53 protein-coding genes (1 of these 53 only partly in view) are annotated in these 57,671 nt (G+C 43.5%); 9 read left to right on the top strand and 44 right to left on the bottom strand.

The window, feature by feature from the left end:
• The 6 genes from hisA to hisG all read right to left on the bottom strand — a co-directional run.
• Window positions 1–438: the 5' portion of a 1-(5-phosphoribosyl)-5-[(5-phosphoribosylamino)methylideneamino]imidazole-4-carboxamide isomerase gene (gene hisA, locus A5877_RS12555; RefSeq protein ID WP_086316935.1), read on the bottom strand. Its footprint begins 282 nt before the window's first position; only the first 438 of its 720 coding nucleotides appear in the window; it begins with the start codon at window positions 436–438; its stop codon lies beyond the left edge, outside the window.
• The gene (gene hisH, locus A5877_RS12550) at window positions 435–1,058 is read right to left on the bottom strand and encodes an imidazole glycerol phosphate synthase subunit HisH (protein WP_086316934.1); all 624 of its coding nucleotides are present in this window, start codon (window positions 1,056–1,058) and stop codon (window positions 435–437) included. The genes hisA and hisH overlap by 4 nt, the downstream gene beginning before the upstream one ends.
• 66 nt (window positions 1,059–1,124) lie before the next feature.
• A complete protein-coding gene (hisB, locus tag A5877_RS12545) occupies window positions 1,125–1,718 on the bottom strand; it encodes an imidazoleglycerol-phosphate dehydratase HisB (RefSeq protein ID WP_005225202.1) in 594 nt (197 codons plus the stop codon).
• The gene (gene hisC / locus A5877_RS12540; RefSeq protein ID WP_086316933.1) at window positions 1,715–2,773 is read right to left on the bottom strand and encodes a histidinol-phosphate transaminase; all 1,059 of its coding nucleotides are present in this window, start codon (window positions 2,771–2,773) and stop codon (window positions 1,715–1,717) included. The genes hisB and hisC overlap by 4 nt, the downstream gene beginning before the upstream one ends.
• Window positions 2,770–4,050 (bottom strand): histidinol dehydrogenase, encoded by a 1,281-nt coding sequence (gene hisD / locus A5877_RS12535; protein WP_086316932.1) that lies wholly within the window; start codon window positions 4,048–4,050, stop codon window positions 2,770–2,772. Before hisD ends, hisC begins: the two co-directional genes overlap by 4 nt.
• Entirely contained in the window at window positions 4,047–5,606 is a 1,560-nt protein-coding gene (gene hisG, locus A5877_RS12530) for an ATP phosphoribosyltransferase (RefSeq protein ID WP_086299159.1), read from the bottom strand. Before hisG ends, hisD begins: the two co-directional genes overlap by 4 nt.
• Window positions 5,607–6,117: 511 nt before the next feature.
• Here hisG and A5877_RS12525 point away from each other — a divergent pair.
• The gene (locus A5877_RS12525) at window positions 6,118–6,756 is read left to right on the top strand and encodes a CPBP family glutamic-type intramembrane protease (RefSeq protein ID WP_016611971.1); all 639 of its coding nucleotides are present in this window, start codon (window positions 6,118–6,120) and stop codon (window positions 6,754–6,756) included.
• Window positions 6,757–6,913: 157 nt separating this feature from the next.
• On the opposite strand, the gene A5877_RS17210 is transcribed toward A5877_RS12525, so the two are convergent.
• The 15 genes from A5877_RS17210 to A5877_RS12455 form a co-directional block, all read right to left on the bottom strand.
• On the bottom strand, window positions 6,914–7,078 hold the full coding sequence (locus tag A5877_RS17210) for a hypothetical protein (RefSeq protein ID WP_008377119.1): 165 nt from the start codon (window positions 7,076–7,078) through the stop codon (window positions 6,914–6,916).
• Window positions 7,079–7,195: 117 nt separating this feature from the next.
• A complete protein-coding gene (locus tag A5877_RS12520) occupies window positions 7,196–8,038 on the bottom strand; it encodes a Cof-type HAD-IIB family hydrolase (RefSeq protein WP_086299158.1) in 843 nt (280 codons plus the stop codon).
• A gap of 250 nt (window positions 8,039–8,288) precedes the next feature.
• On the bottom strand, window positions 8,289–8,672 hold the full coding sequence (locus tag A5877_RS12515; protein ID WP_016611968.1) for a hypothetical protein: 384 nt from the start codon (window positions 8,670–8,672) through the stop codon (window positions 8,289–8,291).
• Window positions 8,673–9,207: 535 nt separating this feature from the next.
• A complete protein-coding gene (locus tag A5877_RS12510) occupies window positions 9,208–9,864 on the bottom strand; it encodes an HAD family hydrolase (protein WP_176273466.1) in 657 nt (218 codons plus the stop codon).
• 280 nt (window positions 9,865–10,144) lie between these two features.
• Window positions 10,145–10,759 (bottom strand): hypothetical protein, encoded by a 615-nt coding sequence (locus A5877_RS12505; RefSeq protein WP_005237455.1) that lies wholly within the window; start codon window positions 10,757–10,759, stop codon window positions 10,145–10,147.
• 233 nt (window positions 10,760–10,992) lie between these two features.
• Window positions 10,993–12,282: a CapA family protein gene (locus tag A5877_RS12500; RefSeq protein WP_086299156.1), complete on the bottom strand. Its 1,290-nt coding sequence runs from the start codon at window positions 12,280–12,282 to the stop codon at window positions 10,993–10,995.
• Between the two features lie 436 nt (window positions 12,283–12,718).
• Entirely contained in the window at window positions 12,719–14,821 is a 2,103-nt protein-coding gene (locus tag A5877_RS12495; RefSeq protein WP_016611965.1) for a BglG family transcription antiterminator, read from the bottom strand.
• 23 nt (window positions 14,822–14,844) lie between these two features.
• Entirely contained in the window at window positions 14,845–15,750 is a 906-nt protein-coding gene (gene dapA, locus A5877_RS12490; RefSeq protein ID WP_086299155.1) for a 4-hydroxy-tetrahydrodipicolinate synthase, read from the bottom strand.
• A complete protein-coding gene (locus A5877_RS12485) occupies window positions 15,747–16,412 on the bottom strand; it encodes an SIS domain-containing protein (RefSeq protein WP_005237461.1) in 666 nt (221 codons plus the stop codon). Before A5877_RS12485 ends, dapA begins: the two co-directional genes overlap by 4 nt.
• Window positions 16,413–16,436: 24 nt before the next feature.
• Window positions 16,437–17,723 (bottom strand): PTS ascorbate transporter subunit IIC, encoded by a 1,287-nt coding sequence (locus A5877_RS12480; RefSeq protein WP_016610457.1) that lies wholly within the window; start codon window positions 17,721–17,723, stop codon window positions 16,437–16,439.
• Between the two features lie 25 nt (window positions 17,724–17,748).
• Complete coding sequence (locus A5877_RS12475; RefSeq protein WP_005237463.1) at window positions 17,749–18,114, bottom strand: PTS sugar transporter subunit IIB; 366 nt, start codon at window positions 18,112–18,114, stop codon at window positions 17,749–17,751.
• Window position 18,115: 1 nt separating this feature from the next.
• Window positions 18,116–18,562 (bottom strand): PTS sugar transporter subunit IIA, encoded by a 447-nt coding sequence (locus tag A5877_RS12470; protein ID WP_005237464.1) that lies wholly within the window; start codon window positions 18,560–18,562, stop codon window positions 18,116–18,118.
• Between the two features lie 434 nt (window positions 18,563–18,996).
• Complete coding sequence (locus tag A5877_RS12465; RefSeq protein WP_005237465.1) at window positions 18,997–19,128, bottom strand: hypothetical protein; 132 nt, start codon at window positions 19,126–19,128, stop codon at window positions 18,997–18,999.
• A complete protein-coding gene (feoB, locus tag A5877_RS12460; protein WP_086299153.1) occupies window positions 19,125–21,263 on the bottom strand; it encodes a ferrous iron transport protein B in 2,139 nt (712 codons plus the stop codon). The genes A5877_RS12465 and feoB overlap by 4 nt, the downstream gene beginning before the upstream one ends.
• Window positions 21,263–21,730: a ferrous iron transport protein A gene (locus A5877_RS12455; protein WP_005237467.1), complete on the bottom strand. Its 468-nt coding sequence runs from the start codon at window positions 21,728–21,730 to the stop codon at window positions 21,263–21,265. Before A5877_RS12455 ends, feoB begins: the two co-directional genes overlap by 1 nt.
• 356 nt (window positions 21,731–22,086) lie before the next feature.
• Here A5877_RS12455 and nrdH point away from each other — a divergent pair, with 356 nt between their 5' ends.
• The 3 genes from nrdH to nrdF all read left to right on the top strand — a co-directional run bounded on the left by nrdH (window position 22,087) and on the right by nrdF (window position 25,631).
• Window positions 22,087–22,311 (top strand): glutaredoxin-like protein NrdH, encoded by a 225-nt coding sequence (gene nrdH / locus A5877_RS12450; RefSeq protein ID WP_005225182.1) that lies wholly within the window; start codon window positions 22,087–22,089, stop codon window positions 22,309–22,311.
• A 97-nt stretch (window positions 22,312–22,408) separates the two neighbouring features.
• Window positions 22,409–24,568, top strand: a complete 2,160-nt coding sequence (gene nrdE / locus A5877_RS12445) for a class 1b ribonucleoside-diphosphate reductase subunit alpha (RefSeq protein WP_008377092.1) — start codon at window positions 22,409–22,411, stop codon at window positions 24,566–24,568.
• Window positions 24,569–24,665: 97 nt separating this feature from the next.
• On the top strand, window positions 24,666–25,631 hold the full coding sequence (gene nrdF / locus A5877_RS12440) for a class 1b ribonucleoside-diphosphate reductase subunit beta (RefSeq protein ID WP_005225180.1): 966 nt from the start codon (window positions 24,666–24,668) through the stop codon (window positions 25,629–25,631).
• A gap of 58 nt (window positions 25,632–25,689) precedes the next feature.
• On the opposite strand, the gene A5877_RS12435 is transcribed toward nrdF, so the two are convergent.
• From A5877_RS12435 to A5877_RS12410, 6 genes are all read right to left on the bottom strand, one after another.
• Window positions 25,690–26,745 carry an alpha/beta hydrolase gene (locus A5877_RS12435; protein ID WP_016620571.1) on the bottom strand — a complete coding sequence of 352 codons (1,056 nt, stop codon included), beginning with the start codon at window positions 26,743–26,745 and terminating at the stop codon, window positions 25,690–25,692.
• A gap of 90 nt (window positions 26,746–26,835) precedes the next feature.
• On the bottom strand, window positions 26,836–27,552 hold the full coding sequence (locus A5877_RS12430) for an MIP/aquaporin family protein (RefSeq protein WP_005237471.1): 717 nt from the start codon (window positions 27,550–27,552) through the stop codon (window positions 26,836–26,838).
• A complete protein-coding gene (gene glpO, locus A5877_RS12425; protein ID WP_016611959.1) occupies window positions 27,545–29,374 on the bottom strand; it encodes a type 1 glycerol-3-phosphate oxidase in 1,830 nt (609 codons plus the stop codon). The genes A5877_RS12430 and glpO overlap by 8 nt, the downstream gene beginning before the upstream one ends.
• 3 nt (window positions 29,375–29,377) lie before the next feature.
• Window positions 29,378–30,898, bottom strand: a complete 1,521-nt coding sequence (gene glpK / locus A5877_RS12420; protein ID WP_008377082.1) for a glycerol kinase GlpK — start codon at window positions 30,896–30,898, stop codon at window positions 29,378–29,380.
• A 131-nt stretch (window positions 30,899–31,029) separates the two neighbouring features.
• Complete coding sequence (locus tag A5877_RS12415) at window positions 31,030–32,472, bottom strand: helix-turn-helix domain-containing protein (RefSeq protein ID WP_016611958.1); 1,443 nt, start codon at window positions 32,470–32,472, stop codon at window positions 31,030–31,032.
• Entirely contained in the window at window positions 32,462–33,769 is a 1,308-nt protein-coding gene (locus A5877_RS12410) for an FAD/NAD(P)-binding oxidoreductase (protein ID WP_016611957.1), read from the bottom strand. The genes A5877_RS12415 and A5877_RS12410 overlap by 11 nt, the downstream gene beginning before the upstream one ends.
• A gap of 136 nt (window positions 33,770–33,905) precedes the next feature.
• Between A5877_RS12410 and A5877_RS12405 the strand changes: the two genes are divergently transcribed.
• Entirely contained in the window at window positions 33,906–34,721 is an 816-nt protein-coding gene (locus A5877_RS12405) for a DUF92 domain-containing protein (RefSeq protein ID WP_254907486.1), read from the top strand.
• 71 nt (window positions 34,722–34,792) lie between these two features.
• Here A5877_RS12405 and A5877_RS12400 read toward each other — a convergent pair whose 3' ends face one another.
• The 3 genes from A5877_RS12400 to A5877_RS12385 form a co-directional block, all read right to left on the bottom strand.
• The gene (locus A5877_RS12400) at window positions 34,793–35,503 is read right to left on the bottom strand and encodes an MgtC/SapB family protein (protein WP_008377072.1); all 711 of its coding nucleotides are present in this window, start codon (window positions 35,501–35,503) and stop codon (window positions 34,793–34,795) included.
• Between the two features lie 230 nt (window positions 35,504–35,733).
• The gene (gene nagB / locus A5877_RS12390) at window positions 35,734–36,435 is read right to left on the bottom strand and encodes a glucosamine-6-phosphate deaminase (RefSeq protein ID WP_005225171.1); all 702 of its coding nucleotides are present in this window, start codon (window positions 36,433–36,435) and stop codon (window positions 35,734–35,736) included.
• Between the two features lie 157 nt (window positions 36,436–36,592).
• Window positions 36,593–37,195 (bottom strand): LysM domain-containing protein, encoded by a 603-nt coding sequence (locus A5877_RS12385; protein WP_016620555.1) that lies wholly within the window; start codon window positions 37,193–37,195, stop codon window positions 36,593–36,595.
• Window positions 37,196–37,429: 234 nt separating this feature from the next.
• Between A5877_RS12385 and A5877_RS12375 the strand changes: the two genes are divergently transcribed.
• Complete coding sequence (locus A5877_RS12375) at window positions 37,430–37,819, top strand: DUF1093 domain-containing protein (protein ID WP_005237494.1); 390 nt, start codon at window positions 37,430–37,432, stop codon at window positions 37,817–37,819.
• 320 nt (window positions 37,820–38,139) lie between these two features.
• On the opposite strand, the gene glnA is transcribed toward A5877_RS12375, so the two are convergent.
• From glnA to A5877_RS12340, 6 genes are all read right to left on the bottom strand, one after another.
• Window positions 38,140–39,480 carry a type I glutamate--ammonia ligase gene (gene glnA / locus A5877_RS12370; protein WP_005225167.1) on the bottom strand — a complete coding sequence of 447 codons (1,341 nt, stop codon included), beginning with the start codon at window positions 39,478–39,480 and terminating at the stop codon, window positions 38,140–38,142.
• 59 nt (window positions 39,481–39,539) lie between these two features.
• Window positions 39,540–39,920, bottom strand: a complete 381-nt coding sequence (locus A5877_RS12365) for a MerR family transcriptional regulator (protein WP_005225166.1) — start codon at window positions 39,918–39,920, stop codon at window positions 39,540–39,542.
• Window positions 39,921–40,208: 288 nt separating this feature from the next.
• On the bottom strand, window positions 40,209–41,453 hold the full coding sequence (gene hflX, locus A5877_RS12360) for a GTPase HflX (protein ID WP_005225165.1): 1,245 nt from the start codon (window positions 41,451–41,453) through the stop codon (window positions 40,209–40,211).
• A complete protein-coding gene (miaA, locus tag A5877_RS12355; RefSeq protein ID WP_016611941.1) occupies window positions 41,450–42,367 on the bottom strand; it encodes a tRNA (adenosine(37)-N6)-dimethylallyltransferase MiaA in 918 nt (305 codons plus the stop codon). The genes hflX and miaA overlap by 4 nt, the downstream gene beginning before the upstream one ends.
• A complete protein-coding gene (locus tag A5877_RS12350) occupies window positions 42,364–43,113 on the bottom strand; it encodes a glycerophosphodiester phosphodiesterase (protein ID WP_086316930.1) in 750 nt (249 codons plus the stop codon). Before A5877_RS12350 ends, miaA begins: the two co-directional genes overlap by 4 nt.
• A 221-nt stretch (window positions 43,114–43,334) precedes the next feature.
• A complete protein-coding gene (locus A5877_RS12340) occupies window positions 43,335–43,853 on the bottom strand; it encodes a hypothetical protein (protein ID WP_008377057.1) in 519 nt (172 codons plus the stop codon).
• Between the two features lie 175 nt (window positions 43,854–44,028).
• On the opposite strand from A5877_RS12340, the gene clpP reads away from it, so the two are divergent.
• Window positions 44,029–44,619 (top strand): ATP-dependent Clp endopeptidase proteolytic subunit ClpP, encoded by a 591-nt coding sequence (clpP, locus tag A5877_RS12335; protein WP_005225161.1) that lies wholly within the window; start codon window positions 44,029–44,031, stop codon window positions 44,617–44,619.
• Window positions 44,620–44,679: 60 nt separating this feature from the next.
• Here the strand turns inward: clpP and A5877_RS12330 are convergent, their stop codons facing one another.
• From A5877_RS12330 to A5877_RS12320, 3 genes are all read right to left on the bottom strand, one after another.
• Entirely contained in the window at window positions 44,680–45,225 is a 546-nt protein-coding gene (locus tag A5877_RS12330; protein WP_008377054.1) for a gamma carbonic anhydrase family protein, read from the bottom strand.
• 110 nt (window positions 45,226–45,335) lie between these two features.
• Window positions 45,336–47,093 (bottom strand): ABC transporter ATP-binding protein, encoded by a 1,758-nt coding sequence (locus tag A5877_RS12325; RefSeq protein ID WP_005237514.1) that lies wholly within the window; start codon window positions 47,091–47,093, stop codon window positions 45,336–45,338.
• Window positions 47,090–48,823 (bottom strand): ABC transporter ATP-binding protein, encoded by a 1,734-nt coding sequence (locus A5877_RS12320; RefSeq protein ID WP_086316929.1) that lies wholly within the window; start codon window positions 48,821–48,823, stop codon window positions 47,090–47,092. Before A5877_RS12320 ends, A5877_RS12325 begins: the two co-directional genes overlap by 4 nt.
• Window positions 48,824–49,225: 402 nt before the next feature.
• Here A5877_RS12320 and A5877_RS12315 point away from each other — a divergent pair, with 402 nt between their 5' ends.
• Window positions 49,226–49,438 carry a DNA-directed RNA polymerase subunit epsilon gene (locus A5877_RS12315; protein ID WP_005225157.1) on the top strand — a complete coding sequence of 71 codons (213 nt, stop codon included), beginning with the start codon at window positions 49,226–49,228 and terminating at the stop codon, window positions 49,436–49,438.
• Window position 49,439: 1 nt separating this feature from the next.
• Entirely contained in the window at window positions 49,440–51,119 is a 1,680-nt protein-coding gene (locus A5877_RS12310) for a ribonuclease J1 (protein WP_005237517.1), read from the top strand.
• 142 nt (window positions 51,120–51,261) lie between these two features.
• Here the strand turns inward: A5877_RS12310 and A5877_RS12305 are convergent, their stop codons facing one another.
• The 5 genes from A5877_RS12305 to A5877_RS12285 all read right to left on the bottom strand — a co-directional run bounded on the left by A5877_RS12305 (window position 51,262) and on the right by A5877_RS12285 (window position 57,212).
• The gene (locus tag A5877_RS12305) at window positions 51,262–51,462 is read right to left on the bottom strand and encodes a cold-shock protein (RefSeq protein WP_005225155.1); all 201 of its coding nucleotides are present in this window, start codon (window positions 51,460–51,462) and stop codon (window positions 51,262–51,264) included.
• A 200-nt stretch (window positions 51,463–51,662) separates the two neighbouring features.
• Entirely contained in the window at window positions 51,663–52,355 is a 693-nt protein-coding gene (radC, locus tag A5877_RS12300) for a DNA repair protein RadC (RefSeq protein ID WP_008377042.1), read from the bottom strand.
• 82 nt (window positions 52,356–52,437) lie between these two features.
• Window positions 52,438–53,112 (bottom strand): HAD family phosphatase, encoded by a 675-nt coding sequence (locus A5877_RS12295; RefSeq protein WP_086316928.1) that lies wholly within the window; start codon window positions 53,110–53,112, stop codon window positions 52,438–52,440.
• Window positions 53,105–54,418, bottom strand: a complete 1,314-nt coding sequence (locus A5877_RS12290) for a folylpolyglutamate synthase/dihydrofolate synthase family protein (protein ID WP_016611928.1) — start codon at window positions 54,416–54,418, stop codon at window positions 53,105–53,107. Before A5877_RS12290 ends, A5877_RS12295 begins: the two co-directional genes overlap by 8 nt.
• A 148-nt stretch (window positions 54,419–54,566) precedes the next feature.
• Window positions 54,567–57,212 (bottom strand): valine--tRNA ligase, encoded by a 2,646-nt coding sequence (locus tag A5877_RS12285; RefSeq protein WP_061053800.1) that lies wholly within the window; start codon window positions 57,210–57,212, stop codon window positions 54,567–54,569.
• Between the last annotated feature and the right edge of the window lie 459 nt (window positions 57,213–57,671).

Raw genomic sequence — 57,671 nt, 5'->3', positions numbered from 1 at the left:
TGTTGCCGTTTTCTCGAGCCAGCCTTCCACTGCCACTTTTTCTTCCTTGGCATCGACTCCAATGGCGATCTTATTGCCGTATTTCTTGAGCATCGCTTTTGTGAATACTGGGTCTTTCTGGGCAATCGTGCCGAGGATCACCCGATGAACACCTGCTGCCAAACAATGCTGGATCGTTTCTTCCTCACGAATCCCGCCGCCAACTTCGACAAACAGATTGGTCTGCTGGACGATGTTTTTTGCGATATCAAAGTAATGGAGTTTGCCGGCTTTGGCACCATCTAAGTCGACGAGGTGCAGATAGTTGGCACCCGCTTCTTCAAATGAACGAGCAAATACCACTGGATCATCCCCAAACACTTCTTTTTGCTCATAGTCTCCTTGGTACAAACGGACCACTTTTTGATCTAACAGATCGATTGCTGGAAAAATTTTCATAGCGGCACCTCCGTAAATGCTTTTAAAATCTTCAACCCGACTGCCCCGCTTTTTTCTGGGTGAAACTGAGTGCCGAAGACATTGTCTTTTTGCACGATACCGGGAATTGCTAGACCATAGTCACTGTCTGCCACGACATACTCTTGGCAATCAGTAGCAAAATAACTGTGGACATAGTAGACAAAGTCTTGTTCCCCTAGCCCGCTGACGAGGGGACTTTCTTTTCTGACAGTCAAACGATTCCAACCAATCTGCGGCACTTTCAGATTCAGTTTGGCTTCTTCAAAGGCGCATTGCATGGAAACGATCCGTCCTGGAATCAAACCGAGCCCCGCATGTGTGCCAAACTCCTCACTGCTATCAAACAACAGCTGCATCCCTAAACAAATGCCTAAAAAGGGTTTGCCAGCTGCTGCCAATTCTTGGATCGGTTCGATCAGCGACAACTCTGCTAACTTTTGGCGGGCATCGCCAAAAGCGCCTACGCCGGGTAAAAGAATGCGGTCGGCAGCTTTTAATTCTGCTAGTGAACGCGTGATTCGGCACTCAACACCCAAGAAGTCCAGCGAACGAGACAAGCTGAACAAATTGCCGACCCCATAGTCGATGATTGCTAACATAATACGCCCCTTTCCTTATCTCATCCCTCTGTGTGGAAGATACGTAATCATTTTCCCCCTCATGAATCACTGAATCGTCCCTTTGGTTGAAGGGATCTCATCTGGGGCTGCTTGATTGATCGCCACCGCTTCACCTAAAGCACGCCCAAACCCTTTAAAGCAAGCTTCCACAATGTGGTGGCTGTTTTTGCCAGCGATTTGATGGAGATGAATCGTAGCACCTAATTCACGGGCAAAAGCAATGAAGAATTCTTCAACCAACTCCGTATCAAACTGCTGCCCGATTTTTTCACTCGGTATCGCCAACTCTACGACTGCCATGCCGCGACCGCTAATATCGATCGCTGTCATAACTAAGGCTTCGTCCATCGGCAGCAGCATACTACCATAGCGTTTGATGCCTCGTCGCTCCCCAAGACTTTCTGAAAACGCTCGGCCAATGGCGATGGCAACGTCTTCTGTTGTGTGATGGGCATCCACTTCTGTATCGCCATCACAAACCAACGTCAAATCAAAGCGACCGTGGCGGACAAATAATTCCAGCATGTGGTCTAAAAAACCCACACCAGTCTTGATTGATTGCTGACCAGTACCATCGATCGTCAACTGCAGGTGGATCTTGGTTTCCGTCGTATTGCGGGTAACTTCTGCTTTTCTCATTCCTTCACCTCTTCTATGATCGTTGTTAGCACCGTCATCAGTCGTTCCATCTGGGCCTTCGTTCCTACCGTAATTCGTAAATACTCTTTGATGCGGGGCTGATTGAACCAGCGGACGAAGATTTTCTGCTCTTTCAGTGCCTGATACAACTCTTCACCGGCAATCGCAGGGTGCCTTGCAAACAAAAAATTCCCTTGGCTGTCGGTCTGCTCAAAGCCGAATTTCGCTAGGGCTTGCTTGCTCCACTCACGCACGTGGATTGTGGCTTGGATTTTCTCATCGACATACGCTTGTTCCTGCAAAACGGCTGCACCAGCGGATTGGGTCAAACTATTGACATTGTACGGATTCAAGCTAAATTTCAACCGATTCAAGTCTTGGATCAGTCCTTCATTGGCAACCGCAAAGCCTAAGCGTGCTCCTGCCAGCTGCCGAGATTTCGAAAACGTCCCCACAACCAAGAGATTTGGGTATTGATCGATCAAAGAAACCATTGAAGAGCCGCCAAAATCGATATAGGCCTCATCGACTATCACTAAGCGATCGGGATGCCGTTTTAGAAAGGCACAGATTTCGCTTTGTTCTTGATAAACCCCAGTCGGGGCATTGGGATTGGCAAAAATGACGGTCCCTTTGAGTGAATCGTAGTCCGTTAACGCGATCGAGAAATCTTCTTGCAGCGGAACAACGGTGGCAGCGACTTGGTACAAGGCACTATACACTTGATAAAACCCGTAGGTCACATCGGGAAAGGCGATGCCGTTTTCCGTGAAGCCTTGAAAGAGGTAGGACAAGACTTCGTCACTGCCATTACCGAGAAACAGTTGGGCTGGTGTAACGCCAAGATAGGCAGCCAGAGGGTTTGTCACCACTTCAGCAGCAATATCCGAGTAACGATTCAGCTTTTGGGCGGCATCAGCAACCGCTGCTTGAACACTTGGCGCTGGCGGATAAGGACTTTCATTGGTGTTCAGTTTAATAATGACTTGCTCATCTACTTGTTCCCCCGGTGTATAAGGAGTCAGCTTGTGATACTTTTGATGTAAAAAGGTCATTTTTCTCCCTCTCTTCGTACATTGATCGAACGGGCATGGCCGATCAAGTCTTCGGTTTCCGCGAACAACGCTACAGCTGGACCAGCTGCTTTCATGGCTGCCTCTGGGTAATACAAATAACTGCTTTTCTTAATAAAATCATCCACTGATAACGGCGAATAGAAACGAGCCGTCCCTTCTGTCGGTAGGGTATGGTTTGGTCCAGCAAAATAATCTCCCAGTACTTCCGGTGTATGGTGACCTAAAAAGACGCTACCCGCATTTTCTACTTGTCCCAATAATGCAAAAGGATCAGCCACCGCTAATTCAAGGTGTTCTGGAGCAATTTGATTGGCAATGGTAAGTGCTTCGGTCAAATCTTTGACCAGAATCAGCTTTCCGCTAGATTCAAGCGCCGCAGCAGCAATGTCTTTACGGGGCAGTTGCTTCAGCTGCAAGTCAAGCTCGGCTTGTACTTCTTCAATCAAAACTGCTTCTGTTGTGACTAAGATGGCTTGCGCTAAGGGATCATGCTCGGCTTGTGCCAAAAGATCCGCCGCCAGCCAGCGAGGATTTGCGCTGGCATCAGCGAGGATCAGCACATCGCTGGGCCCTGCGATCATATCGATATCAACTTCGCCGTACACCATTTTTTTCGCTGTGGCGACATAAATATTTCCCGGTCCGACGATTTTGTCGACTTTGGGAATAGTTTCTGTTCCATAAGCCAATGCCGCTACGCCATGAGCACCACCGACTTTGTAGATTTCATCCACTCCGGCAACGGAAGCTGCCGCTAAAATAGCAGCCGGAACTTTTCCCTGACTGTCCGTCGGTGTGATCATAACGATTTTTTTGACCCCGGCGATTTTTGCCGGCAGGACATCCATCAAAACCGTACTTGGATAAGCTGCTGTGCCGCCAGGAACATAGACCCCGACTTTTGCTAATGGTAAGACCCGCTGTCCCATCACAACGCCATTTTCCTTCGTTAAGACAAAGCCTTGCTGGACTTGTTTTTGATGAAATGCCAAAATGTTTTCTTTCGCCTGTTCCATCACATTAAGCAGCTCGGGTGAGACGGCATGGACAGCCGCGTCTATCTCCCCTGGACTGACGGTTAAGGAAGACAAGGTCACTTGATCGATTTCCTCAATTAATTGAAACAACCCCTGATCTCCTTGCTGCTGAACACGGGCAATGATTTGGGCGACAATGGTTGAAACATCTTTCGTTTCCGACTGTTTCCTTGCCACAATCGTTTCGATCGTATCTTTTTGGGTCGAAAAAATTCTCATAATTGCTCCCTCACCTTCTCAATCACTGTTTGAATGCGTTCTTGCTTGAAACGCCACGTGGCGTGGTTGATCACTAAGCGCGCTGAAGACGGCGCGATGTCTTGGATCACTTCTAAATCATTTTCTTTTAGTGTCGTCCCCGTTTCGACGATGTCAACGATCACATCGGAGAGACCTAATAAAGGGGCCAATTCAATCGATCCATGCAGTTGGATCAATTCCACTGAGCGACCTAAACCTTGATAAAACTGGCGGGTGATCTGCGGATATTTTGTAGAGACCCGCAGCGGTCGGGAGAAATCTTCCTCGAAATCCTTACGCGCCGCTACGGCCAAACGGCAGACCCCCATATGCAAATCAAGAAATTCGATGACTTCCGCCTTGCTTTCCATTAAAATATCTTTGCCTACGACACCGATATCCGCCACTCCGTGCTCCACATAGATTGCTACATCGCTAGGCTTGACTAAGAAAAAGCGCAGCTTGTTTTCTTCATCACAAAAAATTAGTTGGCGATTGTCTTTGAAGACGCCTTGCGCAGCGACTCCGGCTTTCGTGAACAAATCATATACGGCATCCCCCATGCGGCCTTTTGGCAGCGCAATGTTCAAATAGGCTGAACTTTCGTTGTCAGTCGGCAACTTTTGCCCCACATGATTGAGCTTCATGCCAAATCCGATCGCTCCTTGCGCTTTGCCTTGCCGACTCATCAAGCGATCATAACGGCCGCCATATAAAATTGTCTCTCTTGCTTCTTCGATAAATCCTTGAAACAGCAAACCACTGTAATAATCGGCATCATTTAAAATCGAAAAATCTAACCTTATTCGAATGGAGGATGACAGTTGTTCTTTTTGCAATGCTTGATACAGTTGGTTCAGTTCTGCTAAACCAGCTTGAGCTTGGGGATATTCTGCCAGCAGTTCTTTGGCTTTTTGATACTTGGTTTCAAAATCACCTGACAAACGTACCAGTTTCGCTAATTTTTCAGCTTCTGTTGCTGACAAGCCAGCTTTTTCAGTCAGTGCATCCATGCCATGAGAACTCTTGTCCCGCAGGCAGTGCAATACCTTTTGTCGATCCGCTTCGGGGAAGCGTTGGCAGATGCCATCCAAAATCCCCATATGGGACAGATCCAAGGTCCCTTTTCCCACCTGAGCCAAACTTTCCCACGCCAGTTTTACAACCTCCAGTTGATCTTCCCACGTGATTTGGTCAATGAGCTCCAAACCGATTTGATCGATTTTTTGGTATTCCCCAGCTTGACGATCCTGTCGATAGACATCTTCCACATAATACACTCTACGCGCCTCTCCAGACGGTGTATTTTTGGCAATCGACAAGGTAACATCGGGTTTTAGAGCCATCGTCCTGCCATCCGTGCCTGTAAACGTGATGATGGAAGAACCACGCAAAAACTGATCATTTTGCTGATAGTTGCGATACTCTTCAAAGTTGTTCGAGTGATAAGGTGAAAAATGATGCTGCGTATACAATTTTCTTAATTTCAGTTCGACTTGTTCGGCTGGTTTCAATACATTCCATAACTCTTCCACACTTATCACTCCTATTTCATGCCACTGATCCGGCTTTCTCACTGTTAAAGGCTCGCTTTATCATCGATTCACCATCAGTTTTTCTAATAATACTAATGGTTTTGCCATAAATAAGCAATGGTATTTTTCGAAATATTCTGGAATTTTAGTCGATTTCAAGAGAACATAGCGATGTCGTTTCTTTGTTGACGATTATTCCATCGAAACTGGAAGTCAGTTTTCCTTTCTTAATGAAGTAACTTAGTACTTGTGCATCCTCCATCACTTAGTTGCACAACCATAAAAAAGTCCGAAATATACGACCATCTTGTTTCAGAAACTCGTTATCGATTACTCTATCCTTTGTACCGTACAAAGAATTGGCGCAAATGAAGCGATGATATGACAATCACCCAAAACGTTCATTGTTGTACTTATCGCTTATATTGCGGCACAAAAAGCACACTCAGAAGAATCAGAGAAAACAGCTAAATAGTACATGCTCTATAGCTTAATAAGGAGAGAAAAGTAAATGAACAAACTTATAGGAAAACAAATCTCATGGAACAACGCTTTACTAGGAACAGTCCTCGCAGGTATCGGTTTGGTCGGTCTTTTGTATGCCCCTGCCATCGTCAGCATCTTCTCATTATCGATTGCCAGCTATTTGGCATTACGGCTGGTTTACGGTAATGAGGCAGTCAAGCAGCTCTTTGGAAAACCCATCGCGCCAGTGAAGACGATCAGCAAGTATGTTCTTTTAAACATCCTGATCAGCTTCCTCGTTTCTCTCGTTTTGCAATATGGACTAAAATGGGATCTTCACGGAAATCCAGTGAACGAAGGCTTTCAATGGTTGACTCTGCTAGTTATTCCAATCATGTTACTTGGAGAAGAACTCTTTTCTATCTTCTTTTTAGCGATCTTTTCTAGTAAATGTACCTTGCCAATTGCCAGCATCCTTTCCGCGATCATCTTTGGCTTGGTTCATTACAGCACTTATGACAACGGCAATGTTTTCCATACCTTGATCCATATTCTTTTCATTCAAGGAGTGGCGCGCTTGCTATTTAACCAAGCTGCTATCAAGAGCAACTCGATCCTGACTAGTTGGGGCACACATGTCTTGTTCGACCTGTTTGCTATTTTAGTGGCTTATCTGACTGCTTGAGAAGAAAGAAAAAGACTGATTCAATTGGAATCAGTCTTTTTTGATACAACAAATAGTTACTTGTGTGCCCCTCCTTGAAAGGACGCATTGATCGCTTTTGTGCCTTTCACAAGGTTGGGTGTTTGTTCTATTCGCTGCGTTTCATAAGAAAATGGTCTTACTTTTTAAAGGTACCCTCTTTTACTTTCTCACAAATTTCTGCCTCACTGTACACCTTCATCAGCCGTTTGACTTCGCCTTCGATGTTGAAGCGCAAGGCTTCTGTCGCCTTCAGATTTTTCAATGCTTGTTCAAGATAACAAAAAAAGGTTGTTTCCTTCATTCAACTCAGCCTCCTTGTCAATCGTTGGTTTTACCGATCAGTTTACCAACATCGCTCAACTCCTGATCAATTCCTCCAGGAAACAAAAGGATTGTGCAGACATCTGCTTCTTAGTAGTTACACGAGGCCGTGCTTTTGGAGCGCTTGCGCAATCCCGCCGTCTTCTGGTCGAGCCGTCACCTCGTCAGCTACTGCCAATAGCTGTTCACAGGCATTGCCCATTGCAATTCCCGTCGCAACAGCTTCAAACATTTCGACATCATTATGGCCGTCACCAAACGCCAAGGTATCTTTGTTATCGATCCCTAAATGGTTCAAGAGAAAATCGATGGCTGTTTTCTTGTGGATATTCTTGATGCCGATCTCGCCGCTATCTTTGCCAAAAACAGGTACCGTACTGCGAATCATTTGGAATTGTTCGTGGTATTGGTCATGGACCCGTTCATAAGGAATGGAATGATTGATAAAGGAAACTTTGTTCACGTCATCGTAATCGATTTTCGCTTCGTCCTCAATCAGTAAATCAAGGAACCACTGAATAGTTTGAACGCGTTGTTTTCCTGCTTTACTTTCAACAGACTCACCTGCTAAGACGATCTCCAGCAAACGATTTCTTAGATTGGTACTTGCAAATAAACCTTGGTTCGATTCCAAGTAATACTCGATTTGGTTTTCTTTTAAGAAATCAATCAATCTTAATAAAGCTTCTTTTTCAAAAACTTTGTGCAAAATCACCTCATTATGCACCTCACAATAACCGCCGCCGGCACCAATCATCCCACTTAGGGGCAGTGCCAACACGTCTTCTGTAATTTCGGCCTTTGAACGACCGGTACATAAGAAAAATTCATGGCCTTTCTTATGCGCCGCTGTGATCGCTTGGCGTGCACTTTCTGGTACATTTCCAGCATCATCACATAATGTTCCATCTACATCTAAAAAGACAATTTTTTTCGTCAAATCATTCCCTCTTTTCTCACTCAATCAATAAAGCGCTCACATGAACGTACTTGCCGAACACAAGGTGTCAAGATCAGCTCCTTAGAATTAGTATAACAAATCACAAGGGAAGTGCGCTAGACTATTTTACTAGATCATAAGATGGGATTCTGTTATTATGATCGCTCTTTCTATTCCTCTACTCCCGTGTTCATCGCGTTATTGCTCCATGTGTTCTTTCTTGAGATGGTTGAATTATCCTAAAATATGCTTACTCCTCACTTAAATAAATTAAACTCCATTTTGGTACTTGATTGTTTTTTTGACCTGTAAGCTCGCGATAATAAGATTTTTTATCATTTTTGATCATACAAATAATTTCATGCTCATCCATACAAAACTCTTTGCATAGGTTTGTTCTACTATTTTCAAAAAGTTCCAGTAAAATTTGAATCTGCGCATCTATTGCTAGAAGTGCTTTGAGCTGAACAAATAAACTCTTTGATTGATCATAGTAAATGTGCTCAAATTCATCACAGAGTTCTTGATAATAATGAAAGATTTTTGGGTAATCAGTCAATACCCCTACACTTAGCAACACTTCTTTTGAATAACACAAATAGTCTTTCGGTTCCTTGATATTTTCTGATATCATATCCTTACTCCTTTACATCTATGTTTTTTTGGTGAAAGTAGCGCTATCCCTTCTGCTCGCTTTGATTTTCTTCCGATAGGTTTTTTAATTGAAGCTTAGCTGTCCAAAAACCACTAAAAATGATTGGGTCTTTAGCTCTTACCAATGCAGACACATTAAGAAAATCAGTTACGCCTATTATAGTTTCCCTTTCAGATTCTCTTATAATTACTTTTTATTAAATAAAAGAAATAAGAGTGAAAAAGAGGCGGCCCCGTTCCCTTCTGCTAAAAAGTAGTGCCCGAATGCAACTAGATCGTCTCTAATGACAAGAAAATGACTATAATATCCATAAAAATCAACAGATAGCTAAAATTGTTGCTTCATGTAAATAGACGCCCCATATCCATACCAACAAAAAAACCAATAATCGAATCTATCGATCATTGGTCGAAACCTCAAATATACTGCTGGAAGAAGACGTTCAGTCCATTCTATTTTTCACGCTACAGATCAAAAATAGAAATGATTTTTAAACTGTATCAGTAAAAATAGATCAAGCATAGATATAATCTAAAATATCCTGCGGCGCTTCTGCCAAAGCATCTGGTTTGTCAGCGGAAAGTTTTTTCGCATCGTGGCTGCCCCAGGTAACAGCGATGGTTTTGACACCGGCTGCTTTGCCCATCTGGATATCAAAAATAGCATCTCCTACCATGATCGTCCTTGTCGGATCAAACTGATACTGAGTTACTACTTTATTGATTCCTTCTGGATGAGGCTTGTAGTGGGACACCGCATCTGAGCCGATGATTTCTTCAAAGAACGCCACCAGGTTCTGAGCAGCCAAATTTCGTTTGACGACCGCTGTCTTCTTACTTGAAACCACGAAACAAGGAACCTTTCGTTTCATTAAGATTTCTAGGACATGGGGAATTTCAGGAAATACGTTCAAGGTACTTTCCTCGTATGTTTGATAATAGGTACGAAAAACCCGAATCAGTTCCGTTGCTGTTTCTTGATCCAATGGCTGTTCTGACATTTTAAAAAACGATTCTTCGATCGGTATCCCCATGTAATGTTCAATGACTACCTCACTCGGTACTTTGAGTCCCATCTCTGTAAAAGCTGCTTTTGTCGCCTTGATGCTGCATTCTCTCGAATCTAATAGGGTTCCGTCTAAATCAAATATCACACACTCAATCTTCTTCACGACATTTCCTCCTCTGAAAGATACTACAGCACGTTTCTCCAAAGTGCTTTTTAAATCCTGTAGTATTCCTTTTCATTACTGATTATCTCTATTTTAACACTAAAAAAAAGCATTATCATAATTTTCGATACCATCATTTATTTAATACTAATATTTTTATATAAAAAACGACTCAATTTGAAAACAGAGTCGTTTCTACCTGAAAAGCAGTCGAAGCTACAAAGAGGTCTATTCGTGAGAAATAAGGCTTCGATGCTCTTTTGATCACACAATTTTCTTTTTATTGTAAGATATAGCCTTTGCCCCAAGCGGTACGAACCCGTTTTTCAGTGTAGTCGTATTCATCTAATTTTTCATTGATTCGTTTCGCTAATATTGACAACTGAGATTTTCTCGAGTTTGTTCCACCATTTCCCCAAATTTTCCAACACAGGTCTTCTCGGTTAATAAATTGCTCTTCTCCTAAATTGTTAAAAAAGATCTGTTCTTGCAGACTAAGAAATTTAGGAAAGGATTCTTTCGTGACGGATGCTTTTTCTAACTTACGACTAATTGGTGGTAGTGCAGCCAAAAATTCTCTCAGCTCGACAAAAGAGCGATTCAGGTACGTGGCATTTTCAGCTTTTTCCATCCTACCTTCTTGTTCAATATTCCCTGGCAAGATACGGACGATTCGTTTTTGATAATAAGGAGCCAACGCCTGATTGATCAATAAAAATTCTGGATCTGCAATCGTTTCACTGACAAATAAGCAGTCAAATAATTTGGCGCTTTCTATCAACCATTCCGCCTCTTCTGTATTTTTCCCTACGAACACTTCATGACTCAAAATCTGTAACTCCCGCTGCAAATCAATCTCATATGATATATTTTTCGTCAGTATAATAATTCTCATGACACATCCTGCTTTCTTTCCCTTTTATTCAGAAATCATCTACTGAATCCTTTCCGACTCATTTCTGAATGCTTTATGTTGACATTATTACTTATTTTTATCAGTTTGAGGTGTCATTTTTTGTTCATAAATGATAGTCTACTGTCATGTTTTGTTGGAAGGAGCGCCATTCGTTTCATGATTCGTTTTCTCGAAAGCTAATAAAAAAGCAACCTGTTGGTCAGGTTGCCTTATTAGTCAATTTGATTTTCTTTTTGCTGCTCCCACTTCAAATCTAACAGCTCCAGCATTTCATGGTAGGCGGTTTCTATGCGCTGCCGTTTTTCTTCAGTAACACGTTTGGCGTATTGTCCATCCGGTAGATAATCTTCGGCCAAGTAAACTTGAAAATCAAAGGCCTGCAAGACGCCGTATTCTGGATCATAATAGGTACGATCAGGGATCGGCTCTTTGGAGACCCAAGTTGGATGTAAGGCAATCTTACTTAAATAGGTCCGAGCTCCCTGTTTGGTGATCTCAACTTCTGGAATGACGCCGCGTTCGGTCCAATAGTTGTTATTGACGGTTTCATAACGTTGATTCGACAATAAGTTCCCCATTGAATAAATGATAAATTTCTTTTCACCGTCCTTTTCGATGATTTCGGTTGGTTCTGCTACATGCGGATGGCCGCCGAAAATAATATCAGCACCAAAATCGATCATCTTCCGATAAACAGTTTGTTGTTCTTCCGTTGGTTCTAAAGAATACTCGACACCAGACTGAGGCATCACGATGGTGATATCCGCCAAGGTTTCCGCTTCTTTGATCTCTGCTTCCACTTTATCGAGGGACAAGTCTTTCAAATAGGTGTCATACTCTGCTTGAGTTAAGCTTTCTTCAAGTCCATTGAAGCCATAGGCATAGGCCAAGAGAGCAACTTTGATCCCGTTGACTTCTTTGACCAAAATTCCACTATTGTCGACCGTGACACCAATCGTTGCCAACCCTTGATCGTGAAAAGCAGCCGCCGTTGTTTTGACTCCTTCGATTCCCGTATCTAAGATATGATTATGAGCAAGATCGATCACATCAAAGCCCGCATCTTTGATGCTGGCAACGGCATCGATAGGCGCGTTGAATAAGGGAAAACCGCCAAGCGGTTTATTAGGATTGATGGTTCCTTCAAAATCACCCAGAGCAAGATCCGCCGATGCAATTAACGGTTTGACTTGCTCAAAATCATTGTCAAAATCATAACGCTTTCCATCGTAAGCGCTTAAATAAACAGGTGTATGATAAAGCATATCGCCACTAGCTGTCACTGTGATGGTTTTTACTTCTGGCTTTGTTTCGGTAGAACTACTTGATTCTTGCATTGGCTTAGTCGGTTTTGTCGATTCTGCTGTAAGACGCTGTTCGGGGATGCTTGTCGCTTGAATCACTAGATAAATCACTCCGAATGTGATCGCCAATAATGCTACACTTAACCCAGCAATGATCCGCTGGCGTTTCTGACGCTCCCGTCTTCGTTGTTGTCTCATGCCCTCACCCTTTCACTCTGCTTTATCAAAAGCCTATCTTCGTTTACGTTCTAACTAGGTTCCCTGCTCCCTTTCCTACAAATCCCACTAAATAATATCTTTTCATTAAATAATTATACTATATTTAAGATCCCTTTAATAGATCGTTTTTTAAAGAATAAAAAAACAGCCCGATCGTGATCGAACTGTTTCTCCACTTCTATGGTAGCTGATTTCCGAATGAATCTTTCTTGTAGAACTGGACTAACCTCAAACGGCATAAATTAGTATCATTAGATAATCCTTCGGCTGTTAACAGTTCTGGATGACATCCCTCGCTTTCGGATGAACAGCAGCAAACGATGAAAGCAAATTACTCCCCTTCGCACGCTTCTCTCAATAAAGACCAAAGAGTATATGCTTTATTCTATAATACTTACAGTTTTTTCGAAAAAATTTATACAACAGCAGTACGTAAAATCTCTGCAAACCAGTGATAAACTGTTTCCGGACATTCATGTTTTTCTAATTCTCGAAAAAAGTCTTTGGATTCAATAAGGGTAATAAACTGAGTCATCGCATTTAGATGCTGCTTGCTGTCTAACGCAGAAAGAGTAAAGATGTACTTTACAGGAATCGTTCCTAAGACATATACTTCAGATTCTAACGTTGTCAATCCCATGCCAAGTTTTTTTGCACCTGCTTCAGGAACCGTATGCGGTAAGGCAACTTGATCGACTATCACCATATAAGCACCTTCTGATCTGGTTTGTTGAATGATCGAATCGATGTAATTTCTAGTGATGATCTTTCTTTCAATCAATGGATTGGCTGCGAGATAAAAGGCCTCTTCCCACGTTCTGGCTTTTTTGTTTAATTGTATCAATTCTGGACGCATCATATCCAACAGCATTGCAGGTTCTTTTGTCTTTTTTTCTTTTTGAGACATGATAGATGCCGTTGGCGAGCAGGTCTCTTGTACAAATTTCTCTAAATGATGCCGCAGAGCTGACTCGCTGGTAACCGTTGAATATTGTTGAATAACTTGCATCAAGCCGTCGATCGTAACAGTATTGGGCTTTATACTTGTACTGGTTTCGAATTTGACATCTAAAAACAACTGGGTTCGTTCCTCGTAAGACATGATCGGGTTTACTACAAAAATCGGTTTTTTTAACGGATAAAGTTGAAAGTTGGGTTTTGTCGTAAAAATGATATCGTAAGACTGATCAAATGAATGCAGTTCGCTTGTTTCAATCGGTCCCAATAAGATAAAAGAGGGAAAGATTTCCTTTAATTCATTGTAAATGATTGCTGAGCTTCCAATACCATTTGGGCAAACAACGACCCCCACTTTTTGTTGCACCATATATTCTTCAGAATTCCTGATCAAAAGCGCAAAGTGCATTGTTAAAAAGGCTACTTCTTCATCTGGAAGCTTTGAATCAAAGCTATCACTGATTGGTCTCAAGGTTTCTTTTACGATCTGATAAAGGTCATTATATTTTTCAAAAATTTTCTCCTGCATAGGATTGATGATCGGTAATCGAAACAGCATTCGGAAATAGGTCGGTCGAAAATGACTATATAATTGCTTGATGACAGAGTGTTTATCCTTGAAACGAATACCTGAAAGCAATTCAAATCGCTCGACGATTCTTTCTACCAAGTCAATGATGACCAAATTTCCTTGAAGCCATTCCTTTTCATTCCCTAATGCCATTCCCAGGACCCACCCACAGAGATAGTTCTTTTCTATACTATTCATCACCCCTGCGTTTTCTAAAATTTCTTCAGCAAAGCGGTACTCCTTCATTTTTACTAACTCATGATCATTAGAAAAGGGCTTTAGATCAAATTCATTCAAGCCCATTCTTGGGTATAAAAAAATAAGGATATAGTTCAATTCAATCAACCTATTTTCAACTAACTCTATCGCATGTTTTTCTAAAAGAAGAGAAAGATAGGTGTCCTGCTCATCCGCCAATTGTATTCGTTCGTTATGAATAAAGTAACGGTAAATAAAATCATCATCCTTGCTAGTCACATCTTCCAAAATCATTCGAAATAAAGCGTAACGAATCATCAGTTCATCACCTGCTAAGTGATACCCCTCTTTTCTTGAATAACTGATTGAAATATCGTACCCATGTAATTCCGCTTGTAATTTGCGCAGATCACTCATAAAGGTTGTTTTGCCGATTTTTAACGCATCTAAAAAATGGTTGACCGACAGATAGTCTTTCTCGTAGTAAAAGAGCGTCAAAAAGATATATTTTCCTCGTTCTTTTGAACTCATCTCATAATACTTAAACATACGCTCACGTAAAAATGACTCCAACAAATATTCCTTGCTTTTTTCAGGCAGTCGAATCACACTTTCCTTATTCACGCTAAGTGGTAGTTTTTGGGCAGATAGAAACTGGTTGATTTTATCAATGGTATACTCTATTTGAGTGCGGTTCATAGAATAATTCCGCTGAAGATAATCGTAACTGATGGTCGGTTTTTCAATCAGAGCCATCATCATCTTTCTCGTCCTATAGTCAATTTTTACCATCAATGTTCCCCCATTTCTGCAGCCTACTGTTCTACTTTCAATGTAAATCCTTCCGCTTGTACATATTTTTGAAGCACTTGATCTACCTGCTGCTTTTCTTCTTTCGTAAGATCTAGAACAGGCAGTTTCGGTAACCCAACATCCTGTCCGATTGCCCGCAAACAGTATTTCAGCCCAGACGGAATCGTTGAGCATTTGCAGGCTTCTCTAAAATCATCAATACTTGCTTGTTCTTGCCGCGCTTGTTCTATGTTTCCAGCTACAAATTGTTCATAGATCGCCACATCTGTTTTCGTCAAAACATTTGCGGTTGAAGCCACAGAGCCATCTGCTCCTAACTGTAATGCTTCTAAAATCTTAGAGTCGCTTCCCATCAGCAAAGAGAAATCCTCTCGATGATTTAATTCAAGATAGCCCTTGAAGTTTTCTAGATCACCGCTTGAATCTTTTATCCCAATGATCGAATCAATTTTGAGTAATTCCGAGAAAACATGACGATTGATGAAATTTCTAGTATTTGGCGGAATATTGTACAAAATGATTGGTAGTGTCGTTTGCTCAGCAATCATTCGGTAGTGATGGATCAACTCCTCATCGGTATATTTCAAAAGATACGGCGTAATGATGGAAGCAGCATCAACGCCGATTTTTGCAAACTCATTTACTAACTCAATCACTTTATTCGTTGCGATATCTCCGGCACCTGCAAATACTGGTACTCTGCCCGATACTTCATCGACAACGATTTTTGCAAACTGGATTTTCTCTTCTTTGCTTAAGGTATGAAATTCGCCATTGGTTCCTAAAATAAACAACCCGTGGACACCACCAGCAATCAAATGCCTTACAAGCTTTCTGGTGCCCTCTTCATTGATGCCGTTCTCATTTAATGGTGTGACCATTGCTGGTATAATTCCTCTGATTTTCATTGCGTAAGCTCCTTTTTTGTCGTTGCTCCTAAGCTTCCCCCTGGATGCCATTTAAGGTAATCTTCTAAATTGATTTCTTTTGCTTCTTGCAGCAACACCGACAGAACCTGCAGCTGGATCATTTGGGCGATCACAGAGGAACGTGGCGGTTTATTCAATGAGTCCCCTTCTTGGGAAACATAAGAAGACAATGTGACTTCAGCACAGGAAGCTAGGGAAGAATCTTCATTTCCTGTTACCGCTAAAATTACAGCGCCATTGGCTTTTAAGGCAGCAAGTGCATATTCTAATTCTTTGGTGTTCCCACTATTACTTATCGCAATCACTACATCGCCAGCCACGACTTGTCCTGCCGATCCGTGCACAGTTTCGGTTGTGTCTAAAAAATAGGTTGGCGTGCCGACAGATGAGAAAAGTGAAGCTGCATAGCCTGCTACATAGGAACATTTTCCCACGCCTGTTACATGAACACGCTTATGATTTTTTTCTGCATGGAGAATAAGTTCTTTGGCCTTCACCATCTGTTGATAGACTTCTTCTTCTTCAAGCCGATAAAATTGAGCATCGCTTTGGGCTTTTAAATTCGTACTATATTCAAACAAAACGTTTTTTTCATTCAATACAGATTTTCCTTCCTTATAGCAAGGAGAAATTGTATCCACCTTTCTCCTTGCTAATCATACTGTTTAACTAAATAGTTTTAAGATTTTATCTAGTAAAATTCCGATAATATTGTAGTCGATTTGAGGAAATCCAGCGTCTGTGATGCCTAATTCAGAAAAAGCTGGGAAAAGCACCAAAGGCAATGCAGTCAGCAAAATACCGCCTAAGAAGGATGCGATGATCGCCCCTTTCAACCCGCCTCTTATTGAACCAAAGACACCCATTGTTCCACCCGAGAAAAAAGCAATCCCAGCTGCTGGCAAAAGTACAACGGGAGAACCCATAGCAGCCATGGCAAACGTCGCTGTTAAGCCACCTATAAACGAGGTAATAAAACCGACAGGAACCATGGTTGGCGCATATTGGAAAAACACAGGAACATCTACTGCCGGCATTGATCCCGGGATATATTTTTCAGAGATCGCCACGAAGGCAGCCGTTAATTCAGCAATAAATTGACGCACACCATAAATCAGTACAGACATACCCGCCGCAAATTGCAACCCTTGAATCAACGGATACAAGAACCATAAGTCGTTGCCAGCCATTTCTTGAACGACATCCATATGACCACTTAAAACTGCTGCGATCGTTGCAATGTAGAAAAGAATAATCATGAAAAATGCAACAGAGAAGACAAAATCTCGGAATACGGAGAAGAAATCAGGAAGCTCACGATTGGCTGCTTTCTCTTTCTTTGCTTGCCAATTTTTCCCGCCAATGACACTGCCGATGACACCTGAGAACCAGTAAAAAATCAAGTTAAAGTGACCTAGTGCAACCCCTGCATTACCTGTCAGCTCATCTGTATATTTCTGAGCCAATTTGGGCAACCCTGCTCCTGCAAAACCTAGTACCAAAGAACCAAAGATAACTGTTACCCAAGTGGGCATACCATTCGAAATAAAAATCAACCCAATGACAGCAGCAAAGAAAAGATAATGCTGACCGGTTAAGAAAATTGATTTTAAAGGCGTCAATTTCGCAATAACTAATCCGAATATGAACCCTAGCCCCATAATCATTGATATTTCAAAACCATATACATCCATAGCTAACGCTGTAGCAGGCTCTACTGCCAGAACCGTCCCTTGAACACCAAATGCGGTCTGAAACAACGTGGCGAAATTTGCAGCAATCGTTCCTACATGACCACCACCAATATTAAAAATCATAAACCCAATGCCCACTTTGAGGACACCGCTCAGGGTCTCCTTCGCAGGCTTTCTTTGTGCAAGTAACCCGATCAAAGCTAAAATCATTAGCAACACAGCAGTATTTCTGAATTGGTTCATTACTAAAATTGCCATTCAATTTATTCCTCGCTCCATCAATTTATTTTGTTTGCATCGTTTCAAGAAATGTTTCTAGTTTTCCTTGGATCTCTTCTTTACTCATAATATTTTGAATACCTATGACTTCATAAGGTTTGTTTTGAAAATCAGGTTCCGCTGCGATATCTGCCATACTCATAAAGGCATCACCCGTAAAACCAATGAGAACATCTAGATTTCCATGAATCGTTTCAATGGGATAGCCGTTTTCTTCAATCACTGATTTTACTTTTATGTGAAGCAGCGTTGAACTCCCCATCCCAGCACGGCATGCAACCGCTATCAAAAATTTCTTGCCATTACTCGCCTTAGGTTTTGCATCTGATTGGATTGATGCATCATTTTTCTTTTTTTGAAAGAATCCCATCTTAACTCCTCGTTTCTTCTAATAGTTTTATAAATGCTTCTGGTGTCTCCACATTTGCTAAACGATCAATGATATTGTCCCTTGCTAAAACCTCTGCTAACTCACTCATCAGTTCCAAATGACTGGTCGGGTCTATCGCTGCCAAACAGAAAATGACTTTCACTGGATCATTGGGCGAACCAAATGAGATGGGGGTATTTAAGGTCATCGCACTTAGTCCTAAACGACAAACCCCATCTTCTGATCGGGCATGGGCCAATGCAAACCCAGGCATAAGCACGATATACGGCCCGGCATCTAAGACGGATTGAATCATCGCTTCGACATACTGTTTTGAAACGCTGCCATTCCTCAATAACGGCTGGGCAGCTTTTTTGATTGCTTCTTGCCAACTGGTACTGTCTTGCTGAAGTAAAATGTTTTCTTTTGTTAATAATGTAGTTTGCAAACGACGATTTCCTTTCTAAAAAAATTTCTTTAGGTTTTGGTAAAAGAATTTCTCGAGATAATTCCTATACACACACTATAAGTGAAAAGTTCTGACCTGAATAGACGATTTGCGACCACATATTTGTACACGCTTCCAGATTAAGTGAACTGCTCTTCTCAAAAAGACCAGGAATACTGCCTATTTTTTTTACTAGCCTCCAGTTTTTCTCGATAACCTTCTTGAGCAGTTCACAAAACTTATTCTATAAAGGAAAAAATGAACCAAAAATGGACAGATCTTTTGCTTGCACCCACAATAAAAAAAAGAAGCTCTTAAATAAACTAAGAACTTCTTAAAGCAAACACTCTATTCATGGCTATAGATCTACCGTTTCAATTGTATTTCTAGCCGTAGGTGTTTTCACACGAATTTTTACTTACAACCGCTATTTTCTACTTTGCTTCCTCATGCTTCACGGGACAACTGCTGTGGCAATCAGAACAATGATCCTTTTTCACCATGCGGTACACCACACGACCGCCATAGCCAAAAATCAGTCCGCTTAGAATTACTGTAGCAATCATTTTTCGCCTCCTACGACTTGGATCAAGGGCGCACTCCCTCGGAATGGTTTCTTCACCAGAGCAAATACTAATAGACCAGCAATGACTATTGCCGCAAAAACACCTAGCGTGAGGTGTCCGCCTTCAAAGATGACGTGTCCGAATTGGTACACCAGAAAACTGGCGCAGTACGCCAAGCCGCATTGATAGCCAATGGCTAACCACGTCCACTTGCTGTCCCCCATTTCACGGTGGATCGCACCGATGGCAGCAAAACAGGGGGCACATAGTAAATTAAAGACGAGGAAAGAGTATGCCGCCACAGCAGTGTAATCGCCGCGCAACACTTGCCAAATCTCCGTCCCACTTTCTGACAACTCACCGGTTTGTCCGTAGAGAATCCCGAATGTGCCGATCACATTTTCTTTGGCCACCAAGCCAGTGATCGTCGCCACGGCGCCTCGCCAAGTTCCCCAGCCTAGGGGAGCGAAGAGGGGCGCCAAAAGTCGACCGAAAAAGGCCAAAATGCTTTGGTCTTCACTGACCCGCTGCAAGGCAAAGCTGTAGCTGGAGGTAAACCAGACAAAGATACAAGCCACAAAGATTATCGTTCCGGCTTTTTTTACAAAAGCAATGGCTCGATCACAGGCACTTTTCAAAATCGTTGTGAGCTGCGGCAAGTGATACGCTGGCAGTTCCATAATGAATGGTGCCAGATCACCTGCAAAAAGCGGCGTTTTTTTCAAGACGATCCCTGAAAAAATCACAGCACCCATGCCGACAAAATAGGCCGATGGTGCGACCCAACTATAATGAGGGAAAAAGGCACCCGAAATCAATGCAATGATCGGCAATTTGGCAGAACAAGGCATAAAGGTCGTGACCATCACCGTCAACCGACGATCCTTTTCGTTTTCAATCGTTCGGCTTGCCATCACCCCCGGCACGCCGCAACCTGTAGCGATTAACATGGGGATAAACGACTTGCCAGATAGACCAAACTTGCGAAACAACCGGTCCATGACAAATGCCACCCGTGCCATGTATCCACAGTCCTCCAAGATAGCCAAGCAAAAAAACAACACGAAAATCTGCGGCAAAAAGCCTAAAACCGCACCGACCCCAGCCACGATGCCATCCAAAATCAGTTCTTGTAGCCACTGGGCGACCCGCAGCTGTTCTAGCCAATGCGCTGTTGTTTCGGGAATCCAGCTGCCAAATAATACATCATTGACCCAATCAGTGCCGATCGTGCCAATCGTCTGAATCGATAAATAGTAGATTCCCCACATAATGAAGGCAAAAATCGGTAGTGCCAATACGCGATGGGTCAACACGCGGTCGATTTTGTCGCTGAAGGCTAAGTGCTGATCTGTTTCCTTGATGACTGCCAGCGCCAACAATTCTTCAATGAAGCCATAGCGCTCATTGACGAGAATGGCGTCACTGCTGTCTTTAAAGATCATCTCTAAAATCGAAATCGTCTCCTGAATGACTGCTTGCTGGGAATCAGTCAGTTTACACATTGTTTGAATCGCTTCATCTTTTTCGAAGAGTTTTATGGCAAACCAGCGTTTTCGCTGCTGAGGGATCGTCTCTGGCAAAATCGCCATGATCTCGGTCAAGCCAGCCTCTAGACGAGCATCGTAGCGGGGAGGGAGCTGTAGTGTGTTGGCTGCTTGCTTCGCTGCCTCGATCATTTTGGCTAAACCACGTTGTTTCAAAGCACTGATCCCCACTACAGGAATCCCTAATCCGTAAGCCAATTTTTCGAAGTTGATCTGCAAGCCTTTTTTCTTTAATAGATCAATCATGTTGATGGCTGCCACGGTCGGAACATTCATTTCTAATAATTGCAATGTTAAATACAGATTTCGCTCAAGATTAGTTCCGTCAATAATATTGATCACCGCATCCAGCGATGCTTCCATCAAATAATTGCGGGAAATCAGTTCTTCAGGCGTATAAGGTGACAAGGAATAGATCCCGGGCAGATCTTGGATCAGCACGTGCCGGTCTTTTCGCAGTCGCCCCGCTTTACGTTCTACGGTGACACCCGGCCAATTGCCCACTGTTTGTTTGGCACCAGTCAATTGATTGAAAGTACTTGTTTTCCCACTATTGGGATTTCCTGCTAATGCAAATTGATAGGTCATCAAGCTTCGACTCCTTTTTCGATAAAAACCAACGCTGCTTCTTGCTTTCTCAAAGACAATTCATAACCGCGGAGCCGAATCTCCATTGGATCACCCAATGGAGCCAGTTTCACTACTTCCAAATGAACGTTTTTCGTAAGCCCCATATCCATCAAACGACGGCGCAAAGCACCTTTTGCACCAATCTGATTGACCTTCCCGCTTTCACCAACTTGCAGCTGATCCAAAGAGGTAATGACCGTTTGCTGCTGGATTTCTGTGACATCGATTTGTTCCATGACCCGTGCATCTAAAGCAATCCGCGTCCCTTGGTGCAAAATGATGCCGCCTTTGCGATCTTTTTGCACCACAACGATTTCAACCCCCGTGCGAATGCCAAGATCGTTTAAATGAACCGTGATTTCTTTGGTTGTTGCCAACGAGTCGATTTTGTATGTCCCAGAAGCCCAAGTTTGCGCCATTTTCATTGGTTCTTACTCCTTTTGTGAAGTGTTTTTTAATTAACCTACTTTAATTGAGAATGATTATCATTATAATAGAGCCATTTCCATAGGAAGTCAATCTGTTTTCGACTTAACTTTGAATCTTCCTTCACAATAGAGATTTTTTTTACTCATTTTGATTGCATATCCCCTCTAATAATTACGCAAAAACCTTGTAATTCTAAGTATTTTCCGCTTTTTTCATTTGCATAAAAAACACAGAAACACTATAAATTGTGTATGCCGAATTCACAAGCACAAGATATAGTGTTTTTTCGTTGACTTTCTCCGAGACTTATTTATACTAGGTTTATAACTATTACAACTCGGAGGAAACAATTATGAATATCAAACTATTTTCTAAAAACAACTGCATGCAATGTAAAATGGCGAAACGCTTTTTAAGTGAAAATCAGATTGCCTTTGAAGAAATCAATATCGATAATGAGCCTGAAGCATTAGAATTTTTGAAAGAACAAGGATTTCAAAGTGTGCCAGTCATTACCTCTGATGCGCAAACGATCATCGGTTTCCGTCCAGATCAACTACGTCAATTAGCGAGCTAAGATTTTTCTCAATGTGATGCTTTTGAGGGATTTGTCAGTCGTCCAGACCGCAAGTCCTTTTTTATACGAACAAAACAAGAAAAGAGGTTAGCCATTTATGAGCTTGAAAGAAATCAAAGATGTCAGTTATTTCAAATTGAATAATGAGATCAACCGTCCAGTAGATGGTCAAATTCCATTAAATAAAGACAAAGAAGCCCTAGCGGCATTCTTTAAAGAAAACGTTGAACCAAATACCTTAACCTTTGCGACTGCAATGGACAAAATCAATTATTTGATTGAAAATGATTATTTAGAAGAAGAATTTATCAAAAAGTACCGTCCTGCTTTTATTGAGGACTTGTATCAATTCTTAGATGAGCAACACTTTACTTTCAAATCATTTATGGCTGCTTACAAGTTTTATTCACAATATGCATTAAAAACGAATGATGGTACCGCGTATCTTGAGCGTTACGAAGATCGGGTGGCGTTCAACGCCCTTTACTTTGCGGATGGGAATGAAGAGTTAGCCATGAGCTTGGCAGATGAAATGATCTACCAACGTTACCAACCAGCAACCCCTTCTTTCTTGAACGCAGGACGCAAACGTCGCGGTGAATTAGTTTCTTGTTTCTTGATCCAAATCACTGATGACATGAACGCGATCGGTCGTGGGATCAACTCCGCGCTGCAACTTTCACGGATCGGCGGCGGTGTCGGGATCACATTATCAAACTTGCGGGAAGCTGGCGCGCCTATCAAAGGCTACGAAGGTGCAGCAAGTGGTGTGATGCCTGTAATGAAATTGTTTGAAGATAGCTTCAGCTATTCAAACCAATTGGGTCAACGGCAAGGGGCTGGTGTGGTCTACTTGAACGTCTTCCACCCAGACATCATCAGCTTTTTATCAGCGAAAAAAGAAAATGCAGATGAAAAAATCCGTGTCAAAACCTTATCATTAGGTGTGATCGTACCTGACAAATTTTACGAATTGACGCGTAAAAATGAAGAGATGTATCTCTTTAGTCCGTACAGTGTCGAAAAAGAATATGGCGTACCATTTTCTTATGTCGATATCACCAAGGAATACGACAACTTAGTCATGAATCCACGGATTCGCAAGACTAAAATCAGAGCTCGCGATTTAGAAAATGAAATTTCTAAATTGCAACAAGAATCTGGTTATCCTTATATCATTAATATCGATACAGCAAACCGCAGCAACCCAATCGATGGCAAGATCATCATGAGTAATCTTTGTTCCGAGATCCTTCAAGTTCAAGCACCATCTGAGATCAACGGCAAGCAAGAATACGAGGTTTTAGGAACAGATATCAGCTGTAACTTAGGTTCCACCAATATCGTGAACTTGATGGACAGCCCTGACTTTGGGAAATCTGTTCGAGCAATGACTCGTGCCTTGACCTTCGTTACTGATGCGTCTGACATTGACGTGGTACCATCGATCCAAAATGGGAATGCCTTGAACCACACGATCGGTTTAGGCGCAATGGGCTTGCATACCTATTTTGCAAAAAATCAAATGGAATACGGTTCACCAGAATCCCTTGAATTTACTGATCTTTATTTCATGTTGTTGAACTATTGGACATTGGTTGAAAGCAATGCCATCGCCAAAGAAAAAGGCGAAGTTTTCCATAACTTTGAAAAATCAGCTTATGCAGATGGCAGCTACTTCACTGATTATATCCAAGGTGACTACCAACCAAAATCGGAAAAAGTCAAAGCATTGTTTGAAGGCGTCTTTTTACCAACTGGTGAAGATTGGGCAGCCTTGGCACAAACCGTCAAAGAAACCGGCTTGTATCACCAAAACCGCTTAGCCGTTGCACCAAATGGTTCGATCTCTTATATCAATGATACGAGTGCCAGCATCCACCCGATCACTCGGATGATCGAAGAACGCCAAGAAAAGAAAATCGGCAAGATCTATTATCCAGCACCTTACTTGAGCAATGAGACGATCGGCTACTACAAATCAGCCTACGATATGGATATGCGCAAAGTGATCGATGTTTACGCAACTGCTCAAAAACACGTCGATCAAGGGATGAGTATGACCTTGTTTATGCGTTCAGATATTCCAGAAGGTCTTTACGAATGGAAAGAAACGACAAAACAAACCACCCGTGATTTGAACATCTTGCGTCACTATGCTTTCCACAAAGGGATCAAATCGATCTACTATGTACGGACCTTTACAGATGATGCAGAAGAGATCGGCAGCAACCAATGTGAAAGCTGTGTCATCTAATCCAACTTTTGCCTGAAAACGAACCAATAGCCTGCCCCTGCTCTCTATTGAGAGCGGGTCGGCTGTTGTCTTGATACGATTATTGGAGGAACCGACTATGGGTAAGACTTACTATGAAGCAATCAACTGGAATGAGATCGAAGATATCATCGATAAATCCACTTGGGAAAAATTAACAGAGCAATTCTGGTTAGATACGCGGATCCCTTTATCAAATGACCTTGATGATTGGCGGACGCTATCACCATTAGAAAAAACGACGGTGGGCTACGTCTTTGGCGGCTTGACCTTATTAGATACCGTTCAATCAGAAAGCGGTATGGATCAACTGCGTAAAGATGTCCGCACCCCACATGAAGAAGCGGTCTTGAACAACATCCAATTTATGGAATCTGTCCATGCAAAAAGCTATTCATCGATTTTCAGCACCTTGAATACAAAAGCGGAGATCGCCGATATTTTTGAATGGACCAATACCAATCCTTACTTACAAAAGAAAGCCGAACGAATCAATGAGATTTACAAAAATGGGACACCGCTAGAGAAAAAAATCGCCAGTGTGTTTCTAGAGACCTTCTTATTCTATTCAGGTTTCTATACACCCCTTTACTACTTAGGTAATAACAAACTAGCGAACGTAGCGGAGATCATCAAATTGATCATTCGTGACGAATCCGTTCATGGCACGTATATCGGCTACAAATTCCAATTAGGGTTCAACGAATTACCAGAAGACGAACAGCAAAAGCTGAAAGACTGGATGTACGACTTGTTGTATGAGTTGTATGAAAACGAAGAGCGTTATACCGAAGAATTATACGATGAGATCGGCTGGACCGAGGAAGTCAAAACCTTCTTGCGTTACAATGCCAATAAGGCTTTGATGAATCTAGGACAAGACCCGCTTTTCCCAGACACCGCCAACGATGTCAATCCAATCGTCATGAACGGTATTTCAACTGGTACCAGCAATCACGACTTCTTCTCACAAGTTGGGAACGGGTATCTGCTTGGTTCCGTTGAAGCGATGAAAGACGATGACTACTTCATCGGACTTGATTGATTTGCTTACAAATAAACACCTTGTTTCTCGCCAATAGAGGGTGAGAAACAAGGTGTTTTTAGTTAGCCAGCTGGTCTTTGATAAAGGTCAACGTTTCTGTCAAACATTCCTGTGCTTGCGGCAAGCTATAATCAAATTGGTATTCGTGGGTCACTGTTTCCGAATCCCCTTTGTAAAAACGACTTGTCACGGGAATATCAAGAGCTTGCAGCTGGTTGGCAAAGGCAATGCCTTGGTCTTCAAAGGAATAGGCGTTGCCATCAGTGATATACGTTGGTGGAAAATCAGCCGTCAATTTATCCACCAGTGAGATCTCCTGCAGTTGGGGACTATCTTGCCATTCTTTTTTGCCTAATAACGACCAAGCCACCGTTTTAACAAAGAATTTCATAAAACGATCATCCGAAGAAGTTCCAACGATCTGCTTCAAATCAAGGGGGCCGCAATAGGAAATAAACCCTTTCAGGGCCGATGTAGGAATGTCTTGATCAAAGGACATTTCCTTCGCATACGCTGGATTGGTTTGCAGCGCCACATATTGCCCGGCAATTTGGGCACCTGCAGAATCTCCACCAAAGAAGAGTTGATCGAAATCAAGCATGGGGTATGCTTGGGCATCTGCTTTGATCGAGTCTACCGCTTGGGCTAATTGTTTGACCTGTCCCGGATAATGCAAACTTGGCGCCCATTCATAATTAATCGAAATCACAGCGGCTTTGGTTTCATCGACGACATAGGTCGCAAATTCTTTGACGCCTTCTTTGTCTCCCCCGACATATCCGCCCCCATGGACCCAAAAAATGACTGGAACAGGGCCTTGTGCATCTTTGGGATAATAAAGATCAAAGGTACTGCGTTGATAATCCGATTGATAAGCCAAGTCCTGTTTGACCGTCACATTCGGCAAACTTTTTTGATAAGCCGCCTCATCCTTGATGGTCACTTCTTGGTTAAACATATGACCGATCAAAAAAGCCCCCGGTCGTGGGGAGAGTTGAAAAGCCAGAAAAACGGCAGCTAAGAGTCCGATCAGGACAATCGCCACCCACATGAAAAAGCGCAGAATTTTTTTCACGCAAAAGCTCCTTCCTTCGTTCTGTTTCAGCTTTTTCATTTAACCATGTTTTTTTAGCAAATTCAATGACAATCGCTAAAGATTAAAAAAGGATGATACCAATAGGCACCATCCTTAAAATAACATCGTTTATAATGGCAACATCATAAACAAACCAGCTGCGATCGCTGCACCGATCATTGGACCGATGATTGGTACTAACGCATAGCCCCAATCGGAAGTCCCTTTGTTTTTGATTGGTAAGATTTGGTGAGCGATCCGTGGTCCTAAGTCCCGTGCCGGGTTGATGGCATAGCCTGTTGGTCCACCAAGAGACAGTCCGATCGCTAAGATCAAGATCCCAACAACGATGGGATTTAATCCATCCGTAAAGGTATTGGCACCAAAAGCCAATAAGCCAAAGACTAAGACAAAGGTACCAATGACTTCAGTGATCGTATTCGATACTAAATTACGAACTGCAGGCCCTGTTGCAAAGGTACCTAAAATCGCGCCTTGGTCTTTTGTTTCATCCCATAATGGCAAGTAGTTGAGCCAAACGAGGATTGCTCCTACGATCGCACCAGCAATCTGCGCCAGCATAAACGGTATAGCCAAACTCCAAGAAAAATTCCCTGTCATCGCCATGCCTAATGTAACGGCTGGATTCAAGTGAGCAGGTCCCATGTACCCTGAAACGTATACGGCTATGGTCACCGCCGTTGCCCAGCCCATCGCGATCACGATCCAGCCAGAGGCTTCTGCTTTACTCTTTTTCAGATTGACAGCCGCACACACGCCATCCCCTAACAAAACCAAAATAGCCGTTCCTAGAAATTCACTAAAGATCTGTGTTGTTTCATTCATCTTTTTTTCCTCCTTTTAAGGCTGTTAAATCTGATTCTGCGATCACTTGGTTCATTTCTGCTACATAGGCTGCTTTTTCTTCTTCGCTCCAGCCAAAGAAGTCGGTCATAGCTGCGACGACACCGGCTTTGACTTCATCTAAGGTATCTCGCATAAATAGGATATGGTTGGTCCGACGCAATAGATAATCGACAGGCGTCAGAACCATTTCTTCATGTAAGGAATAGTTCAAGGCAGTGCTTTCTTTTTCATCTAAGCCCTCAAACTTCGTCTTGTAGTTCAACACTTGGGGAAGATTCGACCCATAAAGATGAGCCAAATACGTCGCAGCTGCTTCATTGAACCCAGCGGTTTGTGCTTGGTCAGCCAGCTTCGCTAATTCTTCCTCTACATTGGCTGCATCAAGCTCACCACCAGAAACTGGGTACGTGGTTGAATCCACCAACTCGAAGGAAGCACCGCTTTCTTGGAGCAATTCATTGATCCGTTTGACTGCTCCTTCCGCCATCAAACGATAGTCGGTGATTTTTCCGCCTGCCAACGTCAATAGTCCGTCTTTTGAGCGTTCCAAACTGCTGCCGCGAGAAACTTGCGATGGATCCACTTTGCTGGCTTCTACTCGTTCTTGCGCTTGTTTTACAGCTTTTTCTACAACTGGTCGCTGCCGCTCATCTGCAAGATATTCTTTGACGCTTTCAACGATCTGCTCAAAGCTTTCATCAGATAATTTGCCTTTACCACCACCATTGTAATCCGAACCACCATTATTCGTAATCAATGGACGTAGACCAGCCCAGCTCGCTTCGATATCATCAAGGGTGATCTGTGCATGTGGAAAGCGTTCATTCACGATGGTCAGTAGATAATCGACATCTTCTTGTGTGACCGTCGGATGGGCAAAATCGCCTGTATAGTCCGTATCGGTTGTGCCAAAATAGGTCTTGTTTTCTCTTGGTACCACGAAAACCATCCGACCATCATTTTTCCCAGTATCAAAATAGGTTGGTTGCGGTACTTTTAGTTTTTCCCGATCGACCACTAAATGGACGCCTTTTGTCGGACGCATTTGTGGTGGCAGCTCATCATTCTTGTCTAATTGACGAACGATATCTGACCAAGGGCCGGTCGTGTTGATCACGACTTTGGCGTGAACCTCAAAGCGCTCGTTTGTCAGTTGATCCTCCACTTCTACCCCATTGATGATGCCTTGCTCATCATGTAAGATGCCGACGACTTTGGCTTTACTGATCATTGCTGCCCCATCGGCTTGTGCTCGTTTAATGTTTTCGATCACCAAGCGGGCATCGTTGTTGCGAAAATCAAGATAGACTCCGCCACCAACTAAGTTTTCCGCCTGCAGCTGTGGTTCGCGTGCTAAGACCTCTTCTTTCGTCAGCAGATAATTTTCGTATTTACTGCCTGTCACATTTGCTAAGCGATCATAAAGATCCATCGCCACTTTGACAGAAAACAAGGAGAAGGTTGCCCCCGGTTCATCGTAAATCGGTAAAAGCATCGGATCTGGTTTCGGGATATGCGGAGCAATTTGTTGGACGATCGCCCGTTCCCGCACGGTGTCAGCGACCACTTCCACGTCAAAGGTTTTCAAATAGCGAATACCGCCATGAACGAGTTTCGTGGACCGCGAAGACGTCCCTTCGGCAAAGTCTTGCATTTCCAAAAGAACCGTCTTCATCCCAGCCGCTGCTGTTTGAACGGCAACCCCTGCGCCGGTAATCCCACCACCAATGATCAACACATCATAGGTGGTATTTGCCGTTTCTTGAATGGTTTCCTTCCGATCTTTCTGAGAAAAGGTCATGGCTTACTCGCCTTCTTTCTTCGCTTTGAATTTGAAGGTCTGAGTAGCCGCCACCGCTTGTTTCCAACCTTCGTACAAATTGTCTCTTTCTTCTGCTGGCATTTCTGGCGTAAACATTTGCCCTTCTTCTGCCATTGATTTCAATTCATCTAAGTCTTTCCAGAAGCCAACCGCTAGTCCTGCCAAATAGGCTGCACCTAATGCGGTTGTTTCCAGATTCGCTGCTCGTTGTACGTCAATGTCTAAAATGTCCGCTTGGAACTGCATCAATAAATCGTTTTTGGCTGCCCCTCCATCGACTTTCAGCAATGGGATATCGATACCGGAATCTTTTTTCATCGTATCGATGACGTCTTTTGATTGGTACGCAACAGCTTGCAGTGTTGCCCGAACAAAATCTTCCTTCGTCGTCCCACGAGTCAAGCCGAAGACTGCTCCTCTTGCATCTGAATCCCAGTAAGGCGCACCTAATCCAGTAAAGGCAGGCACCACATAGACTTCATTATCTCCTTTTGCTTTGGCAGCTAGTTCTTCTGATTGTGGCGAAGTCTCGATCATGCGTAGACCATCCCGCAGCCATTGGATCGCTGATCCAGCAACGAAGATACTTCCTTCTAAGGCATAATAGACTTTGCCGTTGATGCCATACCCGATAGTCGTCAGTAGGTCATTGTCAGACAATTGTGGTTCTTCACCCGTATTCATGACAATAAATGCCCCAGTGCCGTAAGTATTTTTGATCATACCTTTTTCAAAGGCCATTTGTCCAAAGAGGGCGGCTTGTTGGTCTCCAGCCATTCCAGCGATTGGTACTTCACTGCCGTAAAAATGGTAGCTGCGGGTGTGACCATAGACTTCTGAGTTGCTTTTGACTTCTGGTAGCATCGAGCTTGGAATGTTCAAAAGATCCAAAATTTCTTGATCCCACTCTAATTTATGAATGTTGTAAAGCATCGTCCGACTAGCATTGGAGTAGTCGGTGACATGGACTTGTCCATCTGTCAGTTTCCACACAAGCCATGAATCGATCGTTCCGAAGAGTAACTCACCATTATCCGCCTTTTCTTGTGCCCCTTCGATATTGTCTAAAAGCCAACGCACCTTGGTCGCTGAGAAATACGCATCAATGACTAAACCAGTTTTTTCATGGATCATCTCTGTATGGCCATCTGCTTTTAATTGGTCAGCGATCGGTGAAGATTGACGGGATTGCCAAACAATCGCATTCGCGATTGGCTGCCCTGTCGTTTTATCCCAAACCACTGTCGTTTCACGCTGGTTGGTGATCCCGATGCCGGCGATTGCTTCTGGTCGGATACCTGATTCAATAAATGCCCCTGCGATGACTGATTGGACAGAGTTCCAAATTTCGTTGGCGTTATGTTCTACCCAACCTGATTTTGGAAAGTATTGCGGAAACTCTTTTTGTGAACTGCCGATTTTTTTCCCGTTACGATCAAAAATAATTGCTCTTGAACTAGTGGTTCCTTGGTCGATCGCCATTACATAATTTTTTTCTGCCATTTGATTCGCTCCCTTTGGTTTTATACGCGCTTTTTTTGTTAGCGCTTTCTGACTTGCTTTTATTTTAGCTGAACTTTTGCTATATGGTTCGTCAATTTTTTTTCAAATCTCTAAGAAATTGACGAAATCCACTATTTAAAGCGTTCACGGATCATTTTTTTGATTGTCTCACGATCATAAGCAGTCCCTAATTCACTGATTCGATAAGTCGGTGTTTTGGTCTCGATGGCATAATTCGCCAAGATCAAATCATATTCTTGTTCTGGACGATAGCGTTCGACAACTACGCCATTCAAATTTTTGAGATACAGCAGCCACATATAATAGAGAGCTTCTTTAAATAGCTCATCCATTTTCAAGGCGATCCCAACACGAAATTCTCGATTGATTTGATAGTCGATGATCGTGATGACACTCAAGTATTTGACCATCGTCATCATCAGTAGACTATTTTTCTCGGACGGCTTGATATTTAACTCTGTTAAGGCCTTACCTAATAGTTCATGACTGATTTGCTGAATGTTGCGGCTGGATAACTGCGCTTCTAACTGCCAAATATTTTCTCGATCAAAAACCTCCACATCCCCTTTGAAAAAATAGACGCGGCTGTGGATCTGCAGCAGGTGACCATAGCAAGTGGCTTCCATTTCACGAGGAACAAACGATGGGCGGTAAAGATGCAAAATATGTTCCAAAATCAATGTATCCGTCAAGGCAGTTGGCGTAAACCGAGAACGCTGCAGCATATACACCTGCAGATCGTGTTCGGATAACACCGAGAACGACAACAAAAAGACAAAATGCAGCATCGCCTCCTCTTCTCTGACTTCTAATGCGTAATGGCCAAAGCCACGAAATACCAACTCACGTAATTGTTGAAACAAAGGGTCTTTCATGTAAGGTGCCATTTTCTCCCGTAAAACTTGAAAGGATTGAGTAGCAATTTTAAGTCGCGCCTTCATGATCCTCAGCCATAGGGACAAGCGCTGCTGGGCTTCTTTCGTAAAGCGCATGTTCAGGCCGCGAGTGATCAGACCGACATATTTCTCATCGATCGGCAATGGCTGACTGTCAAAAGAATGAACATACCAAAAGAGTTCAAAATAGAAATAACGAATTTGGGTTTCTTCTCCAATCAGCTTTCCTTGCCAGATCTCTAACTCAAATTCTGCTAGCAAACCATTTAGCTCTTTGATTTTGCGAAACAAGGATGACTCGCTGACTGTTAATTTTTGTGCCAGCTGGACAGTTGTCACTTCTTGATGTTGTAAAAGATGCTCGAGAATTTGAAATTTCAAGGCCGAACGATAAAATGCCCATTCAATTTGGTTAAGAGAAAAGGTGGGACTCATTTCAAAAACCAGTGAACCATTTCGGTAATACAATCGACACTGCTCATGATAGTGCGTCAACTCATCTTGCAGCTCATCCACATACTTTTCCAGAGAAGGCTTACTGATGCCAAGATAGAGCGCTAATTCATGTAGCTCCATTTGACCGCCAACTAGTAAAAGTTTTTTGAGCAGCTGCAATTGTTTTGCTTCTTTTTTTTCTAATAACTGATCAAGTCTCATCGGTATCACTTCCCGACCATATGAAGGTTTGATCCAACACATGAGTGAATCGTGGATGGAAGAAAAAGTCTTTTTGGGTCAGCTCCTCCATCGTTGCCTGCTGCTCGATCGCAAACGCTAGTAAATTGATTTTTTCCAAAATATTGGCTTTTGATAAAAGCTGTGCACCAACGATTCGACCGCTGGCTTGTTCGATCATCACTTTTCCATGAACCTGCGTCGAATCAAAAAGGGAAACGGTAGCCGTAAAAGTGTGACAAACGATCGGTGATTCATAGAAAAACTGATCCGACTCGGTCAAGCCGGTACTGGCTAAATACCACTCAAACAATTGTGTACCGACTGTCCGCAATCCACCACGAAACGGGGTCGTTTTGTTTGCTAGATTGCGAGCTGCCGCAATCCCTGAGCGAACAGCATTATTGACTAAGGGCATGTAGACCGTGTCTTTCGTAATAGCATTTGGAATTTGGATCAAGTCGCCGACCGCAAAAATATCCGTGGCAGAAGTTTCCAAGTAGGCATCTGTCCAGATAGTTTGATCACTGTGTAATTCAAAGACCGTAAATGCCTCTGGCAAGCGAGGATGAACGTTAACTGTCGTCAATACCAGATCGCTTTCATAACCTTGATCGGCGGTTTCGATCCGAAAGCCTGTTTCCGTTTTAACGACTGCCAAAGTTGGCTCCGACCAATGCAGCTGCAAGTTGGGGATTTTTTCGATCTCCGTTAAAAAGGGCTGCAAAAAATCGCGATCAAAGTATTTGAATAAAGGATACGACATTGATTCGATCACACTGACTTTTTTGCCGATCATCGTTAAGGTATTCGCCGCTTCCATCCCGGCTTGACCAGCACCGACGATGGTAATCGACTCTGCTTGGGGCAATTTCTGTAAGAAATGCTTCGCTGCTTCATATTCTTTGTAGGTCAGCAGTGCTTCTTCTGGTTGCGGCAAAACAGTGGAATCTTGACTAGAACCTGCCGCCAAGACGAGTCGATCATAGCTTAGTTCTCGCTGATCCGTCCGAATCCGATGATCAGAAGGAAAGACTTCTAGAAAGGTTTCTTCTAAGGCTACGTCGATTGTTTCTGCCTCCAGCTGCTCCTTCGTACAAAAGAATGCTTCATCCAGTGAAGCGATCCTGCCTTCGATCAGCAATAACAAACCGCTTGGAACAAACCCAAGATGGGCTTTTTTTTCTATCAATAAAATCTCTGCGTCAGGGTATAATCGGCGTGCTTCACGGGCGCAGCTGACACCACCAAAAGACCCACCTATAATTATGATTTTCATTGGATCACCTCTCTCCTTTAGCTTAAATGAAACGCTCTCATTTGACGAGTAAAAAGCTATCTTCCTTACTATTTTTTTGTTAACTGCGGTAAAATAAATGAGACCTATGCTACACTATACGCAAAGGAGTGTTCAAATGGTTTTCTTTTATCAATTCATGCTAGGATTGTTTGCCAGCATATTCGTTGCAGCGGCAGCATTCGTCTTTCAGTGGCTGACTATTTCTGGCGCACTGGCTGCGATTCTTTGCGGCACACTGGTCATTGGCTTTGGTCCGTGGTACAGCATCTTTTTGATTGGATTTTTCTTTGCCAGCTCTGGCATCATTGGTCTTTTAAAGAAAATGCGCCGTCAGCCAGAGTTAGCTGTGCTTGCCAAAGGTGCTCGCCGTGATGCAAAACAAGTCTTTGCGAACATCGCACCAAGCATCTTTGCTCTACTGCTTGCCTTTTGGACGAAAGAACCGCTATTCCTTTGGGGATTTGTGGCGGGAATCGCTAGCTGTACGGCTGACACTTGGGGCTCAGAAATCGGCGTGCTGAGTCCAAGTCCACCGCGTCACTTACTAACGGGAAAAAAATTACCACCGGGACTTTCCGGCGGTGTCAGTTGGTTGGGAACTGCCGCTTCCCTAGCAGGGAGTCTCGCCATCACTGGTTTATTCGCAGCAGCCTTATGGTTGAACGGCAAGCCGTTCTCCCTTGATCTCTGGTTGACTTTGACTGCTTTAGGCTTTTGCGGTAGTCTTTTGGACAGCTTACTGGGCGCAGCGATTCAGGTGCGCTATCAATGCCCAGTCTGTCACCAATACACCGAAAAAAAAGTCCACCACGACGTTGCGACCAAGCAAGTCGGCGGTCTTTCCTTTGTAACGAATGAAGGGGTCAATTTGCTGACTTCAATAGTGATCGTTATTTTGACTGTGTGTTTCTTTTACTTAAAAAATGTCTAACGCATCATAAAAAAAGCAGCAAGGCATCTCACTAATGTGATGTGTCTTGCTGCTTTTTGATTCAATACCCGTTAAGCAATATCCACCAAGCGGATCTTCGTGACATTTTTGTAGACAGACAATTCTTCGATCACTTCAGAAAAGCCTAGTCCTCGCGGGAGATCAATCGTATAAATGTTGGTATAAATGCGATAGTCTTCCATGAATTTGACATCAAAATTGACATCTTCGATCACGATATTTTTCTCTTGGAAGTACTCCGTCAAAAACTCTTTGGTCTCGGTGCGATGAATGTACTGGATCTCCAATTTCTTTGCTGTTGGTACGCGGACGATCCGCTTAACGATCGTCAATGCAAAGAAGATCCCGATAAAACTGCTTAATGCGATGGTGTAAAAGCCCATCCCGATGGCAATTCCTAAACCGGCGATCGCCCATAAGGAAGCAGCCGTCGTCAACCCCGTCACGGAGCGCTTCGTCACAATGATCGTTCCGGCGCCTAGAAAACCGACCCCGCTGACGACTTGTGCAATCAATCGTGCTTCGTCCGAACGAATCACGCCTGCTAAATCTGGATGATCCAGCGCATCTCGCATGGCACCTGTGGCGATCTCCACTTGGATCAAAGCAATGACACAAGCCCCCATGCAAACCAAGATATGGGTTCTAAGACCAGCTGGTCGGCTTTTGTACTGCCGCTCGTACCCAATCGCGCCACCCATGACCATCGCCAACAGCAACCTCAGTGCTACTTCAGGAATGGATAAATGCATATCAACCATTTGCATCCCTCTTTTCTTCGTATTCTCTCTTTTAACTATAGCATCTCTGATGGAAAAAAGGAAAAAACATCGCTAGAGCGGCCAAATAAAAAAAGCCTCCTCAGAAATAAGCAAGATAGATCCGAACCATCGCTCGCAGCTGCGCTGGCATTACTGCACAAGCGCAGGGGGAAGCTGCAAGGATGGCGCGTTTTCCTTCTGACTTATTTCTGAAAAGGGCTGATTTTGTTTTACAGGTTGCTGGCAGCAGCCTCATCGATGATCACGATCACGTCATCATGCTTTTGTAAAACAGAAGCTGGTAATTCGTTGGTTACGGGTCCTTCGATCATTTTTTGGATTGCATCCGCTTTGACTTCGCCAAATGCCATCAAAATGATTTTTTTGCTTTGCATAATTGAACCGATCCCCATGGAAATCGCCGTCGTTGGGACGTCTTCGACTTTATCAAAGTAGCGTTTGTTGGCATTGATGGTTGATTCAGTCAAGTCAACGACTGAGGTCGTTCCTTCAAAGGATGCACCAGGTTCGTTGAAGCCGATATGTCCGTTTTGACCGATACCCAAGATTTGGATATCAACTGGGTGATCCGCAATCACGCTATCGTAGCGTTGGCATTCTGCTTCTAAGTCTTCCGCTTTGCCGTTTGGTACGAAGGTTTCTTTGAATGGTTTTTTATTGAATAAATGAGCATTCATGAAGTAGCGATAGCTTTGTTCGTCTTCGCCGCCTAGTCCTACGTATTCATCTAAGTTGACTGAAGTCATTTCTGAAAAATCAACTTCACTGGCAGTCATTTCTGCATAAAGGGTCTCTGGCGTGCTTCCTGTTGCTAAACCTAGCACTTTGGCGCCATTTGCCATACCTTCTTGTATCAATTCAAAAGCTTTCTTTCCGCCTTGAGCAGCATCTTTAACGCGAATAATTTCCATGATCAGCGCTCCGTTTCTATTTGGTATAGTCCAATAATACCACAGGTTGTGTTTGATTACAATAATTAGTCTAGACCAGATGACGATTTTTTCTTTATCACCAATCAAAAAAAGACGAGCTCTAAAATGCGCTCGTCTCTACTCGTATTCTACTTGCTTACCAATTCGTATAAACATCAATACCGCTATGACCGACACCTGTGTCATAGACTTTATAGGCACCTAAAGATGATTGACCAGTCGATCCTTTCGGTTGATTGTCGCTGGCAACAACGATGTACCCATCGGCATCACGGATCGTTCCGTCAGAGGCTACATGGCGTCCAGGGATGTTCAATCCGCCTCCTGGCAAAACTTTTTGTGAGTAGTACGATTCTCTCACACCATTGAAGTAGTTGATCCCATCCACTGGATTCAAGACTCCAGAACCAGCACCAGGAATGCTTGAACGGGTTTGACTCACGTTAGCAGTCGCTGTAGATTCACTTTTTTCTGTGCTTTCTTTCGTACTTGTTTCTTTGTTTTCTACTGATTGGCCATCGTTAGAAACCAACAATGTTTCGCCATCAAAAATCATATTTGGATTTTCGATCGAATCATTCAAAGCTAAAAGGTCTTCGATCGTTGTTTGATAAGTAGCAGCGATCCCAGATAGGGTGTCTCCTGGTTCGACAACATGGGTTTGTTCTGCTGCTGAAACAACTGTTCCTCCAACGAATAAACCAAATCCTGCAACAACTGTAAATGCAAATTTTTTCAAATGAAAAAACCTCTCTTTTGATTATTTGTCCCGCTATCGGGCACAAGTAAGAGAATAACATTACAATGTTGCAGGAAGGTTTCAGAAATGTTTTTCATTATCACAATTGTTAAACAGAAAATTACAAGCTTTTTGATAATAAACAGTAAACTTACAATATTGTTATCCATTTCGATGAATGATTTTGGCTCCATCATGCTATAGTAAACCCAGTAATTGAAAGGATCGATGCACATGAAAAAACTACTTTTGACGCTTGGCGTTTTGATTTTAGCAGTAGGTGGCTATTTTGGCTACACTTACTATACAACAACTTATCAAGGGATAACGGCCTATGCCATCACGCCCAACAAAGTCCCAGAAAAGACCCAAACGTACAGCGATTCCGGTGAAAAAATCGATGGCTCCTTTACGTATAAGTACACGTTTGAGTTTGTTAAGAAAAACGGCGAGAAAGAACTCATGACCTATGATCTTTCTGGTGAAAATGTGAAGCCATTCGCGCCAAATACCTTAGTCAAAGCAGAGATTAGTAAAACCCGTGTCATCTCGGGTCCCAATGAAGTCCCTCAATCAGAAGTTCCAGCAAAAATACTGTCTGAGCTGGAAACCTTTGACGAATAAGGACTTCTTACAAGAAACTTTCTACTTTTTAAGGTTCATTTTACTTTGACCGGCTATGCTAGCTTTATACCAAACCTATTTTTCTTCCTCTTACCAGTCCTCGCCCGACTGGTATTTTTTTATTTTTTCCCAATGATCAGGCAAAATTTACGCGCCTTATAGACAGAACCGCTCTAGCTTCGCAATGTTTTTCTGTTCAAATTTTGATCAACCAGTTATTGACTATCGGAAATAAATAAACCGAGAATTATTAGGATAAAAGCTGAGTTCATCATAAAAAAACCGCTAGATTGTTTATCTCTAGCGGTTTTCTTGCGATTTTAGTATAGTTCCAAGTATTGTTCTCTTTCCCACTCGGAGACTGTTTGGCGGAAGGCTGCCCATTCTAATCGTTTTGCTTCGACAAAGTTGGCATAGATGTGTTTGCCTAAAGCATCGATCATCACTTGATCTTTGCGCAATGCTTTGATGGCATTGTGGATCGTTGATGGCAGATCTTCGATTTGTGCTTCTGCACGTTCTGTTTCGTTCATGATGTAGATGTTGCGGTCGACTGCTGGTGGTGGTGTCAACTCACGTCTAACGCCATCAAGTCCTGCTTGCAGTAAAACAGCCATTGCTAAGTATGGGTTGGCTGATGGGTCAACCGAACGCAATTCCAAACGCGTTGACAAGCCTCTTGATTCTGGTACCCGAATCAATGGTGAACGGTTGCGTCCTGACCATGCCACGTATACAGGCGCTTCGTAACCTGGCACTAAGCGTTTGTAGGAGTTGACGGTTGGGTTGCAGACAGCTGTGTAAGCACGGGCGTGTTCGATCAAACCGCCTAAGAAGTGATACGCTGTTTGGCTTAATTGCATTGGCCCTTCTTCATCAAAGAAGACATTTTCATCGCCTTTGAACAAGGACATGTTGCAGTGCATGCCTGAACCGTTGATGCCGAATAATGGTTTTGGCATGAAGGTTGCATGCAAGCCGTGTTTACGAGCAATAGTTTTCACGACAAGTTTGAAGGTTTGGATGTTGTCACATGCTTCCACTGCATCCGCATATTTAAAATCGATCTCGTGTTGCCCTGGTGCTACCTCATGGTGAGACGCTTCAACTTCAAAGCCAAGGCTTTCTAATTCTAATACGATATCGCGACGGCAGTTTTCCCCTAGATCGGTTGGGGCAAAATCGAAGTAGCCGCCTTTGTCGTTTAATTCCGTTGTGATTTCGCCTGCTTCATCTAATTTGAATAGGAAAAATTCTGGTTCTGGTCCAAGATTGAAAGAAGTAAAGCCAAGGGATTGCATGTCCGCTAATGCCCGTTTTAAGTTGCCGCGAGGGTCGCCTGCAAATGGGGTGCCATCTGGATTGTAGATATCACAGATCAAACGAGCCACTTTGCCATGTTCACTTTCCCAAGGGAAGATCATCCATGTCGACAAATCAGGATACAGATACATGTCACTTTCTTCAATACGGACAAATCCTTCAATAGAAGAACCGTCAAACATCATTTTGTTTTCCAGTACTTTATCTAATTGACTTACAGGTACTTCAACGTTCTTGTTTGTTCCTAAAATATCAGTAAACATCAAGCGTAAAAAGCGCACGTTCTCATCCTTTACGATTTGTTTGATGTCTTCGGCAGTTCTTTCAAATTTTGGCATAGTATCCCTTCCTTTTTCCCAATTCTTTTTTTATATCACAGCAATGATCTACAAGTGTTCTACATTCGTGGACCTTTTTGCTGGTATGGCTGTTGTTGATTCAATCCACCTTGAGCCAAGAGTTCATCATAAAAAATTCGACGAACATCTTCATCGGTCAGCGGCGGTTTGTTCTTCGCTTCTTTTTCTTTGGCAACTTTCATTTCATAAACTCGTTTGATCCCAGCCATGTTCAGTCCATCGGAAAGATAGTCTTTGATCTCTAGCAAGGTATCAATATCATTCAGCGAATACATGCGTCGATTGCCATCGCTGCGTTCCGGGTGGATCAATTCTTGTTCTTCGTAATAACGAATTTGACGGGCGGTGAGATCGGTCAATTTCATGACTGTTCCGATAGGAAAGACTGACATTGAGCGCCGCAATTCTTTTTCCCGCATAACTTGGCTCCCCTCCGTTTCAATGATGCTGCGTAACTTTATGGAAACTATACCAATTCTTTTTTTGCGTGTCAACCCCTCATGTTAGAAAAAGTGACATGAATGCAAATTTTTTTGATTTTTTCATTAGGTCCTTGATTTGATCGTATGTTCAAGCAGTTGTTTTTATGGAATAAATGGTGCTTTAGCCAAAAATGTTCGGTTTTTGCGTTCAAAGCAAGCCAAACCACTTATACTTCATAATTTTGTCACGACAAAAAAACGGTGCATCGGTTGCACCGTTTCTGCTTATTCCTGTTCTTGCGCCATTCTGCGTAGTGGATAGGTATCCTCAAGCGCAAATCCTTTGATATGATAGGTCTGTGTTGCTTCATCGAAGGCATTGCTCAAAACTAGTGACTCCCGTTTTAAACGATTCAGCGCATTGCCTTCATCGGCTTGCAGAACCAGATGATAAGGCTGCATGATCTGCATCAACTCCATTTTGATCGCCTGAGTCAAGCGTTCTTTGCCTTTGGTACTCTTTGCCGAAATCAAGACGTTGGGAAAGAGCGTTGGGACAAACTGATCGGCGTCGATGCGATCCGCCTTATTATAGACCGTCAACATCGGTAATTGGGTCAAAGAAAGTTCTTCCATTAACTTCAAGACGGTCTCCTCTTGCTGAACCCGTTCTTCGGAACTGGCATCGACGACATGCAGCAAGAAGTCCATGTTTTGACTTTCTTCCAGTGTGGAATGAAACGCATCGATCAATTGGGTCGGCAATTCTTGGATAAAGCCAACCGTATCGGTAATGGTGACTTCAAATCCTTCCGGCATCCGCCAGCGTTTCGTCAACGGATCGAGTGTTGCGAACAGCTGGTCTTGTTCATACGTATCCGCACTGGTCAAAATATTTAAAATAGTTGATTTTCCGGCATTGGTATAACCAATCAAGCCCATTTGAAAGACTTGGCTGTCTTTGCGCTTTTGGCGTGTCCGGTCTCGATGGGCGGCCACTTCCTTCAATTCCCGTTTGATGATGGTGATGCGGTTGCGGATGTGTCGACGATCGGTCTCCAGCTTGGTTTCCCCTGGCCCTCTCGTTCCGATTCCGCCCCCCAGCCGAGACATGTTCTTTCCTTGCCCTATCAAACGTGGAAGCAAATAATCCAGCTGCGCCAATTCTACTTGCAGCTTTCCTTCTTTGGAACGGGCACGCATCGCAAAAATATCGAGGATCAGCTGGACGCGATCAATCACTGGCACTTCTAGCGCATCACCGATCAACTGGCTTTGCCTTGGTGTCAGTTCATGATTGAAGATCACTAGATCTGCTTCATGTGCTTCTGCCAACTGCTGCAATTCCGCAACTTTCCCCTTGCCAATCACGGTTTGTCGATCGACTTGCTGCCGTTTTTGCACCAGTGAAAAAACAACTTCACCATTGGCGGTTTTTGTTAAGCTTTTCAATTCTTTCATTGACGAATCAAAATGAAGATAGTTTTTCTCCGTTTCTACTCCGACAAGAATCACACGTTCTTGGCTCATCTTTTCTCCTCCAACCATTGGTTGATTTCTGTTTCAAGGGTACGTTGTTCTTCAGGTTGTCTCACTAAATCAATCCATCGGGGCTGTGCTCGGTTATTGAACCACGTCAGCTGCCGCTTGGCATAGCGGCGTGAGTTTTGCTTGATTTGCTCAATTGTTTCATCCAATGTGGCCTGCCCGTGAAAATAGGGCAAAAATTCCTTGTAGCCGATCCCTTTGGCGGCTTGCGTTTCTGGATACTGCAAAACAGCTTTTGCTTCTTCGATCAAACCTTGATCCATCATTAAGTCCACTCGCTGATTGATTCGCTGGTATAACAATTCTCGCTCAGTGGTTAAACCGATCATGAAGAAATCGTACAAAACTTGCGGTGTTTCTTTTGGTGCAGCAATACTTTCGCCAGTCATTTCAAAAACCTCCAACGCACGAATCACTTTCCGCTCATTGTTGTAGTGGATCTTCGCTGCTGCCAAGGGATCGACCGCCTGCAGCTTTTGCCATAGAGCTTCTTTGCCGATGGCTGCTGCTTCTTGTTCATAGCGCTGACGAATCGTTGAGTCGCCTTCTTCTGCCCCTAAACGAAAGTCATACAAAAGCGCTTGGATGTATAGCCCTGTCCCCCCCACAATGATCGGCAGTTTTCCTTGCTGCTGGATCGTCTCAATGGCCTCACGCCCCATTTGCTGGAAATCAGCCGCAGAATACGTTTCCGTCATTGCACGAATATCGATCAAATGATGAGGAATCCCTGCCATTTCTTCCTTCGTCACTTTGGCGGTACCGATATCTAATTGTCGATAAATTTGCATGGAATCCCCGCTGATGATCTCCCCATGGTATTTTTGAGCTAATTGGATACTCAAGGCGGTTTTACCGACTGCGGTCGGTCCCACGATCACTAAGACTTTTTTCATCCTTTTGTTTCCTCGCGGACCTGCTGCACAATTGCCCGAGCGTTTTCTGGAAAATCGGTGATGATCCCGGTCAACCCCAAAGCCAAGCAGGTGCGAATCGCCGCTTCTTCATTGACAGTCCACGGACGGATCGCAATCGGAAAATCAGTCAAGACCGTTGCTGTCTCTTGGACCCAGCGATAGGCCGGATGAATTCCTTCGATATACGGTCGGCTGAGCGCCAACGGTGGTTTGTCTTCCCCGCGTCCCATAATAAAATCAAGGATCGCATCCGGTTCGATCGCATGCATCCGATCCAAAGTCTCGATATTAAAGGAACAATACCAATGAGTAAAAGGCCATTCTTGGCTATTCAATAAGCCGGATACTTTGGCTTCGATTCCTTCATACTCATAATGATCGGTTTTTAATTCGATCGTCAAAATGCCACGATAATTCTTCGCTGCAAGTAAATCCAACACTTCTTTTAGCGTGGGGACTTTGGCGGCTTGGAATTCCTCAGAAAACCAGATACCGGCATTGAGTTCTTTTAGTTCAGCAACCGTCAGGTCACAGATCCGACCTTTGCCGTTGGTCGTTCGATCAACCGTTTCATCATGCATGACGATCAAGCCGCCATCTTTTGATAGATGTACATCTAACTCAATGATATCAGCTTTGACCCGCACCGCTTCCGCGAATGCCGGTAGCGTGTTTTCAGGTCGGTTGCCGCTACTCCCGCGGTGGGCAACGATTTGTACCATCATTCTTTCACTCCATTCTCACTCTTTATTTTACCATGGAATCTGCTAGAACCAAAAAGCCTCTGTTTGTTTTGATCCTTTTAAGGGGACAGCGCTTTGTTTCGGTCAAAGAAAAACACTCTTACTATGATCGCAGTAAGAGTGTGTGTGATCAGTTGAAAAAGTGCAATCGTCGATACTATGGTTTGGTTACCTTAACCAAGGCGACCGACTGACCAGAAGAATCAAATCGTTTTTGAAAAATAGGTCAACGGTTCGCTCGTCATGTTTTTCATTTGGTTTTTACGCTCATTGACCATTTCAACCAATTGATCAAGGAAATTTTCCATAATGATCCGACCGCCTTTATACGTATACCCACCGATCTTAACGGTTTCCTCTGGCGACAAAATCACCCGACGTGTCCCGATTTTTTTGAAAAATTCTTCCAAGAAAAAATTCGGTAGATAAAAACTGTTTTGCGCCGCAAAAGATTGTAGATAGGCAAAATCATCGATGGTGATATAACAGTCGTCAAAGGCATCAAAGCTGACATACTCATCCATCAGCATGACCCGTTTTTGTAGAATCTCACTGATTTTTTGATTCAATAAAACCAGCGTTTCGATTTCTTTGACTTTATGCTCCAACAAACGGCGTTGTTTTTCTTTTTGTTCCTCATACCGTATGCGTAAATTAAAAATGATGGTTACTAACAATGCGCCCACTAAGACGCCAATCAAACCTGCTATTGCTACTGCCATTCTTCGATCCTTCCTCATTCCTTTTTTAATATTGTATCATATTTGAAAGTTTCGCAAAAAAGATAACGAACTTTTTATTTGACCTTTCTTGACCTAATCGGTATACTATCTCTTAGATATTGCGAAAACTTTATGCTAAACTATATCTATAACGATTTTTAGGAGGACTATCACTATGAATTTAATTCCTACTGTCATTGAACAATCATCTCGCGGTGAAAGAGCGTATGACATCTATTCTCGTCTATTAAAAGACCGGATCATTATGTTGAGTGGTCAAGTAACCGATGACTTAGCAAACTCGATCATTGCTCAGCTTTTATTCTTAGACGCGCAAGATTCTGAAAAAGACATCTACTTGTACATCAACTCGCCTGGCGGAAGCGTTACTGCTGGTCTAGCGATCTTTGATACCATGAACTTTATCAAAGCCGATGTCCAAACCATCGTTATGGGGATGGCTGCTTCTATGGGTTCATTCTTATTGACCGCTGGTGAAAAAGGCAAACGCTTTGCGTTACCAAATGCCGAAATCATGATTCACCAACCATTAGGTGGCGCACAAGGTCAAGCAACTGAGATTGAAATTGCTGCCCGCCACATTTTGGCAACCCGCGAACGTCTGAACAAAATCTTGTCAGAACGTACTGGTCAACCAATCGAAGTGATTGAACGCGATACCGATCGCGACAACTTCATGACCGCACAAGAAGCCAAAGACTACGGCTTGATCGACGAGATCATGGAATCAAACAAATTGAAATAAGCTTGCATAAAAAGGTGTACGAAGCAATTCGTACACCTTTTTGCGTCTTTTGGTTCATCGTCAGACTTCGCCATATTGGCCTTGTTGGTAAGCATGCCCATTTTCCACGTAATGCGTGATGTTTGCCTGATTTTTGGCGATCTCTTCTTCTGTCAACGGGCGGATCACTCGTGCCGGACGACCAAACGCCAACACATTAGGAGGAATGACGGTTCCTTCCGTCACTAACGAACCGGCACCTAACAAACTATTTTCGCCGATCACGGCATGATTCAAAACGATCGAGCTCATGCCGACCAGAGCCCCTTTTTTGATGGTACAGCCATGGAGCATACACTGATGCCCAACAGTCACATCGTCTTCAACGATCGTCGGGGCATCGTGATCAACGTGGATGATCGTTCCATCTTGAATATTGGTACGCGCGCCGATTTCGATTCGATTGGCATCGCCTCGAATCACTGCTTGAAACCAGACCGTACTATCTTTTCCTAGAGTCACGTTTCCTACGATCGTCGCATTTTTTGCCACAAAACAAGGTGTCGCTTGCGGCGAGGCGGGCGAAACTGTTTTTTGGGTTTCATTCCCTGATTGTTCTTTGTCCATCAACTTCTCCTTCCAATCCATAAACGGATCTGCGCTTTCTTTTTTCACTGTAGCACCACCCTTGCTACAATGCAAAAAGAGCGCCAGTCAGACTAGACGCTCTTTTCGGCTTACTCGGCTTCTTCTGAAAATTGACTTTGATACAGTTGGCTATAAAAGCCGCCAGCTGCCAACAAGGTCTCGTGATTGCCTTTTTCAATGATCGACCCTTGATCCATCACTAAGATCAGATCCGCTTCACGAATCGTTGACAAACGATGGGCGATCACAAAGCTGGTACGACCTTCCATCACTTTATCCATTGCTTTTTGAATCAGCGCTTCTAAGCGGGTATCTACCGAACTGGTGGCTTCATCGAGAATCAAAATCTTCGGATCAGAGATGACTGCCCGGGCGATGGTCAACAATTGTTTTTGTCCCAAAGAGACATTGTCGCCTTCAGAATTGATGATCATCTCGTAGCCATCTGGCATCGTACGAATGAAGTGATCCACATTGGCGGTTTTCGCTGCATCAACGACTTCATAATCGGTGGCATCTAATTTCCCAAAGCGAATGTTATCGCCGATCGTGCCTTCATACAACCACGCATCTTGTAAAACCATCCCAAACAGTGAGCGGACATCGTGACGTTCCATCTTCTTCGTGTCGATGCCGTCGATCTTGATGGCCCCTTCATTGACATCATAAAAACGCATCAACAAATTGATCAAGGTCGTTTTCCCAGCACCTGTTGGTCCAACGATCGCCACAGTTTGTCCAGCTTTGACTTCAAAGTTCAAGTCTTTGATCAATGGTTTTTTCGGATCATAAGCAAAGCCGACATGTTCAAAGGTCACGTCGCCTCTGATTTGTTCCGGTAATTGGATATCGGTTCGATTGACTGGCTCTTCTTCCTCATCTAAGATTTCAAAGACCCGTTTTGCTGCTGCTGAGGCACTTTGCAAGACGGAAGACAACTGGGTAATGTTCCCCATTGGCTGACTGACTTGCCAAATGTATTGAATGAACGCTTGCAGCTGACCAACAACGATCACGCCGCTGATCACGTAAAAACTACCCATGACTGCCATTGCGATATAGGTAAAGTAAGCGGTCATTTGCACCAGCGGCATCATCAATCCTGACACAAAGGCAGAACGAAAGCCGTAATAGCGCAACTGGTGGTTAACGTTTTTAAACCCTTCAAGTGTTTGCTTTTCCCGTCCATACACTTTCAACACACTGAATCCAGTCATGTTTTCTTGTACGTAGCCGTTCAGATCTCCTAACGCATTTTGCATGCCTTGGAAGTCCTTTTGCGACTTTTTGACGATTGTGCGAGAAATCAATAAGGAGGCTGGGATCATGATCAATGAAACCAATGCCATGTAAGTATTGATATAAAACATCATAGAAACCGCCATAATGATTCCTAAGAAGGCATTGACGATCCCGATCAAGGCTTGCTGCATCGCACCGCTGACGGCATCCACGTCATTGGTCACCCTTGACAGGATATTCCCTTGCTGGTTGCGGTCGAAGTAAGAAACGGGCAGACGATTGATTTTTTCTTCAATGTCTTGCCGCAAATCTCGCATCGCAGATTGGACAACGTTGGTGATCAGCAGCCCTGACATCAATTGTGAGAAACAGTAACCGACACCAACGACTGCGATCCAGATCAAGCAAAGGATCACGTAATCAAAATTAACGCCTTCGCCTGCAGCGATGTTGCGGCTGATCTCTGTCGTCGGCAATCCAGAAACATACGGCATTGCCGCATTGAAGCCGACGGTTGCAACTGTAAACAGCAAGACTAGGATAAATTGTACTTTGTATGGTTTGATGTAAGCACCTAACCGTTTTAAAGAAGAGATTGCTTTCATTGTGCCAACTCCTCCTCTGATAATTGTGACGCCGCAATGTCGTAGTATACTGGACAAGTTTGCAGCAGTTCTTTGTGGGTACCGATCCCAACCACATCGCCTTCATTCAAGACGACGATCTTATCGGCATTCATGATCGTTCCTACTCGTTGAGCAACGATCAAAACGGTCGATTCCGTGGTTTCTTTTTTCAAGCGTGCCCGCAATTTTGCATCCGTTTGGTAATCCAATGCAGAAAAACTATCATCAAAAATATAGATCTCTGGTTGGCGAATCACCGCACGGGCAATCGCTAGACGTTGTTTTTGTCCGCCAGAGAAGTTGCTTCCGCCTTCTGCCAAATGAGCATCAAAGCCATCTGGTGTGCGAGAAATGAAATCGGCCGCTTGCGCAATATCGGCTGCTCGTTCCAGCTCTGCTTGCGTGGCATCTTCTTTCCCATAGCGCAGGTTTTCTGCGATCGTCCCTGTAAATAGCAACGCTTTTTGAGGGATAAACCCGATCTTGTTGCGCAAAGTCGTTAAACTGTAATCCCGAACGTCAACGCCATCCACCAAGACTTGGCCTTCACTGACGTCGTAAAAACGCGGAATCAATTGGATCAAGGTCGATTTCCCGCTCCCGGTACTACCGATAAACGCCACAGTTTCACCTGGTGAAGCGGTAAAGCTAACATTACGAATCACTGGACTTTGGGCATGTCCCGGATAAGCAAAGGTAACATTTTTAAATTCCAAGAAACCTTTTGTCTTAGTTTCTGTCACTGGCTGTTCTGACTCTTTGATTTCAGAAGTCGCATCTAACGCTTCTTGGATTCGGCGAGCAGAAACCGCCGCTCGTGGATACATCGTAAAGACGGTCGCAAACAGCATGAAAGAAAACAGCGCATGGAAGATGTATTCGATAAACGCAATCAAGTCACCGACTTGCAGTTGCCCTTGATCGATTTGAATACTTCCCGTCCAAATAATCAAGATCATCACGATATTGAATAAGAAGAAAAAGCCCGGTTGTGCCGTTGCCATCAAGCGAAACAAGCTGCGAGAACTAGACGCATAGGCTTGGTTGACTTTGCCAAAGCGTTTTTCTTCAAATTTTTCATTGACGAAGGCACGGATCACTCGTAAACCAGAGAGATTTTCCCGCAAAATGCCATTGATTTTATCTAGATTGGCTTGTTGCTTGGTGGATAATGGTTCCGAGATTTTGGCAATGGCGATGACTGCCATTAGCAATATCGGCAATGCCCCCAAGACATATAATCCTAGTTGTGTACTTGTCCGCATGACCATGTACAAGCTGACCACAAACATCATGGGTGTCATCAAACCCGTCCGTAAGATGCTTTGCATAAACAGCATGATTTGATACGCATCATTGGTCACACGGGTGATCAATGATGAAACCCCGATTTTTTCATATTCAGTATGTGAATAGCCTTGGACTTTTTCAAAAAGATCGTCACGAATATCTGCCACAATGTTAGTGGTGATACGTGACGTGAAATAGCCTAACAAAATGTTCATCGTGATCCCCACAATGGTGATCGCGATCATCGCCGCACCCATTTTCCATATGTAGTCGCGATCACCAGCGGCGATCCCTTTGTCGATCATTCTTGCCAATAACGTCGGCAAACCTAATTCAATCAAAATAAAACCAAAAACACAGATGAAATTAAAAACCAGCAGTTTTTTGTTTCTCATCGTATAGTGCCACATTAATTTCAAAAAATCCCCTCCTTTTTTACTTCATTACTTCTACTATAGCATAGGAATATTCTTATTGTAATGCACTTTCAACGAAAAAAAGTAAACTTCGGAAATAGTCGTTTCATTTTCTTTCAGTAAGCCTTTTCAAAAATGACGTGTTTCTATACTTATTCGTTTTTCTGTGATAAACTAGGGATACTTGTAGTGGAACGACTTACAAACCCGGTGAATTTTTTATGACGACATTTGGAAAGCAAAGACGAGGCTTTCTCTTTTTTCTCACAACGATTGTCTGAAAAAAGCATGCAGCGGCTCTCGAAGCCTTCTTTTCAGGTCACTTTATTCGGACCTCGATTTTTTGATGCAGCGAATTCATCAACCAAATAGACTACTGCGAAAAGCAGATAAAGGAGAAAAGATATGATTTACAAAATTTATTACCAAGAAACAAAAGACCGCAACCCAAAGAGAGAACAAACCCACTCTTTGTACATTGAAGCAGACGATGCAGTGATCGCACGCCGTCTAGTGGAACAAAATACCCCATACAACATCGAGTTCGTTCAAGAACTAGATGAAAAACATTTAGCTTACGAAAAAGAAAACGCTGATTTCAAATTAGCGGAGTTTTAAGATGAAAGTTTCGCTGAAAAATAATGAGACCGGCGTATTCGGCGTCGGTGGACTTGGCGAAATCGGAAAAAACTGTTATGGGGTTCAATTCCAAGATGAGATCATCTTAATTGACGCGGGAATCAAATTCCCCGAAGATGAACTGCTTGGGATCGACTATGTCATTTCCGATTATAGCTACATCGTTCAAAATTTACCGAAAGTCAAAGGCTTGATCGTTACTCATGGTCACGAAGACCATATTGGCGGAATCCCTTACTTGTTGCGGGAAGCCAATATCCCAATCTATGCGGGACCCTTGGCACTTGCTTTGATCACCAACAAATTAGATGAGCATGGCTTATTGCGGGACGCGGAATTACACGAAATCAATGAAGATACGGTGATTCGTTTCCGTAAAACGTCCATCAGCTTCTTCCGAACGACCCACAGTATCCCTGATGCTTTAGGTGTCGTTGTCAAAACGCCTTCTGGCAATATCGTCGCAACTGGCGATTTCAAGTTTGACTTTACGCCTGTGGGCGAACCAGCAAACTTGCACAAAATGGCAAAAATTGGTGAGGAAGGCGTCCTTTGCCTCCTTTCCGATAGTACCAATGCAGAAATTCCAACCTTTACCAAATCAGAAAAAACGATCGGCAGCTCGATTCAAAAGATTTTTGAAAAAATCGATGGTCGGATCATTTTTGCCAGCTTTGCTTCCAATATTTTCCGGCTCCAACAAGCTGCAGATGCGGCGGTTGCGACTGGACGTAAAATCGCCGTTTTTGGACGCAGTATGGAAAATGCGATCGTCAATGGACAGCGCCTTGGCTATATCAAGGTGCCAGATGGTACATTTGTGGAATCTCATGAGATCAATCGTTTGCCTGCAAATGAAACGATGATCCTTTGTACGGGTTCTCAAGGAGAGCCGATGGCTGCTTTGAGTCGGATTGCCAACGGGACTCACCGTCAAATCCAAATTCACCCAGATGATACCGTGATTTTCTCAAGCTCACCGATTCCAGGAAATACCACGAGTGTCAATCAGCTGATCAACTTGCTGTTGGAAGCTGGCGCAAACGTGATCCATGGCAAATTGAACAACATCCATACTTCTGGTCATGGTGGCCAAGAAGAACAAAAACTGATGTTGCGTCTAATGAAGCCAAAATTCTTCATGCCTGTCCATGGGGAATTTCGGATGCTGAACATCCACACCCAACTGGCACAAGATGTCGGTGTACCAAAAGAAAATTGTTTCATTATGGAAAATGGTGACATGTTGGCCTTAACAGCGGATACCGCTCGCTTGGCTGGTCATTTCAATGCCAATGATGTTTATGTCGACGGCAGCGGTATCGGTGATATCGGGAATGTCGTCTTACGAGATCGTCGTATTCTTTCAGAAGAAGGCCTCGTCTTAGCGGTAGCGACAGTCGATGTGGCGAAGAAAGAAGTTCTTGCTGGACCAGATATTCTTTCTCGTGGGTTTGTTTACATGCGGGAATCCGGCGAGATGATCAACGAAGCCCAACAAATTCTCTTCCGTGCGTTGCGAGAAGTCTTGAACCAACCAGACCCAACAGAGCACAAATTAAGAGAAGCGATGTCATCGGCTTTACAGCCATTCCTATTTGAAAAAACCGAGCGTCATCCAATGATCCTTTCAATGATCATGACACCGGATAATTTATAGTTTCACATGCAAGGGGAGTTCTCAGGTTACTGGGAACTCCCCTTTTTCCTTTCCGTTGCAAAAAGAAAAAAAAGACCATCGAATCGATGGTCTTTTGGGTTTTTGATTTCAAAGTGCTCTTACTGGCAGTTTGTTTGAAAGCTTACGCTTTGTTTACGTTAACTGCTTGAGGTCCACGATCAGAATCTTCCACGTCGAAAGTTACTGCTTGACCTTCTTCTAAAGTTTTGAATCCTTCACCTTGGATCGCTGAAAAGTGTACAAATACGTCTGTACCGTCTTCGCGAGAGATAAAACCAAACCCTTTTTCAGCATTGAACCATTTTACTGTACCTTGTTCCATTATAAAAAAACCTCCTCGTGCATAAGCACTTAATTATGTGTAACATTGCCTTTGTGCGATAGAGGCCTAACGTGCGTTTCAACATCTATTCAGCAAACAAAATTACAATAATATTTTACACTTGCCCGTATTTTTTTGCAAGACAGACGATTAGACAATTCACCTTTATTTTTAATAATGTTCGCAAATTAGCCGTTGTGTCAGCAAATTTCTTGATGCCAGAGGCCTTCTTCTCGCAAACTAACATAGGCATTGTCGCCAATAATTAAATGATCCAGTAGTTCGATCCCCATCAAGTCTCCGCACTTGATCAAGCGGCGTGTAAACAGCAGATCTGCCTCTGAGGCTTGAGGACTTCCACTTGGGTGGTTGTGAACGACGATCACTCGTGCGGCACTGTAGCGTACCGCCCAATGAAAAATCTCCCGTGGGTGAGCGATCGACTGATTCAACGATCCGATGAAGATCGTCTTTTTTTGAATGATCTCATTTTTGGTATTCAAATAAATCCCTAGCAAGTGCTCCTGACGAAAGTCTTTTAATTCTTGGATCAGCTGATGAGCGATCGCCATACTGGAGTTGATCTTGCCGTACTTTGGTTGAACAGACCGCTGGATCCGCACACCTAATTCAATCATCGCTTTGATCTCGATGGCTTTGATTTGTCCGACGCCGCGAATTTCTTGTAATTCATCGATTGTCGCTTCTTTTAATTCATACAATTCTTCAAAACGATTCAAGACACTAGCCGCTAATTCCAAGACATTTAGGGGCCGTGAGCCAGTCCGCAACAAAATTGCCAACAGTTCTTGGTTCGAAAGGGCATCAACCCCATATTGCACTAAGCGCTCTCGTGGAAACGAGCTTTGGGGAATCTCTGTTTCATTGATCATAAAAAAACTCCTTTGCGTCGGTCTAATAAAAGATACGCAAAGGAGAGAGTATTTCATGAATAAGATGCGCAAAAAATCACAGTTAAATCGAAAAAGCCGTTTCTAGAAAATCTGGGACATCCTCTAGTGAAGGCAAGACTTTCAAGACTTTTTCTTCAATGATGGTCGTCGGCGCGATCAAATCGGGAATCATAATGACTGAGATCCCAGCCCCATGAGCAGCATGAATACCGTTAGCCGAATCCTCAAGGATCACCAATTCTTCTTTTGGTACCGCCAGTAATGCATGAGCTTTTTCAAAAATCTCAGGATCTGGTTTTGCCCGTGTGACATCACCAAAGCAGACAATCTTAGGAAATTCCGCCGTTAAGTCTGCTGCTTCCAGCAAGGTGTCGATCACTTTGCGCTGGTTACTAGACGCCAACACTCGGGGAATCTTTTTCTCATCAAGATAATGCAATAACTCGTGGATCCCCGGCTTCAATTCAGCCTCGCCCCGTTGGAACATTTCCAACGTTTGCTGAAAAGCCGCTTGAATAAATTCTTCAATCATCTGATGACCAAAGGCTTCATCGAATCTCTCATGATAAGCTGCCCAGACTTCTTCATCCGAAACACCTACATAGGCTAGGTATAACTCTTTTGTATAGGGAATACCCATTTGATCAGCCACGATTTGAGTCGCTTGGTAATAAAGCAGCTCCGTGTCAAAAATCAAGCCGTCCATATCGAAAATCACACCACGTAACTTAGCCATTTCTTCCTCCTATTGCCAATAACAATTCACGAACTTCTGAAACAAAATACAAGGATCCTGTCACCAGCAGCAAATCTTCATTGGTCATTTTTTCTAATAATTCTGCCAAGCCAAACTGCCATAAAGAAACGGTTGAGATTCGTTTTTCATCAAGTTCCTGATAGCCGTCTGCCAAATGCAGTGCTTTGGGAAAATCGAAGGTCGTTAAATAAATCTCGGCTTGGGGAATCGATAGCAATTGCTGAAGCATCTCATTGACGTTTTTGGTTTCAAGCGCTGAAAACAGTACATGGATGCGATATTCGCTGAACTCTTCTTTCATCGTATCTACTAAACGAGCCATGGCGTGTACGTTATGGGCACCATCGATAATCACTAGTGGCTCACTACTGATTCGTTCCATCCGGGCGGGCCAATAGGCTTTTCGCAAGCCATTGCGAATCTCTTTGGCTGAAAAGGGCAGTTGCCGCAGGTCGCAATACAGGCTGTATAATTGGATCGCAACACCGGCATTTTCTGGTTGATGGCGGCCTAACATCGGTGTTTTCAAGCCTTTGATTTTGCCATGCTCATTTTCAAAATCAAATAATTCGCCCCATTCTTCATCGGGACGACGATAGGTCACACGGTACTCTTGCCCTGCATGATAAGCAGGTGCCTGTGCTTCTGTAGCTTTCAAATCGATCACCGAAAGCGCACTTTCAACGATATTGCCAGTAACAAGGGGTGTTTGCGGCTTGATGATCCCTGCCTTATGGGCAGCGATCGCTTCAATGGTATCCCCTAAGACATCCATGTGATCCATGCCGATCGTCGTGATCGCGGTCAAAATAGGAGAAATAACGTTGGTACTATCTAAGAGTCCCCCTAAGCCAACTTCAATAATCGCAACATCGACCTTTTTTTCTTCAAAATAGCCTAATGCCATAGCGGTAATGATCTCGAACTGGGTAATGCCCGTCAACGTTTCATCGCGATCAATTTCAGCAACCAGCGGCTGGATTTTTTCCACCCAAGCGACCAAGTCCTCATCTGATATAAATTGTCCGTTGATTTCAATTCGTTCATTGAACGCTTCAATGTGTGGGGAAGTAAAGGTCCCCACTTGCTGCCCAGCTTCTTCTAAAAGACTGCGCAAATAACTGACGGTCGATCCTTTGCCATTCGTACCGGCGATATGGATCATGGTCACCTTTTTTTCAGGATTACCCATCCGTTTTAATAATGCTTCGACACGCATCAATCCAGGTCTTTGCCCAAATGTCAAACGCGAATGGATCCACGCTGTTGCTTCTTCGCTTGTCATCTCGCTCACCTCGCTCCTATTTTAACAAAAAATGAACGGCTTTCCCAATTTCTTTCCTTTAAACGAGAAAATTGTTCGCCCTGTTTCTATTGAATAAGCAAAAACAAGCATCTCCGAAAGATGCTTGTTTGCGTGTGATGTGCTCATCCTATTGGATTGTGCGTAATTGTTCGATCCGTTCTTGAACGGCTTTTTGTTTTTCAAGATAATCGGCTTCTTTGCTGCGTTCTTGTGCCACGACTTCCTCAGGCGCATTGGCAACGAAGCGTTCGTTCGCCAGTTTGCCTTGTACCCGTTGAACTTCTTGGGTGAACTTCGCTAGTTCTTTCTCCAAACGCGCGATTTCTTCTTCAATGTTGATCAACCCAGCTAGTGGCAAGTAGATCGTCGCACCTGATAGGATGGCAGACATCGCCAATTCAGGGGCTTGCAAGCTGTTAGAGATTTCTAGTTCTTCTGGATTACAGAAGCGTTCGATATAGTTTTTGTTAGCGATCAAGAATTCTTCGATCTCAGGCTCATTTGCTTGGATCAGCAAAGTGATTGGTTTCGAAAGTGGTGTATTTACTTCTGCTCGGATGTTTCGAACCGAACGAATCAATTCTTTCAACACTTCCATCCCTTGCGCCGCTTTTTCATCCGTCCATTCTGGAGCCACTTGTGGATACTCAGCAACGACTAATGATTCCCCTGTATGCGGCAGCTTGCTCCAGATTTCTTCTGTAACAAATGGCATGATTGGGTGCAACAAGCGTAAAATTTGATCAAGAACATGGACTAAGATGCTCTTGTTAACTTGTTTCGCTGCTTCATTGTCACCATATAACGTTTCTTTCGACATTTCAATGTACCAGTCACAGAAATCATCCCAGATAAAGTTGTATAATTGACGACCTGCTTCACCAAATTCGAAGCGTTCAAAAAGGTCAGTGACTTTTTCAATCGTTTCATTCAAGCGCGTCAAGATCCAACGATCCGCCACTGATTTTTCACCAGAAAAATCAATGTCTTCTGCAGTCATTTCGCTGACATTCATTAAGACAAAACGGGAAGCATTCCAAATTTTATTGATGAAGTTCCAAGCAGCATCCATTTTCTCATAGCTGAAACGCACGTCTTGTCCCGGTGCAGAGCCATTTGATAAGAACCAACGCAATGCATCAGCACCGTATTGTTCAATGACTTCCATCGGATCGATCCCGTTTCCAAGAGACTTACTCATTTTGCGACCTTGTTCATCACGGATCAATCCATGGATCAAGACATTTTCAAATGGTCGTTTGCCAGTAAATTCCAAGCTTTGGAAAATCATACGGCTTACCCAGAAGAAAATGATGTCGTAACCAGTTACTAATGTATTCGTTGGGAAGTAGCGTTGGAAATCTTCATTGTTTTCATCTGGCCACCCCATCGTTGAAAACGGCCATAAAGCAGAACTAAACCATGTATCCAATACGTCTGGATCTTGCTGCCAATTTTCGGCATCTGCTGGCGCTTCAAGTCCTACATACATTTCCCCCGTTTCTTTGTGGTACCAAGCTGGGATTTGATGGCCCCACCACAACTGACGAGAGATAACCCAGTCATGGACATTTTCCATCCAACGTAAGAATGTTTGGTTGAAACGTGGCGGATAAAAGTCCACCGCATCGTCGGTTTCTTGGTTGTCGATGGCTTGTTTTGCTAATGGTTCCATTTTTACGAACCATTGTGTCGATAAACGAGGTTCGACTACTACGCCTGTCCGTTCTGAGTGACCTACGCTATGGACCATTTTTTCGATTTTGATCAGACGACCTAACGCTTCTAAATCTTTCACGATTTGCTTGCGAGCAGCAAAACGATCCATGCCTGCATAGGTACCTGCTAAGTCATTCATTGTTCCGTCATCATTCATGACATTGACCCGTGGTAGGTCATGGCGGTTACCGACCTCGAAGTCATTCGGGTCATGGGCAGGAGTGATTTTTACGACCCCTGTTCCAAATTCTTGGTCCACGTACTCATCAGCGATGATTGGGATCTCTTTATTGACCAAAGGCAAGATCACTTTCTTACCAATCAATGCTTGATAGCGTTCATCTTCTGGATGAACCGCGACTGCTGTATCCCCCAACATCGTTTCTGGGCGAGTCGTTGCGATCTCCACCACGCCGCTGCCATCCGCTAATTCGTAAGACATGTGGTAAAAAGCACCTTCGATGTCTTTGTGGATCACTTCAATATCAGATAATGCCGTGCGGGCTTGCGGATCCCAGTTGATGATGTACTCGCCACGATAGATCAAGCCTTTTTCATATAGCGTCACGAAAACTTTACGAACCGCTTCGGATAATCCATCATCTAATGTGAACCGTTCACGGCTATAGTCTAGGGATAAGCCTAGTTTCGCCCATTGTTCCCGAATGTGACCGGCATATTCTTCTTTCCAATCCCATACTTGTTCAACAAATTTTTCCCGACCAAGGTCATAGCGAGAAATTCCTTGTTCCCGCAGCTTTTCTTCTACTTTGGCTTGGGTAGCGATCCCGGCATGGTCCATTCCTGGCAGCCATAAGGTGTCATACCCTTGCATCCGTTTTTGACGAATGATGATGTCTTGTAACGTGGTATCCCAGGCATGACCTAAGTGCAATTTTCCTGTTACGTTTGGTGGTGGAATCACGATAGAATAAGGTTTTGCTTCTTTATTGCCGCTTGGTTTAAAACGGTCATGCTCTAACCAATCTTGGTAACGCCCGGCTTCTACTTCTTGGGGATTGTACTTGGTGGATAGATTCTCAGTTTCTGTCATAGTTGGTCCTCCTAAAGTTACGTTTTTTAAACGTAATGGTTGGTGTGGTTTTTTGGTGCCTGTTGCTGGGTAAAGCACGAAAATGTTCGAATCGTTCAGGATGAGTGCAGTGGTAGAGATGATTATCCGTTGTTTGTTGACGCCTCGTTTGTTGTTCGTAAAAAGTACGTTTCTTACAGAGTTCATGGCTCACTTCCGTGATCCTCTATTGTGTCTTAGGGCCTTTGGCAACCGATCTAACTCGCTTCGTGAACCAATTTTGGTGACTTCGCGTACTGTTCATCATCTGCTCTGTCCACTTTGTGGGCCAATCATAGTGATTCCTAGTATGGTTACTACGCTCCCTTTGGTCGCCTAGTACTGTTCATCATCTGCTCTGTCCTTCTTTGTGGGCCAGTCATAGTGATTCCTAGTATGGTTACTACGCTCCCTACGGTCGCCTAGTACTGTTCATCATCT

This window comes from Enterococcus sp. 3C7_DIV0644 (assembly GCF_002141235.1).
In the GTDB taxonomy this organism is placed as follows: domain Bacteria; phylum Bacillota; class Bacilli; order Lactobacillales; family Enterococcaceae; genus Enterococcus_D; species Enterococcus_D entomosocium.
Note: the sequence above shows the minus strand (reverse complement) of the source record. Positions and strands in the feature narration are given on the sequence as shown.

Coding starts and splice junctions, on each gene's coding strand:
- A5877_RS12330 (WP_008377054.1), bottom strand. CDS start 45,225: ATGGACAAAGAACAATCAGGGAATGAAACCCAAAAAACAGTTTCGCCC.
- hisH (WP_086316934.1), bottom strand. CDS start 1,058: ATGTTAGCAATCATCGACTATGGGGTCGGCAATTTGTTCAGCTTGTCT.
- A5877_RS12285 (WP_061053800.1), bottom strand. CDS start 57,212: ATGACAGAAACTGAGAATCTATCCACCAAGTACAATCCCCAAGAAGTA.
- radC (WP_008377042.1), bottom strand. CDS start 52,355: ATGATCAATGAAACAGAGATTCCCCAAAGCTCGTTTCCACGAGAGCGC.
- glnA (WP_005225167.1), bottom strand. CDS start 39,480: ATGCCAAAATTTGAAAGAACTGCCGAAGACATCAAACAAATCGTAAAG.
- A5877_RS12315 (WP_005225157.1), top strand. CDS start 49,226: ATGATTTACAAAATTTATTACCAAGAAACAAAAGACCGCAACCCAAAG.
- hisC (WP_086316933.1), bottom strand. CDS start 2,773: ATGACCTTTTTACATCAAAAGTATCACAAGCTGACTCCTTATACACCG.
- A5877_RS12455 (WP_005237467.1), bottom strand. CDS start 21,730: ATGAAAATGGCGCAAACTTGGGCTTCTGGGACATACAAAATCGACTCG.
- A5877_RS12410 (WP_016611957.1), bottom strand. CDS start 33,769: ATGAAAATCATAATTATAGGTGGGTCTTTTGGTGGTGTCAGCTGCGCC.
- A5877_RS12435 (WP_016620571.1), bottom strand. CDS start 26,745: ATGAAAAAGCTGAAACAGAACGAAGGAAGGAGCTTTTGCGTGAAAAAA.
- nrdH (WP_005225182.1), top strand. CDS start 22,087: ATGAATATCAAACTATTTTCTAAAAACAACTGCATGCAATGTAAAATG.
- A5877_RS12325 (WP_005237514.1), bottom strand. CDS start 47,093: ATGAAAGCAATCTCTTCTTTAAAACGGTTAGGTGCTTACATCAAACCA.
- A5877_RS12505 (WP_005237455.1), bottom strand. CDS start 10,759: ATGAGAATTATTATACTGACGAAAAATATATCATATGAGATTGATTTG.
- A5877_RS12400 (WP_008377072.1), bottom strand. CDS start 35,503: ATGGTTGATATGCATTTATCCATTCCTGAAGTAGCACTGAGGTTGCTG.
- nagB (WP_005225171.1), bottom strand. CDS start 36,435: ATGGAAATTATTCGCGTTAAAGATGCTGCTCAAGGCGGAAAGAAAGCT.
- glpO (WP_016611959.1), bottom strand. CDS start 29,374: ATGACCTTTTCTCAGAAAGATCGGAAGGAAACCATTCAAGAAACGGCA.
- A5877_RS12500 (WP_086299156.1), bottom strand. CDS start 12,282: ATGAGACAACAACGAAGACGGGAGCGTCAGAAACGCCAGCGGATCATT.
- A5877_RS12495 (WP_016611965.1), bottom strand. CDS start 14,821: ATGGTAAAAATTGACTATAGGACGAGAAAGATGATGATGGCTCTGATT.
- nrdF (WP_005225180.1), top strand. CDS start 24,666: ATGGGTAAGACTTACTATGAAGCAATCAACTGGAATGAGATCGAAGAT.
- A5877_RS12475 (WP_005237463.1), bottom strand. CDS start 18,114: ATGGGATTCTTTCAAAAAAAGAAAAATGATGCATCAATCCAATCAGAT.
- A5877_RS12365 (WP_005225166.1), bottom strand. CDS start 39,920: ATGCGGGAAAAAGAATTGCGGCGCTCAATGTCAGTCTTTCCTATCGGA.
- hflX (WP_005225165.1), bottom strand. CDS start 41,453: ATGAGCCAAGAACGTGTGATTCTTGTCGGAGTAGAAACGGAGAAAAAC.
- A5877_RS12480 (WP_016610457.1), bottom strand. CDS start 17,723: ATGGCAATTTTAGTAATGAACCAATTCAGAAATACTGCTGTGTTGCTA.
- A5877_RS12515 (WP_016611968.1), bottom strand. CDS start 8,672: ATGATATCAGAAAATATCAAGGAACCGAAAGACTATTTGTGTTATTCA.
- A5877_RS12340 (WP_008377057.1), bottom strand. CDS start 43,853: ATGGCAGTAGCAATAGCAGGTTTGATTGGCGTCTTAGTGGGCGCATTG.
- A5877_RS12310 (WP_005237517.1), top strand. CDS start 49,440: ATGAAAGTTTCGCTGAAAAATAATGAGACCGGCGTATTCGGCGTCGGT.
- clpP (WP_005225161.1), top strand. CDS start 44,029: ATGAATTTAATTCCTACTGTCATTGAACAATCATCTCGCGGTGAAAGA.
- A5877_RS12405 (WP_254907486.1), top strand. CDS start 33,906: ATGGTTTTCTTTTATCAATTCATGCTAGGATTGTTTGCCAGCATATTC.
- miaA (WP_016611941.1), bottom strand. CDS start 42,367: ATGAAAAAAGTCTTAGTGATCGTGGGACCGACCGCAGTCGGTAAAACC.
- A5877_RS12305 (WP_005225155.1), bottom strand. CDS start 51,462: ATGGAACAAGGTACAGTAAAATGGTTCAATGCTGAAAAAGGGTTTGGT.
- A5877_RS12465 (WP_005237465.1), bottom strand. CDS start 19,128: ATGATTGCTACAGTAATTCTAAGCGGACTGATTTTTGGCTATGGCGGT.
- dapA (WP_086299155.1), bottom strand. CDS start 15,750: ATGAAAATCAGAGGAATTATACCAGCAATGGTCACACCATTAAATGAG.
- hisB (WP_005225202.1), bottom strand. CDS start 1,718: ATGAGAAAAGCAGAAGTTACCCGCAATACGACGGAAACCAAGATCCAC.
- nrdE (WP_008377092.1), top strand. CDS start 22,409: ATGAGCTTGAAAGAAATCAAAGATGTCAGTTATTTCAAATTGAATAAT.
- A5877_RS12430 (WP_005237471.1), bottom strand. CDS start 27,552: ATGAATGAAACAACACAGATCTTTAGTGAATTTCTAGGAACGGCTATT.
- A5877_RS12415 (WP_016611958.1), bottom strand. CDS start 32,472: ATGAGACTTGATCAGTTATTAGAAAAAAAAGAAGCAAAACAATTGCAG.
- glpK (WP_008377082.1), bottom strand. CDS start 30,898: ATGGCAGAAAAAAATTATGTAATGGCGATCGACCAAGGAACCACTAGT.
- A5877_RS17210 (WP_008377119.1), bottom strand. CDS start 7,078: ATGAAGGAAACAACCTTTTTTTGTTATCTTGAACAAGCATTGAAAAAT.
- A5877_RS12375 (WP_005237494.1), top strand. CDS start 37,430: ATGAAAAAACTACTTTTGACGCTTGGCGTTTTGATTTTAGCAGTAGGT.
- A5877_RS12290 (WP_016611928.1), bottom strand. CDS start 54,418: ATGACAAGCGAAGAAGCAACAGCGTGGATCCATTCGCGTTTGACATTT.
- A5877_RS12350 (WP_086316930.1), bottom strand. CDS start 43,113: ATGATGGTACAAATCGTTGCCCACCGCGGGAGTAGCGGCAACCGACCT.
- A5877_RS12525 (WP_016611971.1), top strand. CDS start 6,118: ATGAACAAACTTATAGGAAAACAAATCTCATGGAACAACGCTTTACTA.
- A5877_RS12295 (WP_086316928.1), bottom strand. CDS start 53,112: ATGGCTAAGTTACGTGGTGTGATTTTCGATATGGACGGCTTGATTTTT.
- feoB (WP_086299153.1), bottom strand. CDS start 21,263: ATGACCTATCAATTTGCATTAGCAGGAAATCCCAATAGTGGGAAAACA.
- hisD (WP_086316932.1), bottom strand. CDS start 4,050: ATGAGAATTTTTTCGACCCAAAAAGATACGATCGAAACGATTGTGGCA.